Annotated in this window: 53 protein-coding genes and 1 pseudogene (1 of these 54 running past the window's edge); 28 read left to right on the forward strand and 26 right to left on the reverse strand. The window is 60.4% G+C overall.

Annotated features, from left to right (window positions below; all coding sequences use genetic code 11):
- Positions 1 to 105: 105 nt before the first annotated feature.
- Complete coding sequence (locus GMO_RS10205) at positions 106 to 411, reverse strand: helix-turn-helix domain-containing protein (RefSeq protein ID WP_040509205.1); 306 nt, start codon at positions 409 to 411, stop codon at positions 106 to 108.
- Positions 412 to 610: 199 nt separating this feature from the next.
- On the opposite strand from GMO_RS10205, the gene GMO_RS10210 reads away from it, so the two are divergent.
- Both GMO_RS10210 and GMO_RS10215 read left to right on the forward strand, forming a co-directional pair.
- Positions 611 to 1,399, forward strand: a complete 789-nt coding sequence (locus GMO_RS10210) for a LexA family transcriptional regulator (RefSeq protein WP_050801462.1) — start codon at positions 611 to 613, stop codon at positions 1,397 to 1,399.
- Between the two features lie 32 nt (positions 1,400 to 1,431).
- Complete coding sequence (locus tag GMO_RS10215; protein ID WP_139064444.1) at positions 1,432 to 2,091, forward strand: hypothetical protein; 660 nt, start codon at positions 1,432 to 1,434, stop codon at positions 2,089 to 2,091.
- A 398-nt stretch (positions 2,092 to 2,489) separates the two neighbouring features.
- On the opposite strand, the gene GMO_RS10220 is transcribed toward GMO_RS10215, so the two are convergent.
- The 10 genes from GMO_RS10220 to GMO_RS10265 form a co-directional block, all read right to left on the reverse strand.
- Positions 2,490 to 2,969: an NADH-quinone oxidoreductase subunit B family protein gene (locus GMO_RS10220; protein WP_008852318.1), complete on the reverse strand. Its 480-nt coding sequence runs from the start codon at positions 2,967 to 2,969 to the stop codon at positions 2,490 to 2,492.
- Positions 2,966 to 4,396: an NADH-quinone oxidoreductase subunit D-related protein gene (locus GMO_RS10225; RefSeq protein ID WP_008852319.1), complete on the reverse strand. Its 1,431-nt coding sequence runs from the start codon at positions 4,394 to 4,396 to the stop codon at positions 2,966 to 2,968. The genes GMO_RS10220 and GMO_RS10225 overlap by 4 nt, the downstream gene beginning before the upstream one ends.
- Before the next feature lie 5 nt (positions 4,397 to 4,401).
- The gene (locus GMO_RS10230) at positions 4,402 to 5,493 is read right to left on the reverse strand and encodes a hypothetical protein (RefSeq protein ID WP_008852320.1); all 1,092 of its coding nucleotides are present in this window, start codon (positions 5,491 to 5,493) and stop codon (positions 4,402 to 4,404) included.
- 2 nt (positions 5,494 to 5,495) lie between these two features.
- A complete protein-coding gene (locus GMO_RS10235) occupies positions 5,496 to 6,017 on the reverse strand; it encodes a hypothetical protein (RefSeq protein WP_008852321.1) in 522 nt (173 codons plus the stop codon).
- On the reverse strand, positions 6,014 to 6,874 hold the full coding sequence (locus tag GMO_RS10240) for a hypothetical protein (RefSeq protein ID WP_008852322.1): 861 nt from the start codon (positions 6,872 to 6,874) through the stop codon (positions 6,014 to 6,016). The genes GMO_RS10235 and GMO_RS10240 overlap by 4 nt, the downstream gene beginning before the upstream one ends.
- Positions 6,871 to 8,040, reverse strand: coding sequence for a hypothetical protein (locus tag GMO_RS10245; RefSeq protein ID WP_245528476.1), 1,170 nt, complete (start codon positions 8,038 to 8,040; stop codon positions 6,871 to 6,873). Before GMO_RS10245 ends, GMO_RS10240 begins: the two co-directional genes overlap by 4 nt.
- A 185-nt stretch (positions 8,041 to 8,225) precedes the next feature.
- Positions 8,226 to 9,071 carry an aldo/keto reductase gene (locus GMO_RS10250; protein ID WP_040509216.1) on the reverse strand — a complete coding sequence of 282 codons (846 nt, stop codon included), beginning with the start codon at positions 9,069 to 9,071 and terminating at the stop codon, positions 8,226 to 8,228.
- Between the two features lie 24 nt (positions 9,072 to 9,095).
- Positions 9,096 to 10,217 carry an aromatic ring-hydroxylating oxygenase subunit alpha gene (locus GMO_RS10255; protein WP_008852325.1) on the reverse strand — a complete coding sequence of 374 codons (1,122 nt, stop codon included), beginning with the start codon at positions 10,215 to 10,217 and terminating at the stop codon, positions 9,096 to 9,098.
- Between the two features lie 85 nt (positions 10,218 to 10,302).
- Positions 10,303 to 10,746 (reverse strand): DNA polymerase III subunit chi, encoded by a 444-nt coding sequence (locus tag GMO_RS10260; protein ID WP_008852326.1) that lies wholly within the window; start codon positions 10,744 to 10,746, stop codon positions 10,303 to 10,305.
- Positions 10,743 to 12,230: a leucyl aminopeptidase gene (locus GMO_RS10265; protein ID WP_008852327.1), complete on the reverse strand. Its 1,488-nt coding sequence runs from the start codon at positions 12,228 to 12,230 to the stop codon at positions 10,743 to 10,745. Before GMO_RS10265 ends, GMO_RS10260 begins: the two co-directional genes overlap by 4 nt.
- A gap of 193 nt (positions 12,231 to 12,423) precedes the next feature.
- Here GMO_RS10265 and GMO_RS10270 point away from each other — a divergent pair, with 193 nt between their 5' ends.
- From GMO_RS10270 to rsmA, 8 genes are read left to right on the forward strand one after another with little or no spacing between them, the layout of a single operon-like run.
- Positions 12,424 to 13,221, forward strand: coding sequence for a 3'(2'),5'-bisphosphate nucleotidase CysQ family protein (locus GMO_RS10270; protein WP_008852328.1), 798 nt, complete (start codon positions 12,424 to 12,426; stop codon positions 13,219 to 13,221).
- Positions 13,218 to 14,228: an L-threonylcarbamoyladenylate synthase gene (locus GMO_RS10275; protein WP_008852329.1), complete on the forward strand. Its 1,011-nt coding sequence runs from the start codon at positions 13,218 to 13,220 to the stop codon at positions 14,226 to 14,228. The genes GMO_RS10270 and GMO_RS10275 overlap by 4 nt, the downstream gene beginning before the upstream one ends.
- A gap of 3 nt (positions 14,229 to 14,231) precedes the next feature.
- Complete coding sequence (locus tag GMO_RS10280) at positions 14,232 to 14,711, forward strand: hypothetical protein (protein ID WP_008852330.1); 480 nt, start codon at positions 14,232 to 14,234, stop codon at positions 14,709 to 14,711.
- 57 nt (positions 14,712 to 14,768) lie between these two features.
- Positions 14,769 to 15,917, forward strand: coding sequence for an LPS export ABC transporter permease LptF (lptF, locus tag GMO_RS10285; protein WP_008852331.1), 1,149 nt, complete (start codon positions 14,769 to 14,771; stop codon positions 15,915 to 15,917).
- A complete protein-coding gene (gene lptG / locus GMO_RS10290; protein WP_008852332.1) occupies positions 15,914 to 17,110 on the forward strand; it encodes an LPS export ABC transporter permease LptG in 1,197 nt (398 codons plus the stop codon). The genes lptF and lptG overlap by 4 nt, the downstream gene beginning before the upstream one ends.
- On the forward strand, positions 17,110 to 19,431 hold the full coding sequence (locus GMO_RS10295; RefSeq protein WP_040509219.1) for an LPS-assembly protein LptD: 2,322 nt from the start codon (positions 17,110 to 17,112) through the stop codon (positions 19,429 to 19,431). Before lptG ends, GMO_RS10295 begins: the two co-directional genes overlap by 1 nt.
- A gap of 2 nt (positions 19,432 to 19,433) precedes the next feature.
- A complete protein-coding gene (locus tag GMO_RS10300) occupies positions 19,434 to 20,828 on the forward strand; it encodes a peptidylprolyl isomerase (protein WP_008852334.1) in 1,395 nt (464 codons plus the stop codon).
- 1 nt (position 20,829) lies between these two features.
- Positions 20,830 to 21,651, forward strand: coding sequence for a 16S rRNA (adenine(1518)-N(6)/adenine(1519)-N(6))-dimethyltransferase RsmA (rsmA, locus tag GMO_RS10305; protein ID WP_008852335.1), 822 nt, complete (start codon positions 20,830 to 20,832; stop codon positions 21,649 to 21,651).
- 4 nt (positions 21,652 to 21,655) lie between these two features.
- Here the strand turns inward: rsmA and GMO_RS10310 are convergent, their stop codons facing one another.
- The 7 genes from GMO_RS10310 to dnaG form a co-directional block, all read right to left on the reverse strand.
- The gene (locus GMO_RS10310) at positions 21,656 to 22,876 is read right to left on the reverse strand and encodes an SAM-dependent methyltransferase (protein WP_008852336.1); all 1,221 of its coding nucleotides are present in this window, start codon (positions 22,874 to 22,876) and stop codon (positions 21,656 to 21,658) included.
- 144 nt (positions 22,877 to 23,020) lie between these two features.
- Positions 23,021 to 23,602 carry a 50S ribosomal protein L9 gene (gene rplI / locus GMO_RS10315; protein WP_008852337.1) on the reverse strand — a complete coding sequence of 194 codons (582 nt, stop codon included), beginning with the start codon at positions 23,600 to 23,602 and terminating at the stop codon, positions 23,021 to 23,023.
- 10 nt (positions 23,603 to 23,612) lie between these two features.
- The gene (gene rpsR, locus GMO_RS10320; RefSeq protein WP_040509224.1) at positions 23,613 to 23,894 is read right to left on the reverse strand and encodes a 30S ribosomal protein S18; all 282 of its coding nucleotides are present in this window, start codon (positions 23,892 to 23,894) and stop codon (positions 23,613 to 23,615) included.
- Positions 23,895 to 23,899: 5 nt separating this feature from the next.
- On the reverse strand, positions 23,900 to 24,382 hold the full coding sequence (gene rpsF / locus GMO_RS10325; protein WP_040509228.1) for a 30S ribosomal protein S6: 483 nt from the start codon (positions 24,380 to 24,382) through the stop codon (positions 23,900 to 23,902).
- Positions 24,383 to 24,545: 163 nt separating this feature from the next.
- Positions 24,546 to 25,118, reverse strand: coding sequence for a GNAT family N-acetyltransferase (locus GMO_RS10330; RefSeq protein ID WP_008852340.1), 573 nt, complete (start codon positions 25,116 to 25,118; stop codon positions 24,546 to 24,548).
- A gap of 11 nt (positions 25,119 to 25,129) precedes the next feature.
- Entirely contained in the window at positions 25,130 to 27,073 is a 1,944-nt protein-coding gene (gene rpoD / locus GMO_RS10335; protein WP_008852341.1) for an RNA polymerase sigma factor RpoD, read from the reverse strand.
- Positions 27,074 to 27,230: 157 nt separating this feature from the next.
- Entirely contained in the window at positions 27,231 to 29,060 is a 1,830-nt protein-coding gene (gene dnaG, locus GMO_RS10340; protein ID WP_008852342.1) for a DNA primase, read from the reverse strand.
- A gap of 355 nt (positions 29,061 to 29,415) precedes the next feature.
- Between dnaG and GMO_RS10345 the strand changes: the two genes are divergently transcribed.
- Genes GMO_RS10345 through GMO_RS10365 form a run of 5 tightly spaced genes read left to right on the forward strand, consistent with a single transcriptional unit; the run spans position 29,416 to position 34,494 of the window.
- Positions 29,416 to 30,666: an NAD(P) transhydrogenase subunit alpha gene (locus GMO_RS10345; protein ID WP_008852343.1), complete on the forward strand. Its 1,251-nt coding sequence runs from the start codon at positions 29,416 to 29,418 to the stop codon at positions 30,664 to 30,666.
- Positions 30,663 to 31,007, forward strand: coding sequence for an NAD(P) transhydrogenase subunit alpha (locus GMO_RS10350; protein ID WP_040509233.1), 345 nt, complete (start codon positions 30,663 to 30,665; stop codon positions 31,005 to 31,007). Before GMO_RS10345 ends, GMO_RS10350 begins: the two co-directional genes overlap by 4 nt.
- Entirely contained in the window at positions 31,004 to 32,425 is a 1,422-nt protein-coding gene (locus GMO_RS10355; RefSeq protein WP_008852344.1) for an NAD(P)(+) transhydrogenase (Re/Si-specific) subunit beta, read from the forward strand. Before GMO_RS10350 ends, GMO_RS10355 begins: the two co-directional genes overlap by 4 nt.
- Before the next feature lie 31 nt (positions 32,426 to 32,456).
- Complete coding sequence (adhP, locus tag GMO_RS10360; RefSeq protein ID WP_008852345.1) at positions 32,457 to 33,488, forward strand: alcohol dehydrogenase AdhP; 1,032 nt, start codon at positions 32,457 to 32,459, stop codon at positions 33,486 to 33,488.
- Positions 33,489 to 33,510: 22 nt separating this feature from the next.
- A complete protein-coding gene (locus GMO_RS10365) occupies positions 33,511 to 34,494 on the forward strand; it encodes a zinc-dependent alcohol dehydrogenase family protein (protein ID WP_008852346.1) in 984 nt (327 codons plus the stop codon).
- Between the two features lie 4 nt (positions 34,495 to 34,498).
- On the opposite strand, the gene GMO_RS10370 is transcribed toward GMO_RS10365, so the two are convergent.
- Both GMO_RS10370 and GMO_RS10375 read right to left on the reverse strand, forming a co-directional pair.
- The gene (locus GMO_RS10370; protein WP_008852347.1) at positions 34,499 to 35,452 is read right to left on the reverse strand and encodes a cation diffusion facilitator family transporter; all 954 of its coding nucleotides are present in this window, start codon (positions 35,450 to 35,452) and stop codon (positions 34,499 to 34,501) included.
- 383 nt (positions 35,453 to 35,835) lie between these two features.
- Complete coding sequence (locus tag GMO_RS10375) at positions 35,836 to 36,291, reverse strand: GatB/YqeY domain-containing protein (RefSeq protein ID WP_008852348.1); 456 nt, start codon at positions 36,289 to 36,291, stop codon at positions 35,836 to 35,838.
- Positions 36,292 to 36,553: 262 nt separating this feature from the next.
- Between GMO_RS10375 and carA the strand changes: the two genes are divergently transcribed.
- From carA to GMO_RS10395, 4 genes are all read left to right on the forward strand, one after another.
- Positions 36,554 to 37,915, forward strand: coding sequence for a glutamine-hydrolyzing carbamoyl-phosphate synthase small subunit (gene carA, locus GMO_RS10380; protein ID WP_008852349.1), 1,362 nt, complete (start codon positions 36,554 to 36,556; stop codon positions 37,913 to 37,915).
- A 3-nt stretch (positions 37,916 to 37,918) separates the two neighbouring features.
- On the forward strand, positions 37,919 to 41,173 hold the full coding sequence (carB, locus tag GMO_RS10385) for a carbamoyl-phosphate synthase large subunit (protein WP_008852350.1): 3,255 nt from the start codon (positions 37,919 to 37,921) through the stop codon (positions 41,171 to 41,173).
- Between the two features lie 234 nt (positions 41,174 to 41,407).
- Complete coding sequence (greA, locus tag GMO_RS10390; protein ID WP_008852351.1) at positions 41,408 to 41,881, forward strand: transcription elongation factor GreA; 474 nt, start codon at positions 41,408 to 41,410, stop codon at positions 41,879 to 41,881.
- Positions 41,881 to 43,110 carry a threonine ammonia-lyase gene (locus GMO_RS10395; protein WP_008852352.1) on the forward strand — a complete coding sequence of 410 codons (1,230 nt, stop codon included), beginning with the start codon at positions 41,881 to 41,883 and terminating at the stop codon, positions 43,108 to 43,110. Before greA ends, GMO_RS10395 begins: the two co-directional genes overlap by 1 nt.
- A gap of 109 nt (positions 43,111 to 43,219) precedes the next feature.
- On the opposite strand, the gene GMO_RS10400 is transcribed toward GMO_RS10395, so the two are convergent.
- The 3 genes and pseudogenes from GMO_RS10400 to msrB all read right to left on the reverse strand — a co-directional run bounded on the left by GMO_RS10400 (position 43,220) and on the right by msrB (position 44,653).
- The gene (locus GMO_RS10400; protein ID WP_040509240.1) at positions 43,220 to 43,516 is read right to left on the reverse strand and encodes a DUF1330 domain-containing protein; all 297 of its coding nucleotides are present in this window, start codon (positions 43,514 to 43,516) and stop codon (positions 43,220 to 43,222) included.
- An 83-nt stretch (positions 43,517 to 43,599) separates the two neighbouring features.
- Entirely contained in the window at positions 43,600 to 44,238 is a 639-nt protein-coding gene (gene upp / locus GMO_RS10405; RefSeq protein WP_008852354.1) for a uracil phosphoribosyltransferase, read from the reverse strand.
- A pseudogene (msrB, locus tag GMO_RS10410) lies at positions 44,235 to 44,653 on the reverse strand (peptide-methionine (R)-S-oxide reductase MsrB). Before msrB ends, upp begins: the two are co-directional and overlap by 4 nt.
- A gap of 168 nt (positions 44,654 to 44,821) precedes the next feature.
- Between msrB and GMO_RS10415 the strand changes: the two are divergent.
- The 6 genes from GMO_RS10415 (at position 44,822) to GMO_RS10440 (ending at position 51,189) form a co-directional block, all read left to right on the forward strand.
- Complete coding sequence (locus tag GMO_RS10415) at positions 44,822 to 45,013, forward strand: CsbD family protein (RefSeq protein WP_040509244.1); 192 nt, start codon at positions 44,822 to 44,824, stop codon at positions 45,011 to 45,013.
- A 121-nt stretch (positions 45,014 to 45,134) separates the two neighbouring features.
- Positions 45,135 to 46,673: a 2,3-bisphosphoglycerate-independent phosphoglycerate mutase gene (gpmI, locus tag GMO_RS10420; protein WP_008852358.1), complete on the forward strand. Its 1,539-nt coding sequence runs from the start codon at positions 45,135 to 45,137 to the stop codon at positions 46,671 to 46,673.
- Entirely contained in the window at positions 46,660 to 47,931 is a 1,272-nt protein-coding gene (locus GMO_RS10425; RefSeq protein WP_008852359.1) for a murein hydrolase activator EnvC family protein, read from the forward strand. The genes gpmI and GMO_RS10425 overlap by 14 nt, the downstream gene beginning before the upstream one ends.
- Positions 47,932 to 48,059: 128 nt before the next feature.
- Positions 48,060 to 49,514 (forward strand): S41 family peptidase, encoded by a 1,455-nt coding sequence (locus GMO_RS10430; protein ID WP_008852360.1) that lies wholly within the window; start codon positions 48,060 to 48,062, stop codon positions 49,512 to 49,514.
- A gap of 23 nt (positions 49,515 to 49,537) precedes the next feature.
- Positions 49,538 to 50,680 carry a divergent polysaccharide deacetylase family protein gene (locus tag GMO_RS10435; protein WP_050801463.1) on the forward strand — a complete coding sequence of 381 codons (1,143 nt, stop codon included), beginning with the start codon at positions 49,538 to 49,540 and terminating at the stop codon, positions 50,678 to 50,680.
- Positions 50,677 to 51,189: an RNA pyrophosphohydrolase gene (locus GMO_RS10440; RefSeq protein WP_008852362.1), complete on the forward strand. Its 513-nt coding sequence runs from the start codon at positions 50,677 to 50,679 to the stop codon at positions 51,187 to 51,189. Before GMO_RS10435 ends, GMO_RS10440 begins: the two co-directional genes overlap by 4 nt.
- Here GMO_RS10440 and GMO_RS10445 read toward each other — a convergent pair.
- Genes GMO_RS10445 through GMO_RS10455 form a run of 3 tightly spaced genes read right to left on the reverse strand, consistent with a single transcriptional unit; the run spans position 51,147 to position 54,663 of the window.
- Entirely contained in the window at positions 51,147 to 52,901 is a 1,755-nt protein-coding gene (locus tag GMO_RS10445) for an ABC transporter ATP-binding protein (RefSeq protein WP_040509249.1), read from the reverse strand. The genes GMO_RS10440 and GMO_RS10445 overlap by 43 nt on opposite strands.
- 44 nt (positions 52,902 to 52,945) lie before the next feature.
- Positions 52,946 to 54,139 (reverse strand): CCA tRNA nucleotidyltransferase, encoded by a 1,194-nt coding sequence (locus GMO_RS10450; RefSeq protein WP_040509253.1) that lies wholly within the window; start codon positions 54,137 to 54,139, stop codon positions 52,946 to 52,948.
- Positions 54,136 to 54,663 carry a DUF1285 domain-containing protein gene (locus GMO_RS10455; protein WP_008852365.1) on the reverse strand — a complete coding sequence of 176 codons (528 nt, stop codon included), beginning with the start codon at positions 54,661 to 54,663 and terminating at the stop codon, positions 54,136 to 54,138. The genes GMO_RS10450 and GMO_RS10455 overlap by 4 nt, the downstream gene beginning before the upstream one ends.
- Positions 54,664 to 54,820: 157 nt before the next feature.
- Between GMO_RS10455 and GMO_RS10460 the strand changes: the two genes are divergently transcribed.
- The 3 genes from GMO_RS10460 to GMO_RS10470 form a co-directional block, all read left to right on the forward strand.
- On the forward strand, positions 54,821 to 55,849 hold the full coding sequence (locus GMO_RS10460; RefSeq protein ID WP_008852366.1) for an AAA family ATPase: 1,029 nt from the start codon (positions 54,821 to 54,823) through the stop codon (positions 55,847 to 55,849).
- Between the two features lie 71 nt (positions 55,850 to 55,920).
- Positions 55,921 to 56,781 (forward strand): DUF58 domain-containing protein, encoded by an 861-nt coding sequence (locus GMO_RS10465; RefSeq protein WP_245528477.1) that lies wholly within the window; start codon positions 55,921 to 55,923, stop codon positions 56,779 to 56,781.
- A protein-coding gene (locus tag GMO_RS10470) for a DUF4159 domain-containing protein (RefSeq protein WP_008852369.1) crosses the window boundary here: on the forward strand, positions 56,778 to 57,671 show its start. 1,845 nt of this gene lie beyond the right edge of the window; 894 of the gene's 2,739 nt are visible here — the first part of the coding sequence; the start codon lies at positions 56,778 to 56,780; its stop codon lies beyond the right edge, outside the window. The genes GMO_RS10465 and GMO_RS10470 overlap by 4 nt, the downstream gene beginning before the upstream one ends.

Below are 57,671 nucleotides of genomic sequence, written 5' to 3' on the forward strand. Positions count from 1 at the left end.
GCCCACGCTCCGCAATGGAAGCCGCCAGGAACTCGACCCATGCCGGGTCCACCGTCCGCAGACGATCACCGACCTCGATCTGTGACAGCGGGATCTCAATGACGTTCATGCCGCCACTCCGTTTCTACGAAGATCAGCAGAGGATTCCACAGTAGAAATCCGACCAGCACGAACGGAGACGGGCGTGCCGTCATACAGAAACCACTCAGGCCATACATCATGCGGCAACATGTTCATGTCTTTTGCGACCAGGCGCTGGATCGGCAGGGAATATCCCTGCTGGCGGATCGCGTTCGACACGGCATGAACCGTTTTCCCGATCTTCTTTGCGTAAGCGCTCAGGCTGCCGTATTTCATACGGAAGTGCGCCACGATCTCCTCGGGGTGCATTCCTTTTGGCTTTCGTGCCATGATAACTCTCCTCGACCGGGGCGGTGCCAGCCGCCCCTTTTCTTGACCCCCATCACCGGGAACTTTCGCGGTCCCGTTTGCTCGATAGGATTGACGGTGAGAATACACAATCCGAAACTCTCAGCAAGCACAAAGTCTCGTTTCGTAGTTTCTTCGGTGAGCATTTTTGTGGATAAGTCCGACAAAGGGCTGTTTCTCAATGCCTGAAAAGCCAAAAAAATCTTCAGAACAAGATTTCGCAGTTTCGGATCGGAACTCCGAAGCCGATACTCCGAGTGAGCGGCTTCGGAGAGCCGTAAAAAACGCTGGCGGCAATCAGCAGGTCGCTGCACGCGCAAATGTGCCGCTGGCATCTTTGAACGCCTACATAGCGGGGCGTGAGATGCGTATTAGTGCAGCATATAAGTTAGCAGATGCCTGCGGCGTATCTCTGGAATGGCTAATTACTGGTGTTGAAAGCGGATTAGCGCTGCCTTCCATCATGCGTGGAATTGAGACAATTATAGACGGGAAGACTGGAGAGCCGCAGCCTCTCACGGAAGTCATCGAGTTCCCGAAATATGAGGTTCGGCTTTCCGCAGGGCATGGATCAATAGCCCAGTATACTCAGGAAATTATTCCATCATTCCTTGCTCTGCCTCGCTTTTTGCTTCCCAAGGAAATCATTGCGGCAGCCCCGCACCTGATCGCCGTGGACGTATCCGGCGACAGCATGGCGCCAACCCTGTCAGATGGAGACACGCTCCTCGTAGACACGCGCGTCCAATCTGTAATCTCCGGAAGCGTCTATGCCATCCGTGCGGATGACGAAGTTCTAGTCAAACGCCTAAATCGACACTTGGACGGCAATATCGAAGTTATAAGTGACAACCCACGCTTCAAGCCTCAAATAATAGAAGCTAAAACGGCTCGCCGCCTCTGGGCTGACGGAGAAGCCCCCCTAAAAATTATCGGGAAAGTACTTTGGAGAATGGGCTCAGCAATTTGATGGCCGCTCCGAAAATCAAGAAGGACACTCCGATGATTGAGTTCTTCAATCTTGGCGCATCTTTATCTAATCCGAAGCCGCGACCTTACAAAATCGAAGATAGACATAAGTTTTCACCTGACGAAGCCGATTTCGACAGAGTAAAAAATCACTCGTATCTGAAATTTATATGCTTACCAGATTATCAATCTAGGATCGATGAAGTTGCATGGCTCGACATTATGTCTGGAGACCCGAAATATTTACGAGACTTTGTTCGAAATTATCTATTTTTATCGGAATTTCGTTGGCCATGGATGGAAAATGTAGTTGCGGATTTCGACAATAAAGGAGGACGCCCAAAACTTTGGAAGAGTTACGGCGTAGACAAACAAGTACAAGTACCTGTGGATGTATTTTTTCAGGCTTGGGTGGGGCAGGCTACCATGATGACCCGAGCAATTTCAGACATGCGTAACTTTAGATCTATCCTAGAATTTGATCCTAACGCGCGCTTCATTGCGCGTCTTGCTTGCGACGACGCTTCTCCCATGGAGCAAGAACTCTGCCGTAAGCGCAATGATAGGCTCACGCAGGCGATCATAGAGGATGACCTGGATGGATACCTATCCGGATACCCGTTAGATTATTGTACCGTGGATTACTTTTCGGAACGACAGGCGGAAAGGCTTCTCGGTCTTAAAGCGTCCTAAAACACTTCTCAAACGGCGCTAAGCCACGAAGCCTAAATGCCGGTTCCGGTTCCAAACTGTTTGTCTCTATCGCCTGAACTGGATCACCGAAGGCAAATCGCTTCAAACGGCCTCTTTCTGGGCGACCGTCACATCGCGCCCGGGAAATCGCCGTTTTAGATCCCATGAGATCCCGCAACGTCCCGGACAATCCCACTTCCTAGTTCTCCCATACTGACTGTCTTCCCTCATAGGCGACAGTATAGTACCGTTACAATCTAGATTCAGCCACCATAACCAGAATATGGTGGCTGCAGACGCTCTATCAGTTCGTCCGTCAGCCAGTACAGGTCGCTCATTCCCAGTCTCCTCACGGAGGCTAAAACAGATTTCCACACTCAAATCAATGGGCCCTGAGCCTAGCGCTCCGCCAGTTCCTGAAGCCCCAGCAGAATGTCCTGCGGCGAAGGCGGACAGCCCGGAATCATCCGCCGGACGGCCGTCAGAGCCCTGAGACCGCCCAGAACCGCATAGTTCGTCGCAAACGGCCCGCCATCCACAGCACACCCCCCGACCGCAACAAGGCTGCGGCCGGGCGGCATCTCACGCCAGACCCGATTCAGCATATCCACACAGTTCCGGGTCAAGGCCCCCGTCACCAGCAGCCAGTCCGCATCAACCGGGTCCATAACCCGCCGGAAACCGGACCGCTCCAGCGCGAACGCACTGCCACACAGCGCCTCCACCTCCATGAAACAGCCTTCGCACCCCCCCGTCTCCAGCACATACAACCCGATGAGCCGGTCACGCCGCACAGAATGCTCAGCGGAAGGCCGCCAGCGGGAAGCGTCCAGAAAAGCCTGAAGCAGCGTCACCGGACCGGGACGATGGTCACTCACAACGCAACTCCCGCAGGCGACAGAGCCACCGATTCCAGAGCCAGGGACAGCATCTCCGGCGGATGCCCGCGCAGCATCCTCCCAAGAACAGGCAGAAGCGACACACCCGGGTCACGGCTCTGCACGCCATCAATGCGCCCGTTTTTCAGACGCACCCAGTACCACACATCCCCACGCGGCCCTTCCGCCACACCAATACCCTCATCCGTCTTCTCCGGCGCAGGCTCGTCATCGTCCATGCCAATACTCGCCAGAATACGCTCGATCAGGGTCAGCGAGTCCCGGATTTCCGACAGACGGACAGCATCACGCGCCTCCGCATCGCCCGCACTGGCCCCGGTGGAGCGCAGGGCATCCAGACGCATCCCCGCTTCCCGCCGCCGCATGTCCAGCGCCCGGCCACTCGCCCGCCCCGTCACACCCCCGACCGCAAAATCCTCCGCCAGCTGAGGCGTCAGCACCGCCACCCCCCGCAAACGCGGCCCGAACACACGGCACAGTTCCCGCAATCCGGTCAACCGGGGCGCAACAGCATCATGCACCGCCTGAGCCAGCGGCACCGGCTCCAGCCCGACCCGGAACCCATCGCACGTCACCACATCCGTCAGGCGACGCGGCACTCCGCAGTCCTGACACGCCAAGGCCACGGCCTCCCGCGCATGATCACAGTGCGTCGCCAGAATCCCGGCATCCATGGCCCGCGCCGTCCGCGCCATATCAAACAGATGCATCGAAATACGCTCGATTTCTGCAAGCAGCATCCAGCAGTCCCGCACACCCGGCCCCGGCCGCAGCCCGCGCGCCTGGGCAACAGCCCGGACAAACGCCAGCGGATGCGCCACAAATCCCCCCGCCGTCACACGCGAAATGACCGGCAGAGCCTCCTCCGGCGTCTTCCCCATGATGCGCGCCAGAATCCCCCGATGCGCCAGCCCCGCGCTGATCCGGACTTTCTCCACCCGGCTGCGGACAACATCAAAAGACAGCCCCACCGGCCCGCTCAGCCCCGAACGCTCCGGCAGCAGCCAGTTCCGCCCCCCCAGAGGCCGTAACATGCCAGCCGCAGGCCCGGGCCGGGACGACAGCGGCCAGGTCGCCTCCCATCCCCCTTCATCCAGAGCCGGCAACCCCTCCCCACATGACGCCATGGCCTCGACCCCATACAGGTCATACGCCACGCGCTCTCCCCATTCCGCCGCAGGGAAACGGCTCGATGGCGCAACATACCGCCTGTCCTCAATGGCCGTACTGGCCATCAGCGGACAGTCCCCCTCCAGAAGCAGGACATAAACCCGCTTTTCATCCGCCCAGCAGGACACGAACGGCAGCGCAGGCCCAGAAGCCCCCAGCAGCGCGGACCACTGCCCTGCATCCAGATGCCAGTGCGACAGGGCAACACGCTCCCCGCTCCGCAGAATGGACGCCATCTCCCTCATGGCCGCCACCCCGCCACCGGATGCCAGACCAGAACGAACGGCCCGCACAACCCGCAGACCAGAAGCGCAAGTTCCACCATCGGCCCTACACCACGCCGTCCCTTTTCCCGCAGAGGAAGGAGACGCATGGTCCGCACCGCCATCAGCCCCGGCAGCAGACACAGCACCAGCAGCACCAGAGCCCCCGGATCAAGCGAACGGCCGATCCCGACCAGCGCACAGAAAACCGGCCAGGGCGCACCACCCGCCGCAAGGGCTTCCGCGCTGCGTCCTTCATGACGCAGATCCATGAACGCCAGCCCGAGCGCGGAAACGAGAAGAAGGATCATCGCCCCGCCTTCGTTCACGGCCGCCGCAATGGCGCCAAGCGCGGAGAGTGTGGGCAGCGAAACCACGCGCTCCGTCCGCTGCGCCACAACCGTCATCACCAGCGTGCCAAATCCCGCCACCAGCACCAGAAGATGCACCAGCGGGTGACTGTTCATCCGCAACATCAGCATCAGGGCCGCAAAACGCAGACCGGTATCCAGCAACGCCGCTTCCGGCCCGGCAACCGGAGACGGCCCCAGCCCCGCCATCATGCACAGCCCCACCGTCAGCAGCACCGCCCCCAGCGGCGACTGTTCCATCGGCAGCAGCGCAGCACCCAGAACCGCCAGCACCACACCCCCCAGACGGCTGCGCGCCATGTCCCACACGATCGCGGCCCTGCGCGTTCCCCGCCCTTCCCGCCAGGCCAGAAGGACCGTCCCGGCCCCGCACAGAACCGTCACCGCAAAGGCCGAATGGACGTTCAGCGCCAGCAGCGCACAACCGGTCACCAGAAACGGCAGGATACGCCCCGTCCGGTCCTCCGCGGGCGGCAGCAGCAGCGGCATGAAAGCCACGACGCTCGAAGCCGCCGCCGCCAGCGCATCGACCCCCGGCAGAAGCCAGACAGCCAGCGGCGTCATAATGACGCCGGCCACACTGAACGTCATGCTGCTCGCCGTCTGGCGGTTTTCAGGCGTCAGGAGAAGAAGCAGAGCGGCCAGCAAAGGCCAGACAGTCACGGCAAACAGGGTGCCAATAGGAGCAAGCGGATGCATCTTCAGTCTTCCTCCACCCTGCGCCAGGCCAGCCGGGGCAGCAGCGTCACACCCAGCGCACCCAGCACCGCCCAGAACGCCAGCGCCGCACCAAAAAGCACCCAAGACTGCAAAACACAGGCCATGACAATCAGCCCGTCCGCCGCGCGCAGCAGCGCCGTGAACTGGACGAGCGGCGCACCAAACGCAGCCCCGCACAGCCCCGCCAGAACAGCCCCGGCCCCGAGCGCCGGCACAAGACCCAGACTCGCCCCCGACACACCCAGCGCCAGAAGCAGCAGCAACGTCCCCAGAACCGGCAGAACCGCCTGCTCATCCGGCGTCTCAGGCGCAAACCGCCGCAGCCATGCCCACGCCCCGACATTCAGCCCCACAAGAGCAATGGCGGCGAGCAGCGCGAACGTCCCGCCCGAGACGGTCCCTCCGGCAAAGGCACAGACCAGCCCATACAGCGGCAAACCGCGACCATCCTTCCCCAGCCCGGCCAGAGCCAGCAGAAGCAGAAGTCCAAATCCGGCAATCATGTCGCAAACCTCCCGGCCAGCGCCAGCAGGAGGGCAAACCCCGCAAACAGGGCAGTCAGGCGTCCACTTCGCTCCTGTCCGGTCAGACGCAGCCCCGTCAGAACCAGGACCGCCAGCAGCATCCGCCCCCAGAGCGCCCCCAGCCCGGCGCACCAGCCAACCATCCCCTGCCCGGCAAGACCGATGCTGATGGGCAGGGCAAGATCCGCCAGAAGCAGAACCCAGCCACAGTTCAGCACATCCGCCAGAACCCGCCCCGCTTCCCGTGTCTCGCGCCCGCGCACCGCACCCATCATGAGTGTCACGTCACCCGATCGCAGAGGCGGACAGGCAATGCCCAGCGCGAGCGCACAGGCCACCAGCGCACCCTCCAGTCCGGGAACCGGTTCGATATGCAGCATCGCCGCCAGACCACCCAGACCATCCGCCCCCGGTGCGCCAAGCGCAACCAGCGCTTCCGTCAGACACAGGACCAGCAGGGCGGGCAGAATGCGCCGGACTTCCTCACGCAGGGTCACAAGCCCCAACAGCGGACGGACGGACAGCAGCAGCGTCCCCATCATCAGCGGGTCCGCAAGGGAAATCAGGGCCGTCCCCGTCGTCACCGCGGGAAGCGCCAGCAACACCACAAGCAGGGCCGCCAGACACAGGGCGAATGACGGCGGAAGCGGCGCCACGGAAAGCAACCGCCAGAACCGCGCGGCCTGACGCCACCGCTGCCCCGGCCCGATCACCGCTTCCCCGTTCAGCCAGCGCGGCAGCACGTCCAGCATCCATCCGCAGACAGGCGCCAGAACCAGCAGGAAAACCAGTTGAAGCAGGCTCTCCATCCCTGCCAGAGCCACCTGTCCCATCATGACATCAGCCCCAGCATCGCCAGAACCAGCCCGAGCAGAAGCAGCCACAGCCCCATCGCGGACTGCCGCATGTCAGGCACCCGCACCGAGCGCAGACCCGCCAGAGCCCTCAGGCGCGCCTTTCCCCCCACGATCAGCCGCCGCACCGCCCAGGACAGGGACGGCGTTTCCTCGAACAGTCCGTTTTCCGCGCCCGCCAGACGGTCCAGCGCGGGCAGAAGCGCCGCCGCGCCCTCGACAAGCCCGTTCCGCACCCGCCAGGGCCGCACCAGCACCAGCCAGAACAGCCCCATCAGCATCATCACGGCCATCAGCCGCAGATGGGCTCCGTCCCCACCGCCAACCGACCAGACCGGCCAGACCCAGTCACCCCCCATGAAATTCAGCACCGGACTGACACAGCCGAAAACCACCACCGGCAGAAGCAGCACGCTTCCCGCCAGAGCCAGAACGGCGCCCCCCGGCTGCACGGGAAACTCTCCCTGTCCGGGGCGACGGCCAACCGTCAGCACATCCGTCAACGACAGCACGCCAATCAGCAGCGCCACCAGCACGCCGACCACACTCCAGCCATCCATCCCCGCCGACAGCCCCAGCGCAGCATGAATGCCCAGCCACAACACAATAAAACCGGGAAAAGGCGGAAACGGCAGCCGCAGACACATTAGCAGCGGCACAAGACGCGCAGCAGGCACGGACAGCGCCAGCAGCACAAGATCCAGCAGCATCGCTTCCGTCGCGACACGCGCGGTCGTCGCCAGCCCCTGCACCTCCGCCACCACGATCAGGGTCATGAGTAGAGGAGGACGCAACAGGCCCAGATCGCCCGGAACACGGGCCGTCAGCACCGCCCGCGCCAGCAGCACAACCGTCAGCCCCCCGATCCCCACCACACAGGTCAGCGGATCGAGCACAATGGCATGCCACAGCATCGCCACGGCCAGCAGACTGCCAGAAACGGGAAAAAGAGCCCCGTCCCGACTGACCAGCGCAGGCCAGTACAGAACCGGGAAAAGCGCCAGAAGCGCAATCGTGCGGTCAGGAAACAGCACGGACAGCAAAAGCGCCGGGACGCTCCAGACGGCAGGGCAGCTTTCCCGCTCCTGCGTCAGCAGCACACCCAGCGCCACGGCCAGGGCCACCGGTGACACACACAGTACGGCCACCAGCGCCGCAACAAGAACAATCCATCCTTTCCCGGCCCTGCTGTCACGGTCAGCCTTGAGAGAAGCCGGAAAACACAGGACAGCAAGGGCGAGGGAAACCGGATCCGTATAGAACTGTGCAAGAAAGGTATTCAGGGTTCGATCCGGGCATCAGGGTGGAGATGGCCCGTATCAAATCACGGCCATCAGATCATGGCGAGAGATACCTTGCGTTTCGGCGGAGGGAAAGCGGCATCCAGCGTTTTCAGATCGTCGTCCGTCAGCGTGATCTCCATGCTGGCGATGTTTCCGGCAACATGCTTCGGAGACCCGGCTTTCGGAATGGCCAGGATATTGGGCCGCCGCAGAACCCAGGCCAGCGCGATCTGCGCGGCATCCGCCGGGCCGAGAGAGGTCTCATGCCGGGATGCGACTTCCTTCAGCGCCGGATGGTCCAGCAGTTCGCCTCCCTGCCCGAGCGGGGAATAGGCCATCGTGACCGTACCGGATTTCCGGTCATGCTCGAGAAGATCGAACTCCGTGCCGCGATGCTCCAGATTGTAGAGAACCTGATTGGCCAGACAGTCATCGGAGAGACTTTCGATCTCCTCCATATCGTCCACGTCGAAGTTCGACACTCCCCAGCCCCGGATCAGCCCGTCATCCTGAAGCTCCCGGAACGCCCGGATCGTCTCCTCAAGCGGCGTCCCGCCGCGCCAGTGCAGCAGGTAAAGGTCAAGCCAGTCCGTATCGAGATGCTTCAGGGACCGGCGGCACGCCTTGTGAACCCCGTCATAAGACGCATTGGACGGCACCACCTTGCTGACGAGATAAACCTCGTCCCGCACATCGGCGATCGCTTCCCCCACAAGCTTCTCGGAGCGGCCGTTACCATACATCTCGGCCGTATCAATCACCCGCAGCCCGGCCTCCAGCCCCTGCTGCAGGCTCCTGATCTCATCGGGGCGGCGTCCCGCGCTGTCCCCGACGTTCCACGTCCCCATACCAAGGGCGGGCACTGTCGTTCCGTTCCGTAATGTGACGGTTTTCATCGGGGATTCTCCTTCGCTGTTCCGTCACACAACGATACGCGGGCGCTCTTGTTCCTCATTTTTCTCCACGGCCTCCGGCACACCTTCCGGAGGCACCCCGTTCCGGACCAGCAGGGCGCGGAGCTTCTTCACGATGGGGAAGACCTCGACGTTATGGTCCCCGCCCAGTTCGTTCCACGCCTTCTGCTCCAGTTCCATGATCTGGCGGTCTTCCTCGAAGATCCGGTTGGTGAACACACCCAGCGCCGGCCAGATCAGATCGATCAGGAACGGCGTCTGGGGCCGCAGAACGGACAGCAGACCAAACGTCTGGGTGCTTTTCCCATCCGCCGAATTCGGCACATAGACGCTGAACAGATCCATGATCAGATCCCCGTCCTTATCGTGGATCTGAAGCGTCTGATACGGATAGGTCGTCCGGATGCTGACAACCTCCTCGACCGGCTGTTCCCGCGTCGGATCATCGTGATGCTTGCCGAAGATCAGGCGTTCCGCCAGCGGCTGCTGGTTGCCCGTCCGCGCAAAACTGTACCGTGCCTCGATGAAGTTCTCGCCTTCGTCCTGCCCGAGGAAACGGGCCCGGATCTGCCCCATCTGCCGCCGGTGAAGGAACTGATGGTTCATGTCCATCAGGTTCTCGTGCAGGAACGTGTAGTGACATTTCACCTGCGGGCTGAACAGACGCGTCTTGAACGCCGGATTACTAACCTGCGCCAGCTTCGGCAGCGGTGTCGTCTCCGCCTTTTCCGCATCCCCGGGGAAAATGAAGATCATCCCCCCCACCTCGCGACAGGGATAGGTCTTCACACCATTCGGCAGCTTGCCCTTGCCCAGATAAGGCACGTCGATGCACCGCCCCGAGCGGCCATAGGCCCACCCATGATAGCAGCACTGGACCGCCTCACCGCTCACCTTGCCCAGACTCAGCGGCACCTGACGATGCGCGCAGCGGTCCTCCAAGGCAAAGACGCTTCCCTCTTCCGGCCGGACCAGCGCGATCGGATGCTTTCCGAAGCGGCGCCCGACGGTTTTCCCCCGCTTTACATCCTTGGACCAGGCAATAGGATACCAGTAGTCCGGATTGATATCGACACGACGGAGGTCAGTATGACCCGGCGAGGCGGAAGAAATCGAAGCAATTGACACAGTAAGGCATCCTGTCCTGTGAAATGTCAGTGCCCGTGAATATAGCAGAGATACCGCTCATGACCACGCCTGACCGCTGAACGCCCTACCCGGCCTTTTTCCAGCCCCGGCTTTCCTGCTTCCAGTACACAAGCTCGTATCCCGCCGATTTCAGCAGAACCCAGCGCTTCCGCGCCCGCTGGACAGAGTCCGGATTTCCGCCGTCAAAAAGATCAAAGACTCGGGTAAAAGACGGGAAATCATCCTCCCCCGCACCATCCACCCGGAACAGGAAACGTGCCCCGTTCGGCACGTCCGACCCGTCCGTCAGCCAGATCGGCTGACGGGCCTCATGCCCTGTTTTCGCGGTCCCATGCGGCAGCCACACCGGATCGCGGCAGGCCCAGAGCGCGGTGTCGAGCGCCATAACCGCCGCCGCATCCGGGCAACGCACGACCGCACGCTCCCCGGCCTGCAGCGTCCTGCCGAGGAGGGCCGGAAGCGCCTCCTCAAGCGGCGTGCGCGTCAGATGATAGAACCCGACGTTCACACGCGGCCATTATGCTCGTGCATCTGCACGAACCGGTCGAGCAGCCGCACGCCAAAGCCTGTCGCCCCCTTGGGCGCGATAGGCGATGCCGTGTTTTTCCAGGTCGTTCCGGCAATATCCAGATGCGCCCACGGCGTCTCACCCACGAACCGCTTCAGGAACTCCGCCGCCAGAATGGCGCTGCCCGGCCGCCCACCGATATTTTTCATATCCGCGATGTCGGAGTCGATCTGCCGGTTATAGGCCTCACCCATCGGCATCCGCCACAGCCCTTCCCCGACCTCCTGCCCGGCGCCGAACAGTCCGGACGCCAGCGCATCGTCATTGCTGAACAATCCCGCATTCTCATAACCGAGACTGACCACGATCGCGCCGGTCAGGGTCGCAAGATCGATCATCAGTTTCGGCTTGAAACGGTCCCGCGCATAGGACAGCACATCCGCCAGAACCAGCCGCCCTTCCGCATCGGTGTTCAGAACCTCGATCGTCTGCCCGTCATAGGCTTTCACGATATCCCCCGGACGCTGTGCATCACCGGAGACCATGTTCTCCACCAGCCCGACAACACCGATCGCATTGACCGCCGCCTTCCGCCGCGCCAGCGTGCTCATCAGCCCGACAACCGTGGCCGCGCCACCCATGTCGGTCTTCATTTCATCCATGCCGGCCGCAGGCTTGATGGAAATACCACCACTGTCGAACGTCACGCCCTTTCCGATAAAGGCCAGCGGCGCTTCCTCGCCACCGCCCCGATGCCGAAGGATCACCGTCCGCGGCGCGCGGGAACTGCCTTGAGCTACCCCCAGCAGCGCCCCGAAACCCAGTTCTTCCATCCGGTCCCTGTCCAGTATTTCCACCTCGAGACCAAGTTCACGCAGACCTTCAATTCTCTCCGCAAATACCTCAGGATAAAGGATATTCGCCGGCTCACTAACAAGGTTCCGGGTCAGGAAAATTCCCTGAGATACCGCCTCCAGGACTGTCCAACGCGCCTTTGCCCCTTCAGCATCCGAAACAGCAACCTTCAGGCTTTCCAGCGCAGGCCCGGAAGCCGCCTTCCTGGTCCGGTACAGATCGAAATCATACCGTGCCAGACGTGCCCCCAGTGCCGCTTCCGGAGCAAACGGCTCGAGCCCATCCGTCAGGGCCAGAATGCCCTTAGCCACACCTTCAATGGCCTTCACCGCCGTTCCGGCTGCATTCTCGACATCAACTGCATTCGCCGCTTCGCCAGCCCGGCCACCGCATCCAACCAGAACGATCTGGGTCAACGCCTCGGACGGCGCCAGAAGGGACAGGCTCTTGCCCTTCTCCCCGGTGAAGCCCTTCAGCGCAACCGCACGCAACAGCGCCCCGTCACAGGCGTCATCCAGCGTCTGGAAAACGCCACCTTCAAGGCTGTCCGCCCCCTGACAGAGAAGAGCCACCGCAACGGGCGATGCCGCATTGAGAGAGGGAAATGAATCAAACGTGATGTCGAGCATGATGATCCTGCCAGCAAGGGAACAAGTTGTACTCCCGTTATCGGAAACAGCGACCAACCACACAAGGGGGAGGCTGCCCGCAGCCTGACCCGGAACAACAGTCCGGGAGGAACAGAGCGGGTGTATTTTTTCCCTCATCAAATCCATGGGCTTTCCTCATGACGAAAAGCCTTTCATGCAGTAGCCTGCGACAATGAGCTCAGATCCCCGTCCAGCGGTCTCCCCTGATGACGACCGCGCCCTGCTTGCCCTGGCCTTCCGTCTGGCATCGGAAGCCTCGACCATTATCAACGACATCCGCGCCCGTGGCTTTCACACGGAACTGAAGAAAGACGCCTCTCTCGTCACGGAAGCTGACCGCGCTTCCGAAGAGCACATCCTTGCCGGCCTGCGAGCGGCATGTCCGTCCATTCCGGCCATCGGGGAAGAAGAGATGTCGGCCGGAATCCAGGTCAGCACCGGAGACACCTACTGGCTGGTCGATCCGCTGGACGGGACGCGGGGTTTTTCCTCCGGAGGGCGGGACTTTACCGTCAATATCGGGCTTGTCCGTGGAGATCGTCCCGTTCTGGGCGTCGTGGCACTCCCGGGATACGGACAGATTTACACGGGCGGTGACGGTCTGGGCGCCACGCGCTTCGAAAATGGCCGGAGCGAGCCAATCCATACGGCAGCCCCTCCACCGGAAGGGCTGCGCGTCCTGGCCTCCAGCCATCATGGCAATACGGAACTGCTCAACCGCTGGCTGGCGGGACGCAAGGTCAGCTCCGTCGTCAAGATGGCCTCGTCCGTGAAGTTCATGCGCGTGGCGGAAGGAGATGCGGACTTCTACCCCCGTTTCGGACCGACCATGGAATGGGACACGGCCGCCCCGCAGGCCATCCTCGAAGCGGCAGGGGGCGCTCTGCTGGATGAAAGCGGTCAGCCCCTGCGCTACGGCAAGCCGGAACGACGCAACGGTTCCTTTTACTGCACGGGAGGACGTGCATGACGGATCAGCTGAAAACCGAACTTCTTTCTGCCGATACAGCCGGAATCCGCCGTGCTGCCGAACTGCTTCGCGAAGGACGGCTTGTCGCCTTCGGAACGGAAACCGTCTACGGCCTTGGCGCCATCGCCACATCCGACCGCGCAGTCGCACGGGTCTTCGCCGCCAAGGGCCGTCCACGTTTCAACCCGCTCATCAGCCACCTGCCCGATGCGGAAAGCGCCTTCGCACAGGCCAGCCTGAGCGGTCGAACAGAAGAACTGGCCCACATCCTGGCCGCGAAATTCTGGCCCGGCCCCCTGACGCTGGTCCTGCCCCGCTCCCCAACCTCTACCATTTCTGATCTTGCGGCCGCCGGGCTGGAAACGCTGGCCCTGCGTGTTCCACGGGGAAAAACGGCCATGGCTCTCCTGCGGGAGGTCGGTCTGCCCGTCGCTGCCCCATCAGCCAACGTCTCGGGAACGGTCAGCCCGTCCGATGCCCAGCATGTCCTGCGCTCGCTGGACGGAAAAATCGACGCCATCCTCGATTCCGGTCCCTGCTCCGTCGGGGTGGAGAGCACCGTGCTTGATCTGACGCGGGAAACGCCCGTTCTGCTCCGGCCCGGCGGGATCACACTCGAGGCCCTGACCGAAGTTATCGGGAAAGTCCATCATCCCGACGACTTCACAGAGGTTCTCCCGGCGTCCCCCGGCCGTCTCGCCTCGCATTACGCGCCTTCCCTGCCCGTTCGTCTGGACGTGACGTCCGTTGAACCGGACGAAGCGCTGCTGGCGTTCGGCAAACCCCTGCTTGGCGCCGGCGCGACATGGAACCTGAGCGAAACGGAAGATCTGGAGCAGGCAGCCGCCCGCCTTTTTGCCGGATTGCGTTTTCTCGACACGGAAGGCACACGCCGCGGCCTGAAACGGATTGCCGTCCAGCCTGTCCCGCGCCACGATCTTGGCCTCGCCATTCGCGACCGTCTGCGCCGTGCTGCAGAGCCACGCGGGCCGGACATGGCGTCCTGATTTATGGTGCAGTCCTTCGACCCGAAAGACATCAAGGTCCTGTCTGACATTCTGGCGCTCGTCCTTGACGAACAGCCTGGTCAGGCCCAGGCGGCTTTGGAAACAGTGAGAAGCCGGGCGCGACGCAGCGGAGTAACTGGCGGGGCGCTCAAGAACCTGTTCGCCAGCCTCGCCTCTGACCCGGAGCGCCGGGGAAATGCCGAGCGCGAGAAAGCACTCCGCGACCAGATCACCAGACTGGAGCGGGAAGAACGTCGTCTTCGCGTCGAACTCCGCACGGCTCACCAGACCCTCGACCGCACCCAGATGGACAAGTATGTCCTCCAGAGCGAACTGGTCACCCAGCGGGCCTATCGCCCCTATCGCCGAATGGCGCTTATTTTCGCCGTCGGAGCAGGACTTCTGTCCGGAATTGCCGCTACGCAGTTCTATCACACACTGACCCGGCATACGCCTGTCGACCGGGCAATCTATCTCAGATAGTAACTCTTTCCGTTTTCCGCCTTCCTCCCGTCACACGCTCAGGATAGATGAAAGGCCATGGCCTCATCCCCCGGCATTTCCGGACGGCACCGTCTGCCGCTCCTCGACCAGTATGTTCTCCGTCAGCTGCTAATTGCGCTTCTGGCGTTGACGGGGGGCGCCGTGGCGCTAATCTGGCTGACCCAGTCCCTGCATTTCGTCTCGATGGTCGTGCAGCATGGACTGTCCCTGCGCGTCTTCATCCAACTGACTTCGCTGATGCTCCCGTCCTTCGTGGCGGTTATCCTGCCCATCACGACCTTTCTGGTGGTCCTGTTCGTGTACCAGCGCATGTCCGGGGACCGGGAGCTGACAGTGATGCGGGCCGCGGGGCGCTCTCCGCTTGAACTGGCGCGCCCCGGCCTGCTCTGCGCGCTGCTTTCCGTGTTGTTCTGCTATACGCTGACGCTCTGGCTGGCCCCCGTTTCCTACCACGCCTTTCACCGTTACGAGTTTCAGATCCGCAACCGAATGGCGGCGTTCCTGCTTCAGGATGGAGTCTTCACCACCATTTCCAGTGACATGACGGTCTATGTCCGCTCCCGCGACAGCAACGGACAGCTTTATGGTGTCCTGGTGGAAGATGACCGCGATCCCGACGCCCATACGACAATCCTCGCCGAACGGGGCACGATGGTGGTCGTGAACGACAAACCGCGTGTCGTGCTTTATAATGGCTCACGTGAAGAGATCGACCGTCATACCGGACGCCTCAATGTCCTGACCTTTGGACGTAACACGATCGACCTGACCTCATCCCGTCAGAACAACCACGAGGACCGGGACGCGGCGGAAATGTCCCTGCATGAACTGTTCCATCCTGACCCACACGAAGTCTCGGCCCGTGACCGGGGCAAGTTCGCCGTGGAAGGCTGGCACCGCCTGACCTCGCCCCTGACGGTCCTGTCCTTTGCCATGATTGGCCTGGTCACGGTACTGCGCGGCGCTTTCTCGCGTCATGGCAACATCACCCGCCCTCTGACCGCCATCCTGACCGTTGTCGGACTGCTAGCGCTTTCCCTGATGCTTCAGAATCTCGCCGGACGGAACCTTGCACTCGTGCCCCTGATCTGGATCGAAGCCCTCCTGCCTGCAATCGTCTGCGCTGGCCTTCTGTTCGCTGAGCAATGGACCGGTACGCGGCCGGAAAAAGGGAAACCCTTATGAAGGCATCCCCTTCCGCCATGGAAGACAAACGTGCCTGGGTGGCGTCCTTTCTGCATCTCCTACGCTCCCGCGACAGACATGCCGGTTTCTCAACGACACTTGCCGTCTATATCGCCCGCCACTTCACCTTCAGCACCATTGCCATGGTGATGGCGCTGACCGGTCTGGTCTCGCTGTTCGACTTCATCGACCTGCTGCGTCGCGCTGCCACGAAACCCAACGTGCCGACAAGCCTGGTCGTGGAAATCGCCGCCCTTCATATTCCCTATTACGTCATTTACGTCCTGCCTTTCGGAATCCTGCTGGGCGGAATTGTCTGCTTTTCGCGCCTGACACGCTCCTCCGAACTGATTGTGGCCAGGGCAGCCGGGATCTCGGCCTGGCAGTTTCTGGCCAGTCCGCTGTCCTGCGCCATTTTGCTCGGTTTACTGACAACGACGGGCATCTCCGCTCTGTCGTCCAGCATGTTCCGACAGGCGGAAATGCTGGATCAGACCTATCTCAGGACGGGTGGCGGTCCTCTGACCCTGAAAGGCGGTGTCCTGTGGCTGCGACAGGCAGATGACGGGCTAGTTCCGCACGGCGTGGCGATCCTGCATGCTCTGGATGTGCATCTCGATCACAAGAATCTTCTGGTTTCCGGTGTGACGATCTTCCGGCTGGACGATCATGATCACCTGATCGTCCGCGTTGAGGCGCCTCATGGCGAACTGGCCAACCGGGAATGGACGCTGCATGGCGCCTCCCTGCTGCGGCCCGATCATATGCCTCAGCAGATCGGAGAACTGACCCTGCCGTCCGACCTGACCGTCAGTCGCGTGCAGGAAAGTTTCGCCTCGCCTGATACCCTGTCGGTTTTCGCATTGCCGAGTTTCATCCATCTGCTAGAACGGTCGGGGTTTCCGTCAATTCGTCACAGGCTGCATTTCCAATCCCTGCTGGCACTTCCCATTCTGGCAGGGACCATGGCATTGGTATCGGCAGGGTTCTCGATGCGTCCCGCAAGACGCGGCGGTGTGGCCCGGATGCTTGGATCGGGGATTGCTGCAGGCTTTGCACTGTTCACCGTTTCGAAAGTGGCTGAACAGTTTGGTGAATCCGGGGCCTTGCCACCGGTACTAGCGGCCTGGGCGCCGACCGGGGCAGGCCTCTGCCTTGCCGTCGCGCTTCTGCTGCACATGGAGGATGGTTGATGACGGTGCCCCCGTGGCTCCCCAAACGTGTCCGCAGACGTGCCTCTCTCGCGGGAGCTGCCCTGGTCGGCACTTCGGCGCTTGTGACACCCCAAGACATGCTCGCCAACACAACACAGCGTGCCAACACGCATATCATCGTCGTGGGCCGACCGACCTCCCAGAGCGACCCCATGACCTATCTCACCGACCGTGAAAGCTATGCCAAAAATGGTATAGTCACATGGAAGGGGAACGTCCGCGTCTGGCAGGGCGACCACGCCATGCGTGCGGACAAGATCACTTATGACCGCAACACAGGTGTTCTGTCGGCCAAAGGTCATGTAGCCATTGTGGAGCCGGATGGCAGCACGACCTACGCGGATTACATCGAGTTCAGCCATGGCATGCATGACGGCATCGGAACCGCCATCTACATCCGCATGGAAGACAATGCCAAACTGGCCGGCAGCGGAATGCGTCGCACCAATGGTCTGCTGAATGACCTTTCACATGCCGTCTATACAGCCTGTCAGGTCTGTGAAAAGAAGCCGGACGCCCCGCCTTTCTGGCAGTTTCAGGCTTATGACGCCACCCAGGACGTCGAGCACAAGCGCATTGAATTTGACCATGCCTGGCTGAAGATGCTGGGCTTTCCGGTCTTCTATTTTCCGTTCTTTTCCATGACGGATCCCTCCGTCAAGCGGCAGAGCGGCTTCCTGATGCCTGGCGTCAGCCCGCATGACCGCTATCTCGGCACCTATGTCACGATTCCGTATTTCTGGGCGATCGACAAGCAGCAGGATCTCACTGTCCGTGGCCTGTTCTCAAGCAAGACAGGCCCCGAACTGACTAGCGAATATCGCAACCGTATGAACTTCGGACAGGTCGATATCACCGGTGGCATCGCTTACGACACGCATCACGAAAGCCAGTTCACAAACGCATTCGGTAATGAATCCGGTTCAACGAACGAATACGGCATCCAAGGGTACGTCTTCGCCCGCGGTGACTTTGCCATCAACCGCAACTGGCAGGCTGGCGCGAACATCAACCTCGCCAGTACCGCCAACTACATGCGTGATTACCGCGTGCCGGGTTACGGTCAGGAAATGCTGAACTCCAACGTCTTCATCGAAGGCTATGGCGTCGGCTCCTATCTGCGCTTTGACGGACAGGCCTATCAGGGCCTGAACCAAGGTACCATCCGCAACGCCGACCTGCCCTGGGCGCTCCCGCGCCTTTCCTATGATTTTCAGGGACAACCGGATATTCTGGGCGGACGCTTCAGTCTGCACACTACGGACTTCAACCTGTGGCGCAAGAACGGTGTTTCTGATCAACGCGGCGAGCTTCAGATGCAGTGGGACCGGCCGTTCCATAACCGTCTCGGCCAGCAGTGGCTTCTGACGGCCAGACTGGATTCCAACGTTTATCACGCCACCAGCCTGTACCAGCAGCCGACCTATTATCCCGCCCATGGCAGTCAGGTGTCCGGACAGGTTCTCCCGACCATCGCCATGAAAATGAACTGGCCGTTCCTGCGCAGCTTCGCCAAGGGACACGGCTCCCAGATCTTCGAACCCATCATTCAGGCGATTGCAGCACCAAATACCGGCAATTCCTCCAACCGCAGCATGCCGAATGAAGACAGCCTGTCCTACGAATTTACGGATACGACGCTGTTTTCCCTCAACCGCTATCTCGGTACGGACCGTCTTGACGGTGGCCTGCGCGGCAATGTCGGCATTCACCAGAATTGGACGTGGAACGGTCATTCCGTGGATGCCCTCTTTGGTGAGAGTTTTCAGCAGCACATCGACCATAACCGTATTCCCTATTCCGGGCTGGACCATCATCTTTCTGATCCGGTCGGCCGTGTCCGTGTCACGCCCAACCAGTATGTGGATGTAACGGCTCGTGGACGGTATAATCCCTGGACCCGCCAGTTCGATTACGGCGAAGGCTTGCTGAGCACCGGCATTCCGGCTCTGCGCTTCACGGCCGGTTATGTCTATGCCCCCGTCACGCCGTATTATTACTACGCGACTGATTACCGGACGCAGGGTGTGAACGCTCCCTATGTTGTCAAGACCAGCGAAATTACCGGCGGCGTTTCCACGCACTGGCGCCAATACCACGCCTCCGCATTTTTCCGTCGCAGCCTCTCTAGGAAACAGTTCGTCGCGAATGGCGCGACGATTGGCTATGCCAATGACTGTTTCGGGCTGGATGTGATGTACATCAAGCAATATACCCGTATTGGCGGTGAACAGCGGAACACCACGGTGCTGTTCAATTTCACGTTCAAAACGATCGGCACATTCGGAATCAACGGCTGAGCATGTCCAAGACCTCTCGTACCGCATTTACGGCCCTGGCTGCCCTTCTGGCATTTTCTGCCGCCATGCCCGTCATGGCCAGACCCCATCATCATGCCACTACCCAGGCTGACGATGCCGACGCAAAAACCACGAAAGACGACAGGACCAAAAAACCGGCGGAACCGGTCCGTCCCCCACCGGAAGATCAAATTCTGGCGGTTATCAACGGACAGGTCCTGACACAGCGTGACGTGGACAACCGCGCCAAACTGTTCGTGCTGTCCACCGGTCTGCCCGTCAGCTCCGAGATCATGGGGCGCATGCGCGGCCAGATCATCAACCAGATGATTGATGAGCGGCTCAAGACACAGGAAATCCTCAGACGTCATATCAATGTCGAACCTGAGCAGATCGCAGCTGCCATCAGCAACATCGAACAGCGCAACGGCATGCCCAAGAATGCCCTGCGTAACCGTCTTGCCTCTGACGGCGTCTCCCTGACCACGCTCATTGACCAGATCCGCGTACAGATCGGGTGGATGCAAGTTCTGCGGGAGCAGCTTGGGGCCGAGGGCCGCATCACCGCAACGCAGATCGCCCAGCGTGAGGAAGCCCTTCAGGCCGAGCAGGGCCGCCCGCAATACATGATGAGCGAGATTTTCGTCCCCGTGCCCGACCCGCGGCATGACGAAAGCGAACTGGCCTTCACCAAGACCATCATCAACGAGCTTCGCGAAGGGGCCCCCTTCCCGATCGTAGCCGCGCAGTTTTCCCAAGCGCAATCCGCGCTCGATGGCGGCTCGATGGGCTGGATGCAGGAAGACAACCTTGACCCGCAGGTCGTCAGCATCGTTCGTCAGATGCCGATCGGCGCTATCTCGAATCCCATTCAGGTTGCGGGCGGCTTCGTGATCGCCACAGTGCAGGCCAAGCGCGTCGTGGGTAAACAGCTCGGTACTCTCCTTGATCTGCGACAGGTCTTCTTTCCTTTCGATACGCCGCTGAATCCGCAGAATCCAACCGATCAACAGAAGCTGGCCCTTCAGAAGGCCACACATGCCATCCAGACCGTTCACAGCTGCCCCGAGATGGAAGAACTGAACAAATCGCTCGGAGAAAAACGTCCGAGCAATCCGGGAGCCCAGATCATGGAGCGTCTGATGCCACAGATGCGGGCTATTCTTGAGCCTCTCCCCCTTAACCATGTCAGCCGTCCGCTGGTCTCCACGGACGGTATTGCGCTTCTCATGATCTGTAACCGGCAGCAGAAGAACCTTGCCCAGCAGTCTCCAAGCGAGATCGCTGATCAGTTGATGAACGAACATGTCGAACAGGCGTCCCGCCAACTCCAGCGTGACCTCCATCGCCGGGCCGTCATCGATATGCGCCCGGCTGCCAAGCCCGGCCTACACTGAAATGACGCTGCCTTCCCTGCGAGAAGCCATTCAGGCTCATGGGCTGGATGCAAAAAAATCTCTCGGCCAGCACTTTCTCCTTGATCCGGGTATCTGCGCCCGGATCGCAGGTCTAGGCGGCAATCTGGAAGGCCGTACCGTCGTTGAAATCGGCCCGGGTCCCGGTGGTCTGACGCGCGCTCTGCTGGATACCCCTGCCCGTCAGATCGATGCCGTCGAAATTGATGAACGGGCATGGCCTCTGCTGGAAGAACTGGCAGCGCATTATCCCGGACGACTGAACATCATTCGGCAGGACGCTCTGAAACTGGATGCGGCCGCTCTCGCTCCCGCTCCCCGACAGATCATCGCCAACCTGCCTTATAACGTTGCGACGCCCCTTCTGGTCGGTTGGCTGCGGCAGGCCAAGGAATGGGAACGGCTTTCCCTGATGTTTCAGCTGGAAGTCGCGGAACGCATCTGTGCCGAACCAAGTAGCTCAGCATACGGACGACTGGCCGTTCTGGCTCAGTGGTGTGCGTCCTGTACCGTTGCGCTGCGCATTCCACCCGGCGCGTTTTCTCCGCCGCCGAAAGTTCACTCCGCCGTTGCAGTCCTGATCCCACATACGGAACAGCCTTCTGCATCCCTGTTCCGGGCCATGGAGCAGGTAACCGCAGCGGCTTTCGGGCAGCGCCGTAAAATGCTGCGCTCTTCTCTCAAAGCCATTGGCGGGGAGAGTCTGCTATCCCAAGCAGGGATTGAACCCACACGACGGGCCGAAACCCTGAGCGTGGCGGAATTCGCCCGGCTGGCGAAACTATATCTCGCCAGCCGGATGTAACCTCTCAGGCTGGCGTCTTTTCCCGCTCCCGATCGAACATATAGTCACGTGTAAACGGAACCGCGTCGATCGAGCGTGTCAGTTGAAGCTGGAAGTTCATGTGTCCCTGCACGCGAAATGCCAGTTCGCTACCAACAAGATACATTTCAAACATGCGCAGAAAGCGCTCGTCATACATTTCAAGAATCCTGTCGCGGTTGGCATCGAAACGCTTGCGCCATTCCGCAATGGTACGTGCATAATGCAGCCGCAGGATTTCACAATCCGTCACCCACAGTCCACTTTTCTCGACAGCGGCAAGTGTCTCACTCAGGGCAGGCGAATAACCCCCAGGGAAGATATACTTCTGGATCCAGGGGTTAGTCGTCCCCGGCCCGTCCATCCGGCCAATGGAATGAATCAGCGCAACGCCATCGGGTCTGAGACAGGCCTTGATCTGGTTGAAGAACCGCTCGAACTGCGGTTGTCCCACATGCTCGAACATCCCGACAGAAACGATACGGTCGAACTGATGCCTGATCTTACGGTAATCCAGCAATTCAAAGCGGACCTGCTTGTCCAGCCCTTCTTCCTTCGCCCGACGCCGCGACACATCCAGTTGCTCCCGTGAGAGCGTGATACCCAGAACCTGCGCGCCATAATCCTTTGCCAGTGTCAGGGCCATTCCACCCCAGCCACAGCCGATATCCAGCACTTCAAGACCCGGCCGATCCAGATTGAGCTTGCAGGCGATATGGCGTTTCTTGGCCTCCTGCGCTTCTTCCAGTGTCATGTCAGCGCACTGGAAATAGGCGCAGGAATACTGCCGATCCTTATCAAGAAACAGGTCGTACAGCCTGCCGTTCAAATCATAATGGTGCGCAACATTCCGCCTGGAGCGCTTGAGGGAGTTGAGCGTCTTCAGAGCACGGGTTACATACCGGAACCGCGCCTCTAGTTCACTGAATATATGCCCCTGATCCTCGATATTGATCATCAGGACAGTCAGAAGCGTTTCAAAGGAACATCCTTTGGGCTTAAGTTCGCCCGCCATGTATTCTTCGCCGAAAGCGAGTCCGGAATTGAGTACAAGCGCCCGTTCGGCACGTTTCGTCAGCAGATGGAGGCCGGCTTCCAGCCCCGGTTTGGACCCACGATAGGTCCGGACGACGCCATCACTGTAAGTAACACGCAGCGACCCTGTCTGGATAAACTTCCTCAGGACGAAATCCAGTATCTGTCTCATGTCACCTCCCTTTGTTCATGCGGCCAGAATGCATGAAATTCTTGATGGTTCTGTCCGGGTACCCTACGATTACAGGACCGGAAACAAAAAAAACCCGGCACGGGAAGATCCCGGCCGGGTTTTTCTGTTGTGCTTGCAGCGAAATCAGCCTTCGGCTTCTTCCGGAGCGGCAGCCTCTTCCGCGGCGTTCTCGGCCTGCAGTTCACCAAGGATGTTTTCATCCTCTTCCTGCACGCCGATTTCCTCGCCACGCGCCTGACGCTCGGCTTCTTCTGTCGAGCGGGCGACGTTGACAATCAGCGGAATGGACACTTCCGGATGCAGCACGATGCGTGCTTCCGTCAGGCCAAGCTGCTTGATCGGGTGCGCCAGAACAACCTGCTGACGGGAAACCGTCAGGCCGGCTTCCGTAGCGGCAGTGGCGATGTCACGGGTGGAAACGGAGCCATACAGGCTGCCGCTGTCACCGGCCTGACGGATAATGACCACGGACAGGTCATGCATCCGCTCGGCAAGACGCTCAGCCTCTTCGCGCTTCTTGATGTTCTGAGCTTCCAGCTGGGCGCGCTGGGTGTCGAAACGCTTCTTGTTCTCGGCCGTGGCACGCATGGCCTTGCCCTGCGGCAGAAGGAAGTTACGGGCATAACCCGGCTTCACCTGCACGAGGTCACCCATCTGGCCGAGATGCTCGACCCGCTGCAGCAGGATCAGTGCGGTCTGGGACATGTTGCTCTCCTCAGTTCACGACATAGGGGAGCAGGGCGAGGAAACGGGCGCGTTTGATCGCCTGTGCCAGCTCACGCTGCTTCTTGGCCGAAACAGCCGTGATGCGGCTCGGCACGATCTTGCCACGCTCGGAGAGGAAGCGGCTCAGCAGGCGCACATCCTTGTAGTCGATCTTCGGCGCATTCGGGCCGGAGAACGGGCAGGACTTGCGACGACGGTAGAACGGACGGCGGGCGCCAACGGCGGTGCGACGGGCAGCCGGGTTCACTTCGGGGGTGGTTGTCTCGGACATGATTCTTACTCCGCTCCAGCCGCCTCACGAGCATCATCCTGCTCGCCGCGTGCGCGATATTCCTCACGATCTTCACTGCTGCGACGGGCGCCGCCACGGCCGCTCTCGAAACGACCGGACGGCTTGGAACCGCCACGGAAGCCACCGCGCTCGCCACGGTCATCGCTCTTCCGAGCCAGAACCGGAGACGGGTTCTCATCGATCTCGTCAACGCGGATCGTCAGAACACGCAGGACGTCTTCGTTCAGACCAAGCTGACGCTCCAGTTCACGCAGGGTGTCCGGTGTGCAGTCGAGACCGAGCAAGACATAGTGGCCCTTGCGGTTCTTCTTGATGCGGTATGCCAAGGAACGCAGACCCCAGAATTCGCGCTTCTGGATGGAGCCGCCATTCTCGGTCAGCAGGGTGTTGATGTTCTCGACTAGGGCTTCAACCTGAGCCTGGGATACATCGTTACGTGCAATGAGCACGCTTTCGTACAGTGGCATGAACACTCCCTTCGGATATGGTCAACCCGGACTGCTCCGACCCATGCCGGAAAACAGCGCCCGATTTTTCGTCGGAGCGTGGGTATAGCCGGTGCGACGCCACATCGCCCGGCAGGGAAACGCTGGCATTAATCATGTCACTGACTCAAAGGCAAGCGAAACTTCAGAGTCGTCGCAGGCGCTCTGGAAGATAGTCTACCGGAACGTCCCATTCCTCCCGCACCACGGATCGGACCGTGAATCCTGCCCGATGGTAATTCGGCAGGGCATGAGGATGATCGAGGCTGCAGGTATTGACGCGCAGTCGCCAGCCTCCATTTGCGAAGGCCTGCGCCACGGCACAGTCCAGTAATACGCGACCCAACCCCTTGCCTACAGCGGATGGGACAAGGCCGAAATAGGCCAGATTAGCATCTCCCCGCTCCCGAAGGTCCAGTTCGTAAAACCCCAGCGACTCTCCCGCAGCATCCCACAACACCATGAAATGCACATCCGGATCGTGAAGAATGGCGGCGAGTTCGGCATCCGGCATGGGACGCCGCATCCACCAGCAGTATTCCCCACCGACTTCCTGATAAAGCCGGCGATAGAGCGCAATCGCCGGAGCATCGACACGTGTCAGGGACAGACCGTCCGGGACTACGGGAAACGGTCGTGGCACCCGGGTCTCCAGGAACGTGACCTCCACGACCAGACGGGCCGTGGGAGACGAGGGAAAAGGCCGCTCCCGCAGCATGACAGACCGGCTCAGTTGTCGTCGAGAAAGGAACGCAGCTTGCGGCTCCGGCTTGGATGCTTGAGCTTTCGCAGCGCCTTTGCCTCGATCTGGCGGATACGCTCACGGGTCACATTGAACTGCTGCCCGACTTCCTCAAGCGTGTGATCCGTATTCATGCCAATCCCGAAACGCATCCGCAGCACGCGCTCTTCACGCGGCGTCAGAGACGCCAGAACGCGCGTCGTAGCCTCGCGCAGGTTGGTCTGGATCGCCGCGTCCAGCGGAATGACGGCTGTCTTGTCCTCAATGAAGTCTCCCAGATGGCTGTCTTCCTCGTCACCGATCGGTGTTTCAAGGGAGATCGGCTCCTTGGCGATCTTCAGAACCTTCCGGACCTTTTCCAGTGGCATGCCCAGCTTTTCAGCCAGTTCCTCCGGAGCCGGCTCACGCCCGATCTCATGCAGCATCTGGCGCGACGTACGAACCAGCTTGTTGATCGTCTCAATCATATGAACCGGAATACGGATCGTCTTGGCCTGATCCGCGATCGACCGCGTGATTGCCTGGCGGATCCACCAAGTGGCATAGGTCGAGAACTTATAACCGCGACGGTATTCGAATTTGTCCACGGCCTTCATCAGACCGATATTGCCTTCCTGAATGAGATCCAAGAACTGAAGACCGCGATTTGTGTATTTCTTGGCAATCGAGATCACCAGACGCAGATTCGCTTCGATCATCTCCTTCTTGGCACGCGTGGAATCACGTTCGCCACGGGAAATGGTCGCGTAGACACGTCGGAATTCCCCAACCGGAAGCCCCGTCTCGTGGGAGAGGGTTGCAATCTCGGCCCGCAGGCTACGTAGCGGCTCGAGATGCTTGGTCGTCAGGTTTTTCCAGCCCTTGCCCGGCAGTTTGCAGATCATGTCGATCCAGCTTGGATCAAGCTCGTGACTGCGATATTTCAGCAGGAAGTCGTCGCGGGAAATCTTGCAGCTTTCCGCCAGACGCATCATGCGCCCTTCAATCCCGTTCAGACGCTGGACATGCAGTTTGATCTGCGCCACCAGTTCTTCGATCCGGTTGTTGTGCAGATGGACCTGCTCCACCAGACTGACCAGTTCATGGCGCAGGCTTTCATACACTTCCTCGGACTTGTCCGGGTAATCCTGCCCTGATGTCAACGCTTCGATCCGCTTGATCTGAAGCTGACGCAGCTTGTGATAGAGCGGCTCGATGGCTTCGAAACGGGCAAGAATTTCCGGCTTCAGCTTTTCTTCCAGCGCGGACAGGGACAGACCGCTGCCTTCCTGCTGTTCGCCGTCGCCTTCCTCGGCATCGTCATCGCTGTCCGTATCGTCGCCGTCTTCGCTTTCCTCGCCTTCACCTTCGGGTCCCGGCTCACCAGCCTGACTGGCCTCCAGATCCACGATATCACGCAGGAGCATTTCCTCGTTCTTGAGGCGCTCATGCCATGAAATGATAGCGCGAATGGTCAGCGGACTTTCACACAGCCCGCCAATCATTTCGTCACGACCGGCCTCGATCCGCTTGGCGATCGCGATTTCGCCCTCACGGGAGAGAAGCTCAACCGACCCCATCTCGCGCAGATACATCCGGACAGGATCGTCCGTTCGGCTGGCAGCTTCGGCATCGACGTTGCCGCCCTGCGGCTCGTCCGATTCCTCTTCGCTTTCCTTTTCCTCGCGCGGTGCCTCGGGCTCTTCCTGCTCTTCGTTCTCAAGGACCTGAATGCCCATTTCGGACAGGGCCGCCATGACGTCCTCGATCTGCTCGGAAGACATCTGATCCTGTGGCAGGACGGCATTCAGCTCGTCAAAGGTGATGTGTCCCCGTTCGCGGCCCTTGGCGATCAGCCGCTTGACGGCAGCGGACTGCGTATCAAGGAGAGTTGTATCCCCCTCCTGTTCCTGCGCGTTCCGTTCCGTACCAGAGGCTGTTTTCGTCGCCATGCGTCTCTCCGTCAACTCCGCCGTAAGCAAGCAATTCGGCAGGGTGCAGGTGGTCCATCCTGATTTCTAAGTCAAGGTCAGCAATCAAAAGAATGCAACTATTGATGCTGAAAAAACGTTGCGGGCTTTCTGACCCAGCGCTTTCAAGGGACCGTTTCTAGACGGTTTCTCCCCGCCGCAGCGCTTCCAGAACCCGCATCCGCGCCAGCAGGCCCGGCGGGAACGACGCCCCACTTTCAGCCGCTGGCGGAGCATCGGGTGCGTAGGCTTTCATGATCTCGGCCTGGATATCGGTGGTGACTTCCCTTTCAAAGTTCTGGAAATTCACCAGCCCGTAAAAGTGCCACCAGCTTTCCACGACTTCCACTTTCATCACGTCGTCGCGGTCCCGTCCGCCACCGATCTCCCGAGGCATCGGCCCATCAAGAATGCGATCCGCAAGATCGACCAGTCCCTGGGCCTCAAGCCATGCCCTTGCCTTTTCACATATAAGGTCATCCTCCTGGCAGAACCAGTCCAGCAGGGCAGCGCGCAGCATTTCCAGATCCGGTGGCAGGACGAGGCTGCCATAGGCCTGCTCCACCTGGGTCAGGATGTCGGGATGATGCAGCACCAGAGCCGTCAGGACGTTCAACCGCTCCAGCGCGCCTTGTTCTACCGGACGCGACCCTGTCGAAGCCTGTGTGGAAAGCGGCAGAGTCTTTTCTCCATCCTTCCGCTGGAATTTTTTTCGACGGAAGCGGGCGAAGAACATGTCCAGCAATGTGCTGCGATATTCAGACGCAAGCGCTCGGTCGGGGATCAGACGGGACAGTGCCACCAGTTTCTCTCGCAGTGCAGCCCTCTGGTCCGGACCGGGATCCACCATCCCCGCCGTCAGCAATCCGAACAGTTCTTCCGCAAGAGACGTCGCGCCCTGAAGGATCTCCACCATGGCCGCCGCACCGCGACTGCGAATCAGGCTGTCAGGATCGTCCCGGGGGTCCAGACGGCAGAAGCGCAATGTCCGCTCTGATGACAGCAGCGGCAGCGCCACCTCACAGACCCGCAGCGCCGCCCGCGCTCCTGCTGCGTCGCCATCCAGACACAGAATGGGCGATGGAGACATGCGCCAGAGCAGTTCAAGCTGCTCTTCGCCCATAGCCGTTCCCAAAGGCGCCACAGCCCCGGGGAAACCAGCCTGAGCCAGTGCGATCACGTCCATGTAGCCTTCGACGACCACGAGATCGGCACCTTTATGGACGCCCTCCCGCGCGAGATCGAGGTTGTAAAGGGTACGTCGTTTGGCAAAGAGCGCCGTCTCAGGGCCGTTGAGATACTTGGGCTGGCCATCGCCAAGTGTCCTGGCGCCGAACGAGATCAGCCGCCCACGGCGGTCACGGATGGGAAACGTGACGCGATTGAAAAACAGTTCGCCTTTCGGGGCGCCACTTTCATCGACACGCATAATTCCCGCACGCGCCAGCATCTCCGCGGTCACCCCTTGCGGGCGCAATTCCTCGACAAGTCGGCGCCCGTCTCCGGACCACCCCAGACCGAAACGCTCAATCGTTTCATCTGCTACCCCCCGCCCCCGGAGATAAGCCAGCCCTTCCCTTCCTTCGGGAAGGTAAAGCCGCCGACGATAACTGGCCTGCACCAGTTCCAGCACGTCTGCGAGAGATCTGGCTTCACGGCTACGCGCTTCTGTCCGGGGGTCGGATTTCGGAACCTCCAACCCGGCTTCCGCCGCTAGTTGCTCTACGGCTTCGGGAAAACTGCGCCCCTCACTCTGCATGACATAAGAGATCGCATCCCCATGCACGCCACAGCCGAAGCAGTGGAAATGGTCGTCATAAATATAGAAAGACGGCGTTTTTTCGCCGTGGAACGGACAACATATCTTCCAGTTTCGCCCCGAACGGACAAGCTTGTTCCGGCGCCCAATCAGGGACGGCAGAGGCGTGCGGTTGCGAATTTCGTCCAGAAAGGCGGCATCGAACGCCATGGGTCAGAAAAAATCCCTCTCGGTTTCAGGGAAACGGTTTCAGAAAACAGGCCATTCTTCTCATACAAGAGGTCATTCATGACCGGAAGTGAAAGGGAAGTTCCGTAGCATCCTTGCCCTCGCAGAGACGTGATAATGACCTCAACATAATTATTTCAAAAAATGTCCATTATTTTCGGTGGGTTCGGGAATGGCCCAAAAGTTCCCTCCTGAAGTTATTTTTTTCTTTTGACACTCATCAAGGGCCTGAGTGGAAATAAGGCGTCATGTGACATTTGAATCAGGACGCAGGTCCGGGCTTCATGAATATCGGCACTTTCCTGCGCTCCGACAGATAGACGCAGGATTGCAATTTATGGCTGTCAAAATCGCAGTACTGAAGGAAAAGGACGAAGGAGGCGAACGGCGCGTCGCCCTCATCCCGCAGGTTGCTGGCCGACTGGCCGGCCTCGATGTGTCCTTTTCGATGGAGAACGGAGCAGGTCTCGCCTCTTCTTATCCCGATGAACTCTACAAGGGCGTGACCCTGTCACCGGACCGCAACGCAGTGGTTTCGGATGCTGATATCGTTCTGGCTGTCCAGCCGCCTGCACTGGATGTCGTCGGAGCGATGAAACCAGGCGCCATTCTGATTTCGTTCATTTACGGCCGGAATCATCCCGATCTCGTCAAGGCCCTGCGGGACCGGAAGATCACGACGTTCGCCATGGAACTCGTGCCCCGCATTTCCCGTGCGCAGGCTATGGACGCCCTCTCCAGTCAGGCAACACTGGCAGGGTATTACTCCGTGCTGCTCGGCTCGGTGAACATGCCCAAAATTTTGCCCATGATGACCACAGCCGTCGGCTCGCTTCGGGCGGCACAGGTTCTGGTCATGGGGCTGGGCGTGGCCGGCCTTCAGGCCCTTGCCACCGCCAAACGCCTCGGCGCCATTACGGAGGGATATGACGTCCGCCCCGAAACGAAGGAAGAGGCGCAGTCCCTCGGGGCCAAATTCGTTGATACGGGGGTGGATGCCACCGGTAAGGGCGGATATGCCCGCGAACTGACGGATGAGGAAAAGCAGAAGGTCCGCAAGGCCCTGAGTGATCACATCGCCCGTTCGGACCTGATTGTGACCACCGCCGCCGTTCCGGGCAAACGCGCCCCGCGCCTGATCGATGCGGAACAGATCAAGGCCATGAAACCCGGTGCCGTCATCGTGGATCTCGGCGCTGAAGGCGGCGGGAACTGCGAGGGCACCGTCACGGGGCAGACCGTCCAGGTCGGGCCGACGAAAATTATCGGTCCGGTCAATGTGCCGTCGATGCTCGCGGAACAGGCCAGCGAACTTTACTCCAAGAACATCATGCATCTGCTTCAGGCCATCGTCACGAAAGACAAGGGCATCACCCTCGATTTCACGGACGATGTCATTTCCGGCACCTGCCTGACCCATGACGGCTACATCACGAATGACGGCATCCGTCAGGCCGTTGATCCCAACTCGCCTGCTCCGCCTGCCCCTGCACTCGCCACTCCCGCTCCCGCAGCGGCGACACCGGCGGCTTCGGAACAGACCCCGGCTGCACAGCCCGCCACGTCCGGCAAGGAGACTGCGCAATGATTACCGCAATGACCTTCGTCATCGCCCTCTACATTTTCATGCTCGCGGCCTTCACGGGTTACGAAGTCATCAGCCGCGTTCCCTCCATCCTTCATACGCCGCTGATGTCGGGCTCGAACTTCGTTCATGGTATCGTGGTGATCGGGGCGCTGGCAGCCCTGTTCAATGCATCCTCCGTGCTTGAACAGGTCGTTGGCTTTTTCGGTGTCATGCTCGGCGCCGGCAATGTCGTCGGTGGCTATGTCGTGACAGACCGGATGCTGGCCATGTTCAAGCCAAGCGCCAAGAAGGGCGCCGCGCCTGCCCAGACCACTCCCGCCAAGGAAGGGGCCAAGGCATGATCATCCTTGATTACATCGTCGCGTTTGCCGGACTGATCGCATCCTACCTGCTGATTTCCGGTCTCAAACGCATGTCCTCTCCCGTCACAGCCGTTCAGGGTATCGTGACAGCGGGCAAGGCCATGATCTTCGTCGTGGCTGTCACCTTTCTCCAGATTTTCAACGTGTCGGATGCGGCCCAGCCTTATCTGCCGATGAACGTCGTTCTCGCCATTGCCGCTCTGCTGATCGGTGGTGGCTGGGCTGGCTGGAAAGGCCGTCGCGTCGAGATGACGGCCATGCCGCAGATGGTCGCCCTCTTCAACGGCGCCGGCGGCGGCGCGGCGGCGGCCGTTTCCGTCATCGCTCTCACTGGCCCCAAGGATAACGGGTATCTGCCCCTGTTCGTGACGGTCGCGGGCGGGCTGATCGGCAGCATCTCCCTTTCCGGCTCCCTGATCGCCTGGGCCAAGCTGGATGGACGCCTGAAGAAACCCATGCGCTTCTCGGGCCAGCGTGTCTTCAATGCCGCGCTGTTCATGATCGCGCTTCTGTTCGGCTTCATTTCCGTCGCGCTGTTCCATCAGCCGGGTGGCGGCTTCTTCACCTTCCTATTCTTCGCTACTGCGCTGGTCTTTGGCATTGCCATGACCGCCCCGATTGGCGGCGCGGACATGCCTGTCGTCATTTCGCTGTATAACGCCTTCACGGGTCTTGCAGTGGGACTTGAAGGTTACGTCATGGCCGATCCGGCCCTGATGATTGCCGGCATGGTGGTCGGTGCAGCCGGCGCGCTGCTGACGATCATGATGGCAAAGGGCATGAACCGCTCCATCTCCAACGTACTGTTCAGCAATTTCGGCGAAGCGGCGAAAGCCGGCCCTGGTGGCCCGCAGAAAGAAGCAAAATCCGTCAGTCCGGCGGATGCTGCCACCACGATGCGCTATGCATCCTCGGTCATCATCGTTCCGGGTTATGGTCTGGCTGTCGCACAGGCGCAGGGCAAGCTATACGAATTCGTCAAGCAGCTTCAGACTGATGGCGTGGACGTGAAATTCGCCATCCATCCCGTCGCTGGCCGTATGCCGGGTCACATGAACGTCCTCCTCGCCGAGGCAGGCGTTCCTTACGACATGATTTATGACATGGATGACATCAACGACAGCTTCGCTGACACCGATGTCGCCCTCGTTATCGGCGCCAATGACGTGGTGAACCCCTCCGCCCGGACAGACAAGTCCTCCCCGATCTATGGGATGCCGATCCTCAACGCCGACAAGGCCCGTCAGGTCTTCGTCGTAAAGCGTGGCATGGGCATGGGATATTCCGCCGTCCAGAACCCGCTGTTCTTCCAGGATAACTGCGCCATGGTCTTCGGAGATGCTTCCGCAGTGCTCTCCAAGATGGTCGAGACCGTCAAATCCCTCGGCACATCGTAAATCCCGAAGACACAAGCAAGGAAACACCCTCATGGCCGATACAATGCAAGCCGCCGTCGTTCGTGAATTTGGCAAACCGCTCAGCATCGAGCGGGTGCCTGTTCCCGAGATCCGTCCGAACCAGATCCTGGTAAAGGTGGAGACCTGCGGCGTGTGTCACACGGACCTGCATGCTGCCCGGGGAGACTGGCCAACAAAACCGAACCCTCCCTTCATCCCCGGCCATGAGGGCGTTGGTCGTATCGTTGCGCTCGGCAGTCAGGTCGGCGATTTCGTCAAGGTAGGAGACCGGGTCGGCGTTCCCTGGCTCTATTCTGCCTGCGGGCATTGCGAACACTGTCTGGGTGGATGGGAAACGCTGTGCGAGAAGCAGGAAGACACCGGTTATTCCGTCAATGGCTGTTTCGCGGAATATGTCGCGGCTGATCCGAACTATGTTGCTCACCTTCCAGAAAATATTGACCCACTGGAAACATCCCCCGTCCTCTGCGCCGGCCTGACCGTTTACAAAGGACTGAAAATGACGGAGGCCCGCCCTGGCCAGTGGGTTGCAGTCTCTGGCATCGGTGGTCTGGGACAGATGGCTGTCCAGTATGCCGTCGCCATGGGCATGAATGTCGTGGCGGTGGACATTGACGATGGCAAGCTGGAAACGGCCAAGAAGCTCGGTGCCGTCCTGACTGTCAACGCTAAGGACAGGGACCCGGCGAAATTCGTCCAGCAGGAAATAGGAGGCGCCCACGGCGCGCTCGTGACCGCCGTGGGCCGCACGGCCTTCGCACAGGCGATGGGTTATGCCCGTCGCGGCGGCACCATCGTCCTGAATGGCCTGCCACCAGGAGATTTCCCGATCTCGATTTTCGATATGGTCATGAATGGTACCACGGTCCGTGGTTCCATCGTGGGAACACGACTGGACATGATCGAGGCTCTGGATTTCTTTGCACGTGGCAAGGTGAAATCCGTCGTCACGGCTGACAAACTGGAGAACATCAACACCATTTTCGACAATCTTCAGAATGGTCGCCTTGCGGGCCGTACCGTCCTCGATTTCCGGTCCTGATTCTAAGCTGGGAGACCACGCCATGTTCGCCATGCAGCTCAATGCGCATCATACGCCCCTCGTCGGAATCGAACTGCCCGACCCCGAACCCGGCCCGGATGAAATCCGCATCCGGATCGGGGCCTGCGGCGTATGCCGTACGGATCTGCATGTCGTAGATGGTGAACTTCCCCACGCGAAACTCCCCATCATTCCCGGTCATGAGATCGTTGGCCGGATCGATAAACTGGGCAGCAACGTCAAGGGACTTTCCCTTGGCGAGCGCGTGGGCGTTCCCTGGCTCGGCCATACCTGCGGGCACTGTTATTACTGCACGCACGGCATGGAAAATCTCTGTGACCACCCTCTCTTCACAGGGTTTACCAAAAATGGTGGCTACGCCACCATGACCGTCGCAGATGCCCGCTATGCCTTTCCGATGGGAGACAAGGGAGAAGACAAGGATCTTGCCCCCCTGCTCTGCGCCGGACTGATCGGCTGGCGCTGTCTCAAGAAAGCCGGTGACGGAAAGAAGATCGGCCTGTACGGCTTCGGGGCTGCAGCCCATATCATCATTCAGGTCCTGCGCTGGCAGGGACGTGAAGTCTACGCCTTTACTTCACCTGGCGACACACAGAAACAGGATTTCGCCCGTTCCCTCGGTGCTACATGGGCTGGAGGTTCGGATGAACTTCCCCCCGAAGAGCTCGATGCCGTGATCCTGTTCGCGCCGGTTGGGCCGCTCGTTCCAGCCGGACTGAAAGCTATCCGGAAAGGTGGACGTGTCGTCTGTGGCGGCATTCACATGAGCCCCATCCCATCGTTTTCCTACGACATCTTGTGGGAGGAGCGCGAGATCGTTTCGGTCGCCAACCTGACACGGGCAGACGGACTGGAATTCCTCAAACTGGCACCAGAAGTCGGCATCAAGGTCACGAACACGCCCTATCCGCTTAAGAATGCCAACAAGGCGCTGGACGATCTGCGCCATGGCCGCTTCGACGGTGCAGCCGTCCTGATTCCCTGATCCCTCACAGGGGCGGCGGCAGACCGTCCCTTTTGTCCTGTGCCTCGATATACATCCGCCGGACCATCGGAAACCGTGTCCGCACGGTTTTTTCCAGCGCGGAGACACCACGTTCCACATCCCCGGCCAGAAGCGTGTCTTTCCAGTCCAGGGACAACAGGACGATGACACTGTCCGGGCCGCGTGTCTCCGTCACGACCTCATTCACACCGACTACTCCCGGCAACTTACCGGCTTCGAGCCGCACAAAAGCATCAATTTCAGGATTGCTTTCCCCGACCAGAAGAGAGCGCGTCTCGTTCGTCAGAAGGCCCGCCACCACCACCAGCACGCCCCCGATCAACAGAGACGCCACACCATCCAGCACATGCAGTCCCGTCATGGCGTCGACCACCGTGAAGACCAGCGCGATCGTCAAACTGACAAGGGCGGAGCCGTCCTCGAACACAACGACAAAAAGCCCCGGGTCAGCGCTCCGCCGGATCATGCCCCAGAGGGAAACGCCTGCCTTGCGCGGCATGGATCGAATGGCGGCAACAAAGCCATATCCTTCCAGAAGGCCCGAGATCAGCAGGATGCAGACATTCATCCACCATCCTGGGAAAACATGTCCCGCCACTCGTACCATTGGCATCGCGGCCGGATGCAGCACCTTTTCCATACCTTCATAAAGGGAAGCCACACCGCCGCCCACGAACAGCGCCCCTGCGACAACCAGTGTCCAGAAATAAAGCTCCCGGTGATAACCGAGCGGATGCTCTTTCGTAGCCGGCACAAGAGAGCGCTTCATACCCATCAAGAGCAGAACCTGATTGCCGCAATCCACAAAGGAATGAACAGTTTCCGCCAGCATGGCCGCTGATCCGGTCAGGAGCGCCGCCACACCCTTCACGCAGGCAATCGACAGGTTCACGCCCAGCGCGATGTAAACGACTTTTGTAGATGACCCTGCGGACATGATAACCCTCTCTGCCTCAGTTACGATCCTGCAGTGTAGCATGCGCCCACGGTGTCAATTTATCCGCCCGGATAGTCTAAACAACGCGGCATAAATCGACGACGTTTGACATCCCGCATAACCTGCAATGGAAATACAAGTAGGAGAAAGAAGCAGGCGGTATTTTCCTGCTGGACATTCCGGATGCAACTCTATGGCTTTCGCCAGCGCACGATCCGGCCGCCAGAACCAGACCCCCCTTCCCTGGCCGCCAATTCATGTCCGGACATACCACACAGCCATCAGACAATCTTCCGGAGTGGAACAGAACGCGTTACCGCCAGGCAGCCGAAAGGCCGCTCCCTGAGAAGCGGCCCCTTTTTATCGAAAAACCGGAAACGGTCTCAGGCTGATAATCGTGCCTTGACGAGACCACTGGCTTTTGCCGGGTCCAGATCCGCGCCGAAACGCTCTTTCAGGACCCCCATGACCTTGCCCATATCCTTCATGCTGGCCGCACCTGTGGCTTTCACGGCCTCTTCGATCGCGGCTTTCAAGGTGCCCTCGCTCAGTTCCGGCGGCAGATAGGACTGGATCGTGGCGATCTCGCCCTCTTCATTCTCCGCCAGTTCCGGACGTCCTCCGTCACGATACATCTTTGCTGATTCCGTGCGGGACTTGATCATGGAACGCAGGGCGGAAATGATGTCAGGATCAGCCACCTCCGCGCCACTGGCTCGTGCGGCAACGTCCAGATCCTTGATTTTGGCGGTGATCCCGCGGATCTGGCTCACCTTGTCAGACTGACCGGCCTTCATGGCGGCCTTGAGGTCATCCATGATCTGCTTGCGAAGCGACATTTCGCTCTCTCCTGATTTTCATGACCGTCCATAGAGGTTTTCCTGCCCGCAGAGGGAGAAAACGGTCCGGCAATTCTGGCCCGACCCTATCAATCCCGCTAGGTCCTGTCGATGCGCCCTTCAATGCAGCCGCTTCCCAAACGGGAAAATTTTTCCCAACCCGTAAAATATTCGATCTTCATGTCGGGAAAAAACTTCCCATCTTTTATCCAATCCCTTATCTGAGGATGGACGTGAACACGGAGCCGGAGACAGGGCGACCATGGACATCGACAGAATCATAGAAAAAGCCGGCGGCGCGGAAGAAATCGCCACCCTTGCTGGCGTCGGACTGGAAGCCGTCCGCAAATGGCGGCAATCCCGGACCGTACCGACCAAGCACTGGCCCGCCCTGCTGCGCGTTCCCGGAATCGAACTCCAGGATCTGACTTCCGCTGAAACCCCGCAAGAAAGAGAGACGGACGTGTCCAATTCCTGCCCTGCCGGCGCCAATGCCACCCTTGTCCTTGCAGATGGCACGGCCCTGTGGGGCCGGGGCTTCGGGGCGCATACCGATGGCGCTGTCGGTGAACTCTGCTTCTCCACTGGCATGACCGGTTACCAGGAAACCCTGACGGATCCATCCTTCGCCGGGCAGATCATCACCTTCACTTTCCCGCATATCGGCAATGTCGGCACAAATGCTGACGATAACGAAGCCCCGAAGATGGCTGCTCTTGGCGTTGTCGTGAAGGAAGATGTCACGGCCCCCGCCAACTGGCGCTCCACGGAATCCCTAGACGCATGGCTGAAACAGCATGACCGGGCCGGCATCAGCGGCGTGGATACACGCGCCATCACGCGCGCCCTGCGGAATAACGGCCCCCAGACGGCCATTCTCGCCTTCCCTGCCAACGGACGCATCGACACGGACACCCTGCTGCAGCGCGCCCGCCGGTGGCCCGGCCTTGAAGGCATGGACCTTGCAAAGGACGTCACCCGTCCCAAGCGTGTCTGGACGGAGGGAGTGTGGGAAAACACGCGTCCGGTCCGCACCGAAAACCGCCGCCGCGTCGTCGCCCTCGATTACGGCGCCAAGGACAACATCCTGCGCTGCCTCGTAACCGCCGGTTGCGACGTCACGGTTCTGCCTGCCACAGCCACGGCCAAGGACATTCTGGAACTGAAACCCGAAGGTGTGTTTCTGTCCAATGGCCCGGGAGATCCGGCGGCGACCGGCACCTATGCCGTTCCCGCTATCAAGAGCGTTTTGGATGCTAACGTTCCAGTCTTTGGCATCTGTCTTGGCCACCAGCTTCTCGCACAGGCCCTCGGTGGCAAGACCTACAAACTGGAGCGTGGCCATCGCGGCGCCAATCAGCCGGTCAAGGATCTTTCGACCGGCCGCGTGGAAATCACCAGCCAGAACCATGGCTTCGCTGTGGACGAGAAGTCCCTGCCCGCCGATGTGAAGGTGACGCATGTGAGCCTGTTTGATGGCTCCAACGAAGGCATCGCCTCCACTACAAAGGACGCCTTTTCCGTCCAGTACCATCCCGAGGCCAGCCCGGGCCCGTCTGACAGTTTCTATCTTTTCGAGCGTTTCGTCGCGGTCATGGACCGTCGCGCTAAAGCAGGAGCCTGAGCCATGCCCAAACGGACAGACATCAAGTCCATCCTGATCATCGGCGCCGGCCCGATCGTCATTGGACAGGCCTGCGAGTTCGATTACTCCGGCGCACAGGCCTGTAAGGCCCTGCGTGAGGAAGGCTATCGTGTCATCCTCATCAACTCCAACCCAGCCACAATCATGACCGATCCGGGTCTGGCGGACGCGACCTATATCGAGCCGATCACGCCGGAATTTGTGGAGCGCATCATCCTCAAGGAAAAACCCGACGCCGTTCTGCCGACCATGGGCGGACAGACAGCTCTGAACGCGGCCATGGCGCTCGACAAGTCCGGCTTCCTGAAAAAACATGGAGTGGAACTGATCGGTGCGGACGCAGAGGTCATTGACCGTGCGGAAGACCGCCAGAAATTCCGCGAAGCCATGGACGAGATCGGGATCGAAAGCCCGCGCAGCGCCATTGCTCACACACTGGAAGAAGCCCGTAAGGCGCTGAAAGAAGTGGGACTACCCACGATCATTCGCCCTTCCTTTACCATGGGCGGCGCTGGCGGCGGCATCGCCTATAACCGTGAGGAGTTCGACCAGATCGTTCTTGGCGGCCTGGACGCCTCTCCCACGACGGAAGTGCTGATCGAAGAGTCTGTTCTGGGATGGAAAGAGTACGAGATGGAAGTGGTCCGCGACAGGGCGGATAACTGCATCATCATCTGTTCCATCGAAAACATCGACCCGATGGGCGTGCATACCGGTGACTCCATTACTGTCGCCCCTGCCCTGACGCTGACCGATAAGGAATACCAGCGCATGCGGGACGCCTCACTGGCGTGCCTGCGCAAGATCGGTGTCGAGACGGGCGGCTCCAACGTGCAGTTCGGCGTCAATCCGGCTGATGGCCGCATGGTCGTCATCGAGATGAACCCGCGCGTCTCCCGCTCTTCCGCGCTGGCTTCCAAGGCTACTGGCTTCCCGATCGCCAAGGTCGCCGCCAAGCTGGCCGTTGGTTACACGCTGGACGAACTCAAGAACGACATCACGAAGACGACCCCAGCCTCCTTCGAGCCGACGATCGACTACGTTGTCGCCAAAATCCCTCGCTTCACGTTCGAGAAGTTTCCTGGCTCTCCGGCCCTGCTTTCGACGTCCATGAAGTCGGTCGGCGAGGCCATGTCCGTGGGCCGCTCCTTTGCCGAAGCGATCCAGAAGGGCTTCCGGTCCATGGAGACGGGCCTGATGGGTCTGGATCCGGTTGAAGCGCCCGGCGACGGATCCAAGGATGCCTATCTGGCCGCCCTCGCCGAGCCACGCCCGGAACGCATCCTGATGGCGGCACAGGCACTTCGTGCTGGTCTGACGGTTGAGGAAGTTCAGCAGGCATGCAAATTCGAGCCGTGGTTCCTGCGCCAGCTTGAAGGCATCATCGCATCCGAGCGTGACGTTGAGAAGAACGGCCTGCCCAAAGACGTCTACGGGTTCCGTCGCCTCAAGGCTCAGGGTTTCTCCGACGCCCAGCTCGCTTACCTTTCCGGCCAGAGCGTCCCGGATGTTGCGACACAGCGTGAGGCTCTCAACGTCGTGCCGGTCTATCGCCACATCGATACCTGTGCGGCCGAGTTCGCCTCCGACACGCCGTACTTGTACTCCACATATGAAGGCGGGTTCAGCACACCGGAATGCGAAAGCCAGCCGACAGGCCGCGACAAGATCATCATTCTGGGCGGCGGCCCGAACCGGATTGGTCAGGGCATCGAGTTCGATTACTGCTGCGTTCATGCCGCCTACGCCCTGCGTGAAGCCGGCTTTGAAACGGTCATGGTCAACTGCAACCCGGAAACAGTCTCCACGGACTACGACACGTCCGACCGTCTGTATTTCGAGCCACTCACAGCCGAAGACGTCATCGCCCTGATCCGGACGGAAGCAAAAGGCGGCCGGATTCTGGGCTGCATCGTGCAGTACGGCGGTCAGACACCGCTCAAGCTGTCCCGGGCGCTCGAAGATGCGGGCATCCCCCTGCTCGGCACCCCTGCGGACGCCATCGACCGCGCCGAAGACCGCGAGCGTTTCCAGGCCATGCTCCGCAAGCTAGGCCTGCGCCAGCCAAGGAACGGCATCGCCCGCACCCCGGCGGAAGCCGAGAAGGTGGCGGAAGACGTGGGATATCCGGTCGTGGCACGGCCATCCTACGTGCTGGGCGGCCGCGCCATGGAAATCGTGTACGACAGGCCCGGCCTGAAGCGTTACCTTAATGACGTTTTGCGTGTGGCCGGACCCGAAGTTTCCACTGGTCCAGTCCTACTCGACCATTATCTGAACGACGCCATCGAGGCGGACGTGGACTGCATCGCTGACGGCGAGACGGTCTATGTCGCGGGCGTAATGGAACACATCGAGGAAGCCGGCATCCATTCAGGTGACTCCGCCTGCTCCCTGCCGCCCTATACGCTCTCTCCGGCACTGGTGACGGAACTCCGTTCCCAGACGGAAGCCATGGCCCGTGAACTTGGCATCCGTGGCCTCATGAACGTGCAGTATGCCATCAAGGACCAGGAAGTGTTCGTCCTTGAGGTGAACCCGCGCGCATCCCGTACCGTCCCGTTCGTCGCCAAGGCAACAGGCGTTCCGGTTGCGAAGATAGGCGCCCGCGTGATGGCTGGCGCACGCCTTTCGGAGTTTCGTCTGGATGGCGGGGCCGTCTCACCCCATGTGGCCGTCAAAGAAGCCGTCTTTCCGTTCCACCGTTTCGCAAACGCCGATACGATCCTTGGTCCGGAAATGCGCTCTACCGGTGAAGTCATGGGGCTGGATTCCAGCTTCGAGCGCGCCTTTGCGAAGTCCCAGCTTGCTGCTGGCGTAAAACTACCGCTTTCGGGCGCAGTTTTCCTCTCCGTCCGCAACAGTGACAAGGCGCATGTCCAGTCCATCGCCCGCAAGCTGGTCGAGATGGGCTTCACCATTCTCGCCACCGCCGGTACGGCGGACCGGCTGGAAGAGGCGAACATTCCCGTCCAGCGTGTCAACAAGGTCATGCAGGGTCGTCCAAACTGCGTAGATGCGATCCGCTCTGGTGATGTGCAGATGGTCATCAATACCTCTCAGGGCGGCCAGGCCGCGCGGGACAGCTATGACATCCGCCGCAGCGCCCTGACCATGGGAATTCCGCATTACACCACCATTGCGGGTGCCCGTGCCGCAACCTATGCCATTGCTGTCCTGAAAGAGGGCAATCTGGGCGTGGCACCGCTTCAGTCCTACTTCAAGGGCGAATTCTGAGGCATTCTCCCGTCCATGCCGGACATGGACGGGAGCCGATCAGCTTTGACAGAGCATCATCTGCATACGGGTCAGGAATGCCTCTCCCACTTGTGAGCCATTCCTTCCCTTTTTCACATTCCCACAGGGGCCGGCCTCTCAAAAAACGGGCTGACCTTGCAGAAAACCCCCTGAAATCCTATGTTGTCAGGCTGATTACCCAATTTCAGTCACGCTTTTTTCGAGGATTTCAGAGTGCAGAAGATCCCCATGACCGCAAAGGGACTACAGCGTCTCGAAGACGAGCTGCGTCGCCTCAAGAGCGAAGACCGGCCGGCTGTCATTCGTGCCATCGCCGAAGCCCGTGCCCATGGCGACCTGTCCGAAAACGCCGAATATCATGCCGCGCGCGACCGCCAGTCCTTTATCGAAGGCCGGGTGCTGGAACTGGAAGGCATTGTCTCTTCCGCGGAAGTGATTGATCCGTCCACCCTGACTGGCACGCGCGTCCGCTTTGGCGCACATGTCGAACTCGTGGACGAGGAAACGGACAAGGAAAACACCTATCAGATCGTCGGTGTGCATGAGGCGGATATCAAACAAGGCCTGATTTCCATTTCCTCCCCACTCGCCAAGGCACTGATCGGCAAGGATGTGGGAGACACCGTTTCCGTTCCCGCACCCGGCGGAGACCGGACCTATGAAATCCTGAAAGTCTCGTATCGCTGATGTCTGACGATCTGACGGTCACCAGTGTTCCTATCGTAACCCTTCAGGACATCGAGGAAGCGCATGAGCGTATTTCCACGACGGTGGTGCGTACTCCTACGGTTTCCTGCCCTGCCCTCTCCCGCCTGACGGGAGCGGATATTACGCTCAAGCTCGAAAACCTTCAGGCGATCGGCTCCTTCAAGGAGCGAGGTGCGGCCAACAAGATGGCCCTCCTTACGCCGGAAGAACGTGCCCGCGGCGTCATAACCGTCTCGGCCGGAAACCACGCGCAGGGTGTCGCCCGTCAGGCCAGTCTGCTTGGCATCAGTGCTACGATCGTCATGCCCCGCTTCACCCCGGCAACGAAGGTTGCTGCGACCGAGGCCTGGGGAGCGAATGTGGTCCTCGCAGGAGACGATTTCGCCCAGGCCTGTGAGGTAGCGGAAGATCTTCAAAAACAGGAAGGACGATGCCTCGTCCATCCTTTCAACGACCCCGCCGTTATCGCTGGACAGGGAACCGTTGCCCTCGAACTGCTTCAGGATGCGCCCGAAATCGATACGGTCGTCGTGCCCGTGGGCGGCGGAGGGCTGATTGGCGGCATTGCGACCGTCATGAGCGCACTCCGTCCCGATGTGGAAGTGATCGGCGTCCAGGTCGAGGCCTATGCCTCTCTGGCGGGCTTCCCGCAGGAGGATGGCCCCACCAGAGGCGGGGCCACCATTGCGGAAGGCATTGCCGTCACGAGACTGGGGGACCACTGCCTGAATGCCTTCCGGGGCAAAATCTCCCGTATTCTCGTGGTCAACGAGCTTCAGGTCGAGAGCGCCATCACCACGCTGGCGGAAAAGGCAAAGCAGGTCTGTGAAGGCGCGGGCGCAACAGGGCTGGCGGCCGTTCTAGCCAATCCTGACCTGTTCAAGGGACGGAAAATCGCGCTCCCCCTCTCCGGTGGCAACATCAATGCCCGCATTCTGGCCAACACGATCCTGCGTTCCCTGCTGCGTGATGGCCGGATCCTGCGCCTGATTTTCCAGATTCCGGATCGCCCCGGTACACTGGCCGATATTTCCGCCCGTATCGGTAGCTATGGCGGCAATATCATCGAGGTTTCGCATCACCGTTTGTTCGCCTCACCATCCGTTCAGACGGCAGAGCTTGTCGTCATGGTGGAAGCGCGCGATACCGCACATGCGCACCAGATCGAAACCGATCTCGCGCGTCATTACATCGTCCGGCGCGACTGATACGCTGGGCCATTCCTGCACGAAAAGTTAATTGCCCCTTGTTAGACACCCCCCTTCCTTTGCCCGGGAATGCAGGTGCTGCGGAAACGGATTCAGAGATCCCTGGCTTTTATGAGGCGGGCGCACCCTCAACGATGACAACATCATAAACGGCAGCATTACGCCGATGCTGGGCAACAGCCTGATAAGCCGGACTATCATACCAGGCCCGCGCCGCTTTCACATCAGGGAATTCGATGATGACAACCCCGTCCGGCTCCGTACCTTCAAGATTGACCTGATTGCCATAAACCGCAAGCAGCCGGGCAGAATGACCTTCGAATGTCTTGCCTACACCTTCCGTATAGGCCTTGAACTCGGCAGGATCAGTCAACTTGTGGCGCGTGAAAACAACATAGGCAGACATCGCTCTCTCCTTTTCCGAGGATGGGAACGGATACAGCGCCACAAAGATGAACCACCCGCACTACATAAGCGCGTGTGGTCCGGTCAGCGCGTTCCGAAAAGACGATCACCTGCATCACCGAGACCTGGCACGATATAACCATGTTCATCCAGGTGGCTATCGATCGAACAGGTCACGATCTGCACATCCGGATGACGTTCCCGCATATGCGCGATCCCCTCTGGCACAGCCAACAGACACGCGAAGACAGGGCTTTTCGCTCCTGCTTCCTTGACGCGCGTCAGTGCCGCCGCAGCGGAATGACCCGTCGCCAGCATGGGATCGAGAACGATACATGTCCGCCCGGGAACATCGCTGGGCATGTTGAAATAGTATTCGCTGACTTCCAGCGTTTCATGGTCCCGACGCAGGCCGATATGCCCCACGCGTGCGGAAGGAACAAGGTCCAGCATGCCGTCCAGCAATCCGTTTCCAGCGCGCAGGATGGACACGAAGCACAGCTTTTTGCCGTCCAGTTCCTCACCTTCCATTGGGCCACTCGGAGCTTCGATATGACGGGGCACGAGGGACAGGCCCCGTGTCGCCTCATAGGCCAGCAGCAGGCTGAGCTCACGTGTCAGCCGGCGGAACCCCGCCGTTGAGGTGTTGCGGTCCCGCAGCCGGGTCAGCTTGTGGCGTACCAGTGGATGGTCAAGAACAATAGGCGGCAACGCCTGACTCATGCTTTTTCTCCTGTGGCCGGGCGAAAATCGAGCGCCAGACCGTTCATGCAGTATCGTAAACCCGTTGGGGCGGTCCATCGGGAAAGACATGCCCCAGATGTCCCTTGCACCCGGCGCAATGCACCTCCGTCCGGGTCATGCCGAAACGATTGTCCTCGGTTGTTTCCACTCCTTGGTCAAGCGCTGCGAAAAAAGAAGGCCATCCGCTGCCGCTGTCATATTTCGTTTCGGACGAGAAAAGCGGGCGGCCACACCCCGCACAGGCATAAAGCCCCTGGCGCTTTTCATTGTTCAGCGGACTGGAACCCGCCTGTTCCGTACCATGCTCCCGCAGGATACGTCGCTGCTCTGGCGTCAGTCCGACCCCACATCCACCTCCGGTTCCATCCGCGGGGGTGCCACACCGTTCTGTCATTATCATTCTCCGGAAAAACAGGTTGGGTTCTGCCTGAAACATTCCCTCTTGCGGCGATATCTCCGGGAAAACGGACCAATGTCTTTTCCATGTCCCGCAGGGATATCAACGCAACTTCCCCAGATCAGGGTCGTTAGAGTGTCATAACCCATACGGGAGGACATCATCATGAGTTCCATGAAAGACAAGGTCAAAGGCACCGCAAATCAGGTCGCCGGCAAGGTCAAGGAAGAAGTGGGTCGTGCGACCGATAACGAGCGCCTCGAAGGTGAAGGCGTAGCCCAGAACATCAAGGGCAAGGCCCAAGAAACGAAGGGCGATGCCAAGGACACCGTCAAGCGGGGTATTGACAAGCTCTGACGGCTTTTCGCAGTCACGAAAAATCGCAACGCCCGCCCTTCCGGCGGGCGTTCGCTTTTGTGCGGAAAGATGGCATGCTGCCCGATATTTCTCCGTCCTTATTCTTTCGGGAGCATTGACCATGTCCGAACCTGCCACTTCCCCCCGTCGTCCTGTCATGCTGGTCATTCTCGACGGGTTCGGCTGGCGGGAGGATGAGTCCGACAATGCTGTCAGGCTCGCCCACACCCCCACGTTCGATGCGCTCTGGAATGGCAGTCCCCACGCTTTTCTGAAAACATCCGGTGAGGATGTCGGTCTCCCGGACGCACAGATGGGCAATTCCGAAGTTGGTCACCTGAATATCGGCGCCGGTCGTGTTGTCATGCAGGAACTGCCACGCATCTCCCGTAGTGCCCGGGATGGTTCGCTCGAAGAAAACCCGGCCCTGAAAGAATTCATCAGCGCCCTGAAAACATCAGGGGGAACCTGCCATCTGATGGGTCTCGTCTCTCCAGGTGGTGTCCATGCCCATCAGGACCATATCCTCGCTCTGGCAAAAATTTTGGACGCTGCTGGCGTGCCCGTTGCGCTGCACATCTTCAGCGATGGCCGCGATACGCCTCCACGTTCCGGTGAAGACTATATCGGTACCCTGCTGAAAGCCCTGCCGAAAGGCATTCAGGTCACCACGCTCAGCGGGCGATACTACGCCATGGACCGTGATCGCCGCTGGGAGCGTGTCGGTCTGGCCGTCAACGCCATCCGTGACGGTGAAGGCCGCCATGCCACAGATGCCCTGTCCGCCCTGAAAACCAGCTATGCCGAGGACAAGGGAGACGAGTTCGTCATTCCCACCGTTCTTGGTGATTACAAGGGCATGAAGGATGGAGACGGCATCCTGTCCTGTAATTTCCGGGCTGATCGCATCCGCCAGCTTCTGGACGTACTGGTTCTGCCTGATTTCGATGGTTATGACCGTGGTCGGATGGTAAAATTCGCGGCGGTCTGCGGAATGTCTCGTTATTCCGACCATCTGGCCCCCTATATGAGTGTGCTGTTCCCCAAGATCCCTCTTGAGGACCTATTGGGCGATGTCGTCTCGAAGGCAGGCAGGACACAGCTCCGGATGGCGGAGACGGAAAAATATCCGCACGTGACCTACTTTCTGAATGGTGGTCGCGAAGTGCAGTTCAAAGGAGAAGAGCGCATCCTCGTTCCTTCTCCGAAAGTGGCGACCTATGATCTCCAGCCCGAAATGTCAGCACCCGAACTGACAGATCGGGCCGTGGAAGCCATCGAGTCCGGTCGCTTTGACATGATCATCCTGAACTTCGCTAATCCTGACATGGTCGGGCATACCGGCTCCCTCCCCGCCGCCATCAAGGCCTGTGAAACAGTCGATACCGGGCTCGGGCGCATCAGCAATGCCCTCGCCAAAGCCAGTGGCGTACTGCTGGTTACGGCCGATCACGGCAATTGCGAAACCATGCGGGACCCGGAAACCGGAGGCGTTCACACCTCCCATACCCTGAATGTGGTGCCTGTCATCCTGGCCCATGCGGAAGGCTGGAAAATTCACGATGGCCGTCTGGCTGATCTGGCTCCGACCATTCTTGCTCTGATGGGGCTGAAGCAGCCTTCCGCCATGACAGGCGTGTCCCTGCTTGAAAGCGTCTGACCCTTTCCGGATCCTGCCTCTGGTTCTGGTTTTCTCGCCCGCGCTGGGAGCGCCGCACTCCCATCACCGCTCCCGTGCACAGGTGACCCGGCCGAGTGCTGGCGAAGAAGCGCTGGCACGCGCACGCGCCGCCCGAAAGGCGCTTCAGGCCCGGCAGACGCAGGAAGCCGCCACGCTCCGGGCCAGACAGGCCGCTTCCAATGAAGCCGAGCGTCGCGCGCGCGAAGCCAGTGCCCGCGCCGCAACACTTGGCGTACGGACCCAGACGGTCCAGACCGCCCTCCAGGACACGCAGGACAGGATCGCGGGTCTCACGGCCGAAATTGCGGCCCTGACAGCCAGACGGAATGCCGTCCGGCAGGATATTTCCCGACAGAACGCGGCTCTTCAGCCTCTGCTGCCCGTGGCTGTCCGCTTTTCCGTCACGCCCGATGCCGCCCTTCTGGCCGCCCCTTCCAGCGCAACCGACAGCGTGACGGCACTTTCGGTCATGAGAGGATTCTCCCGCCTGACCCAACGCCGCGCAGCGTCCCTTCAGGCCCGGGACGACGAACTCCGTCAACTCGAAGATACGCTGGGAAAGCGTCAGCAGGACCTTGACTCACTCCGTCAGGAGCAAGTTCAGGAACACGAACGGGACGCTGCACAGACGCGCATTGCCAGCCGCCACGCGGAGATGGATGACGCAACGGCACGGAAAGCGAAGCAGGCCGTGACCGAAGCCATGCGGGCAACAGCTGATCTCTCGGCGGAAATCGAAACCCTGTCCCGGCAGGAAGCCGCCGCCCGTGCGGCTCTTGAGGAAGAAGCCCGCACCCTTGTCCGCCGCCATCAGATCCGACAGGCGCAGCAGGCCCATTCTCAGGCGCAGGCCCTCTCGTCCGGTGGCACCGGCGTGTCCAGCGGTCATGGTCACGCGCCTGTATCCGGGCGCGTCATGGTCCGCTGGGGACAGGAAACGGAAGCCGGCCCTTCCACCGGTATTACCTATGCCGCCGCATCAGCCGCGGGCGTACAGGCCCCCTGCGCAGGCCGAGTCGAATTCTCCGGGCCATTCAGGTCCTTCGGCCAGATGCTGATCCTCGATTGCGGACACGATTACCGTTTCGTCCTTTCGGGTCTGGCCTCACTAGGTGTTTCCAGTGGACAGAACGTGAAAAAAGCGGCGACACTGGGCCAAATGCCCGCTTCGGACGGCCTTCTTTTCGTGCAGTTGCGCCATGGCGCGCAGGTCGTCAGCCCCGCCCCCTTTCTCTGAGCCGTTTTACGCTCGGGTCAGGACATTGTAGGATTGCATCTTAATCATTTGGCAACTCGGAATGGCCTAGTCTGCGCCTCAAGAGACGCCGGAAAACACGTCCCTTCGTTCCCGAGGATGGAGATCACATGAAGTTCCGCACTGGCCTGTTGCTGGGCACCGCCTTTCTGGCCGGACTGGCCGTCGGACCGGGCGCCCTGCGTCTTGCGGGTTCCGGCGACTTCCCCGGCGCTGCCATCGCCCGTGAAATTTCCCATGACAACAGCGCCGAAACCGTCCGTCTGCTGACGCTGCTTGGCACCGTCATAGATGTCGTGAAAGCCGAATACGTCCATCCTGTCTCTGACAAGGATCTGATCAACAACGCTTTGGACGGCATGGTGGGAAACCTCGATCCCCATTCATCCTACATGACCGCCGCTCAGTTCCATGACATGCAGACGGAAATTTCCGGCAAATTCGGTGGTCTCGGTCTTCAGGTCCAGGCTGAATCCGGCCACGTTCGCGTCGTGTCCCCGATTGACGGCACACCGGCAGCCCGTGCAGGCATCCAGCCAGGCGATTTCATCACCATGGTGGATCACAAGAGCCTCGACGGCATGACGCTGGACGCAGCCGTCCGTAAGATGCGCGGTGATCCGGGAACGAAGATCAGCCTCACCGTCATCCGTCCCAAGACAGGCAAGACCATGACGTTCGACATGGTCCGCGAGATCGTACACGTGCAGATCGTGAAATCCGCCCTGTATGGCAGCGCAGGCTATATCCGTCTGACGGAATTTGATGACGCCCTTGAAAGCGACATGCACGCTGCCTTTACCAAGCTGAAAGCCCAGGCCGCCAAGGCGCCCGGCGGCAAGCTGACGGGCCTTATCATCGACCTGCGCTCCAATCCCGGTGGCAAACTGGATCAGGCCGTTGCCGTTTCCGATGATTTCATCAAGGAAGGAGAAATCGTCTCCATCCGTGGGCGCCATCCGGAAAACAACCAGCGCTGGGATGCCCGCGGAACGGACATCACGAATGGCCTGCCCATCGTCGTCCTGACCAATGGCGGATCGGCCTCGGCCAGTGAGATTGTGGCAGGGGCGCTCAAGGATCATCACCGCGCGATCATTCTGGGTGAAAAGACATTCGGCAAAGGCTCGGTGCAGACCCTGATTCCGATTGGGGATCAGGGAGCCGTCCGACTGACGACGGCGCGGTATTACACACCGTCCGGCCGTTCCATCCAAGGGCTTGGTATCACGCCCGACATTCCCGTGGCGGAAACCAAGGATGACGACGCCTACGGTTACCGCGAAGCCGACCTGTCCCATATCCTGACCAATGTGGGTGGCAACCGTACGGCCGAGGCACCCAGAACTGACCTGCCTGACATTGCGAAATCCATTCCCAAGATGCCGCCGGCGAACTGGCCTGCCTTTGATCTGACCAAACCGGCAACGGACTTCCAGCTGCAACAGGGTCTCAAGGTCGTAAACGCCATGGCTGGCGTGGCCAACAACACCCCCGCCACAGCTCAGGCGACAGAAGTCAAGGCCAGTGCGCCGGCCACAAAACCGGCAACCCAGCCTCACTGAGACAGGAAAAGGACGCCCTGGACTTGCCGCATTCTTCCGCCTCATTCCGTCCTGGGATATGGCGCCGTCTTCCTCTGATTGGACGCCTTCTGGTGATGTTCTGGGGCCTCGTCCTTGCAGGAAGCGCTGCGGCAACGGCGTTCTTCCTCCATCATGACGATACGCCTGCCTTTGCATTGCCGGATGTCTCAACCCGCGCCGGGAAAGCCACTCCGGCAACTATCATGACAGCGGGCAAGGCACCGTCAGCCATTGCTCCGTCCTTACCCGCCCCTCCTACCGATCTCCCTCCGGCGGCACGGATGGCGCAGACATCATCGCCTTCTCCGGATGTTCAGCCAGTCTCGCAGACGTCATTTCCCTCTCCGACCGCTCCTGCATCCTCAGAGCCTCCCCACGGGACAGAAGTATCCATACCAGACGTGCAGGCTGTCCTGGCCAGTGGGAAAAGTGCATTAGGCATTGTCCTGCAGGGCTTCGGATATTCCGACGCGCTAACATACGAAGTCCTCGCGCGCATTCCGTCTGCCGTTGGTGTCGGCGTGTCACCTTATGTGAGCAACATCCAGGACGTCATGGCCCGCGCCAAAACCGCTCATCATGAGATCTATGTCACGCTCCCCATGCAGGGCGCCCATCCCGAACATATGGACGAAGGGCCGCATGCCCTAGGTTATGGCAACACGGAAGCCAATGACCGCCGGGAACTGGAGTGGTGCCTGACGCGCGCTTCCGGCGCGACAGGACTGACGGACGCTTCGGAGAACGGTGACGATCAGGCCGGGGGCGGATATGCCACATCCCCCGAATTTCAGCCCATCGCAGACGTCATCGCGAACCGGAATCTCCTGTATCTGGCAGGTTCGGCCACGGATGATCGGCGGACCCAAGGCATGACGGCCACGGCATGGATCAATGGAGACACGGACGCGAACACGCTGGACCAGCAATTCGCAGCAGTGCTTCCCTCTCCGGGGAAACCGGCGAGAATTCTTGTCATGCTCGGTCCACTGACACCTGTTGCAATCGACCGCCTCAGTCACTGGCTGCGAGGACCGGCCGCACAGTCTTTCGTACTGCTTCCTCCATCCGCTTTTGCGGATCATGGCAACACCGACGGTCAGACCGCAGATCTGAGCGCCCGCAAGACACAGGTGCCCTTGTGAAAGATTTTTCTCATCTTCTCTATCGCCCCAATGTCGGCCTAGCGCTGTTCAACCCGGATGGACATCTCTTCATTGCCCGACGAGCCGATCTTCCGGGAAATATCTGGCAGTGCCCACAGGGTGGCATTGATGATGGAGAAACGCCGCAACAGGCCGCTTTCCGGGAAATGGAAGAAGAAATCGGAACGCGACGGGCCACCCTGCTTGGGGAACGGGAAGGCTGGATCAATTACGATCTTCCTGCCCCTCTCATCGGGCGCGCACTGGGCGGCAGGTTCCGGGGCCAGACACAGAAATGGTTCATTCTCGGCCTTGACGGTCAGGACAGCGAGATCCGGCTCGACCTGCACACACCCGCAGAATTCAACGCTTGGGAATGGGTCGAACCGACGGAACTGCTGAACCGTGATCTGGGGTTCAAGCGTCCCCTTTACGAAACGCTCCTACCTGACCTGACGGCCATCTATCAGGCCGCTTCCAGCGATTGGTTGCGCACCAGACGGGCATAAAGCCCGTTCTTTCGCAGCAGCTCGACATGGGTACCGCACTCAACGGCGCGACCGTCATTCATCACCACAATAACATCCGCCGCCTGCACCGTTGAAAGACGGTGCGCAACAATAACCGTCGTCCGTCCGGCCCGCAGATTGGCCAATGCGCCCTGCACCCGGGATTCGCTTTCGGAATCCAGCGCGCTTGTTGCTTCATCCAGTAGGAGAATCCGTGGATCACGCAGAAGCGCCCGTGCCAGAGCCACACGCTGCCGCTGTCCGCCGGAGAGACGACGCCCGCCAGGTCCGACCCGCGTTTCCAGTCCGTGTGGCAGATTCCCTACGAAATCCATGGCAGCCATGTCACAGGCTTTCTCGACCTCCTCACGAGAGGCCGAAGGAAGACCGATCCAGATATTCTCGATCAGAGACATATCAAAAAGGGTGGTATCCTGACTGACATAAGCGATGGAATCCCGAAGTGACCCCAGGGTCAGCTGTCGCAGATCCACCCCTTCCAGAAGAATGCGCCCCTCACTGACATCATGGAGCCGGGGAATGAGTGACAGGGCCGTGGACTTGCCCGCGCCGCTCGGTCCTACCAGCGCAACCGTCTGTCCTGGACGGACATCCAGAGACAGGTCTTCAAGACCCATACGCCCGTCTTCGTAGCGATAGGCCACATGTTCGAACGTCAGGTGACCATGTCCGGGCGGCAACGGGCGGGCGTCGCGCCGCTCCGTCACCGCAGGGGGTTCGTCAATAACAGTAAAGACACGCGCCAGTCCGGCCAGACCTTCCTGAAGGGCGGTATTCAGGGAACCAAGAGCCCGAATCGGACGAGCCGCCGTTAGAAGAGCAGCAATGAAGGCTGTGAAATCCCCCAGCGTTGCGCCCCCCATCGATGCACGCCAGCCGGCAAAACCGAGGACACCGGCAACCGCCGCTCCGCCCAGCACTTCCAGAACCGGGTCCACGCGCGCACGTCCCGTGGCGATCCGTAGAAAGGCGTCATGCAGCAGATCCAGCGAGTCATCCACACGCTCGCTTTCAAGCTCTTCCATCCGGTAGATGCGGACCTGCCGCGCCAATGCAAAACTTTCATTTAGAAGGGCGGATGTCTCGCCGATCTGTTCCTGCATACCACCGGATGCCCGGCGAACGCGCTTGCCCAGCTTCTGGATAGGGACAACTGCGATTGGATACAGAACAAGGGCAATCAGGCTCAGTTCCCAGTCCGTCACGATCATCGAAATCACTAGTCCAACAACTGTAATGGCGTCGCCCAGTGCGTTGACCACCCGGATCATGGCCTCCCGTATGGACACCGCATCCGTCGTGAAACGGGCCGCCCACTGGGCCGGAGCTTCCTGCTCGATCCGCGAAATATCGGACTGGAGAGCATGACTGAACATCTTCGACTGAAGACCGCGGATGACATTCAGGACCAGCCCCTGAACCGCAATGGTCTGCCCATACTGCGCGGCAGCCTTGAGGCCCGTTACAATCACCACGAGAGCCGGCACCTGATAGAGAATGCGGGGATCATGCGACGAGAACAGGTCCACAGCCCGCTTGATGACAGCGGGGTAAAGAGCGGTCAGGGCCGCCATGATCACCGTCAGGACAATCACCGAAACAATGCGCCCCACATGCTGGCGCATCTCCTCGCGCCAGATGCGTTTCACAAGAGTTCGGCTATCGGTGTCCAGGGCTGTCGTTTTGCTCATGCGGCGGGTTTAGCAGGAGTAGGCAAAAGGACGAAACCGGTCCGTCATCCATGCCGGGCGAGATAGCCGATACAGGCCTCCCGATCCGGGCGGCATCCCTGTTCCAGCCACCAGGTCCGTCCTTTTTTCAGCCAGTCTCCCATCGCCGGCCCGGGCCTCAGACCTTGCGCCAGCGCATCCTGGCCCGAAAGCGGGAAATCAGGCCGTGGCATCCTGCGCAGCCGGAGACGCAGCCGGTCCCAGTCCACATCCGGCCTAGCGACAGCCTGCGCCTGTGCAAGCCAGCTTCGATCAATGAGTTTCGCATGCGTCTGAACGGCCAGCGTCCGGCGCAGGTCATCATCCGTCAGGGCAGGATGAAGAACGGGAGTATCCTGGGAAAAAACCGCCAGCCGGTTCCGATCTGCCTTCGAAAGCTTCAGCCGCTCCCCTGCAACACGACTACATGAAGTGCATAGCGCGAACAGCCGCATGAGAGGATCAACAGGCGCATTACAGGCCAGCAACCGCACCAAAGACGAACGATCCGGCTGCGGAAGCAGAGCCTGCAACAGTCCGACCGCCTCCATGCCGGCCAGGGTTTCCAGCAAACGGGGACCCGCAAGAATTTTCAGTATTTCCTGGGCAACCCGCTCTGCGGACAGGGCCCGAACCAGATCAAGGCTTGCAGAGATGGCTGCACAGGCTTCCGGGTCCGGTACTCCCTGCCCGTATCGCGCATCAAAGCGAAAAAACCTTAGCGCCCGGAGCGCATCCTCGCGCACACGCTGCGCGGGCATGCCCACGAAACGGACGCGATGCGCCTTCAGATCTTCCATACCATGAAAATAGTCGTGCAGGACGTCATGCCGGTCCAGAGACATGGCATTGATCGTGAAATCGCGGCGGGCCGCATCCTCTTCCCAGTTCCCTGTCCATGCCACAACGGCATGACGGCCATCCGTCTCCTCGTCACGACGCAGGGTCGTGATTTCGTATGGGACATGACTGATCAGGGCCGTCACCGTTCCATGATCCATACCGGTAGGAATGACACGGATACCAGCGGCTTCAAGCAGTTCCTGCACGCGCTCCGGAGGTTCTGGCGTCGCCAGATCCAGATCGTTCAACGGCACATGCCGCAGCAGATCCCGGACCGAACCGCCAACAAGCCGCGCTTCAGGCAGAATGGTCCATATCCTGTCCAACCCACTCCGATCGCCAAGTTGTCGCAGCAGACCAGCCGCCTTTCCGCTCATGGCAGACGGGAAAGCGGGAAAAAGCAGTCCTGACTCCACACACCCAGACAGGCCCTCCCCGCGCTTTGACCGGGAACCGCAAGGGCAGCGAGCTCATAATAAACGGCGCGTGTCAGACGGGCGCGGATCGGGAAAGCTCCCTGTCCGTTCCGGAGAAAGATGTAGGGGATGGCAGCACAATCCTCATCGGCAGGACGATCCCAGTCACACTCCAAGGGATGATCGGCTCCGATACAGACCAGTTCGTCCATGTTGGTGCGAAAGCAGAGATTCTGGTGCCGGCCGCAGGTTCCGCGGAAATCCAGCTCGACCGCCGTGAAAGGTGCGTCCTCCACCTGGATGATTCCACGTTCCATGGGAGTCTGGAGCCAATACTGGCCTGCTGGATCCCGGGTCAGCATGGACGAGAACAGGCAGAGCATCGCTTTGCGGCGGATGGGCGAGCCACGATACAGCCAGGTTCCGTCCCGCCGGATCAGAAAAGGCAGCAGCCTTGGACCGGCCGACGCCGTCGTGGAAGACATCGAACATTCCGGAATGGGGAAAACGTCGGATCGGACTGGACCCGGGCACTCATGATCGCTCAATTTTCCCTCCGACTGGATTAAAAAACTCTCTTCTCACACCAAGTTGGGTGCAATCGAGCCTTGATGAAACCCCCACACCTGTCAGACTGGTGTCATGAGCGAGCAGCAATTTTCTTCCGGCGTTTCCGCCGGCACCCTGCAGGGCGAAGCGGACGTGGCTGAAGCCGATCGTCTCGCCCCGGTTCTCCGTCAGGTCCGTCAGGCCACAGGCGGCATTGTGCTGGGACAGGATAGCGTCATCGAACAGATCCTCGTCACCATCCTGGCGGGCGGTCACGCGCTTCTGATCGGCGCACCCGGTCTTGGCAAGACGCTTCTGGTCAATACGGTGTCCCATGTGCTGGGACTGGATGCCACCCGCATCCAGTTCACGCCGGATCTGATGCCGTCCGACATTACCGGTGCGGAAATCCTCGACCAGGATGCGAACGGCCACCGCGCTTTCCGCTTCCTTCCGGGACCGATCTTCGGACAGCTTGTCTTGGCCGACGAGATTAACCGCGCCAGCCCGCGCACACAGTCTGCCCTGCTTCAGGCCATGGCGGAACATCGCGTGACGCAGGGCGGGAAGGACTATGCCCTGCCCCGGCCATTCCATGTGCTGGCCACACAGAACCCGATCGAGCAGGAAGGAACCTATCCTCTGCCCGAAGCGCAGCTCGACCGTTTCATGCTGGGCATCAACCTGCACTTCCCCGACCGGCAGGCAGAACGGCAGATGCTGCTCCAGACCACAGGCGCCACAACGGCCCAGGCGCCTGTCCTGATGGATGCGGCTTCCCTTCTGTCGGCGCAGGCGCTCGTCCGCCGGCTGCCAGTAGGAGACCAGATCGTGGATGCCATTCTGACCTTGACCCGTTCCCTGCGCCCGGATGATCCAACCGCTCCAGCGGAAGTCCGCGAGGCTATTGCCTATGGCCCCGGGCCGCGTGCGGCACAGGCCCTGATGATCGCAACCCGTGCCCGTGCCCTGCTGGATGGCAGGCTTGTGCCCAGCCTTGATGACATCGCCGCTCTGGCGGAGCCTGTCCTCGCACACCGGATCGGGCTTGGATTCGGCGCGCGTGCGTCCGGGACGGACAGCACAACGCTGACCCGCAGACAGGTCCAGACGATCCTCTGAACGCCGTGAAAAGCCCGACTGAAACGCTTCGCGGACTGTTCTCCCGCCGGAACAGGACCGCGGCCCCGTCCGTGACCGCTCCGGCCGAGGCGCTGCCCCTTCCCGCGCTGGTCCTGCATGCGGAACGGATTGCCTCCAGCCTGTATGCTGGTGTCCATGGCCGTCGCCGGACTGGTAGCGGTGAGGATTTCTGGCAGTTCCGCCCCTATCATCCTGGAGAACCGGCCACTGCCATCGACTGGCGCCAGTCCGCCCGCTCCCCGATGGAAAACACGTTCTGGGTACGGGAAAGGGAGCGCGAAAACGCCCAGTCCCTGATGCTGTGGTGCGATCCCTCCGCCTCCATGGAGTGGCGCTCATCCAATGCGCTTCCCACCAAGGAAGAACGCGCGCGTCTGTGTACGCTTGCCCTGGCCGCGGCGGCCCTGCGCGGCGGAGAGCGTGTCGGCCTGCTGACAGGGCCGGAAACCGGACGCGCCTTCGCGGGACGGCAGGTTCTCCCCCGGCTGGCAGAAGCCCTGCTGCATCCCCGCGAAAACGAGCCCGATCTGCCGCCCGTCGCTCTCATACCGACCCGGGCCGATCTGGTCGTGGTCAGCGATTTCCTGTGGGAAGAAGACCGAATCGACGCTTTCCTGCGAGACTGCTCCCGCCATCCCGTCCGCACGCATCTTCTCTGCATCCTTGATCCGGAAGAACGCAGCTTGCATCAGGCCGGACGCATCCGCTTCGAGGGACTGGAAGGTGGCGTGCTGACCCTCTCCGCCATGGAAAGCCTCGATCAGGCCTACGATCAGGCCATGACGGCCCATCTGGATGCCCTTACCCGGAGCGCAGCATCTCTGCATGTGGACTGCATTCTCCACAATACGTCCCATGATCCCCTTCCAGCATTGCTGGCCCTGCATATGGCGATGGGAGCAGGCCGATGATCCTGCTGTCTCCTCTCCTCCTGCTCGGCCTTCTGGCGCTTCCCGCCCTCTGGTGGCTGGTCCGCGCCACACCGCCCGCTCCACGGGAACGCGCCTTTCCCTCACTGCTGATCCTCAACCGGCTGCGGTCCGTGCGAGAAGACGCCGCGCGCTCCCCGCTCTGGCTCCTGCTGCTGCGCCTGGCGGCCGTCGCGCTCGTAATCCTGGGATTGGCCCGTCCTGTCCTGATCCCGCACGATAACGGACAGGAATCCGCTCCGCTAACGCTGGTTCTTGACGATGGCTGGGCAAGTATCCCCCACTGGAACGAACGGATCGCCGCGGCGCTGGCCCTCGGTGAAGACACCCTTCGGCGTGGTCATGCCGTGACCCTTGTTCATACTGCGCGTGGCCCGGACGGCGCCCTTGAAGAACCGTTCACGACCCGTGATGCTCATGCCTTGTCAGAACATCTTTCCCGTCTCCGCCCCCAGCCCTGGCCAGTTGATCGTCGGGCACTGACGAAACTCCTGCATCATCAGGACCTGTCCGGACAACGGATTCTTCTCCTGTCCGATGGATTGGCAACCAGAGAGGATGCCGAACTGAGGGCCGCTTTCACCCGCGCCCGCTCCGTGCAGGACATGCGCTGGAACATCTGCGATGTTCTTCGCCTGTCGACCATCCGGAAGCCGGACGGCGCACTGCATGCCCGCGTGGAGGGTCTGTCTTGCCCGTCCCGCACACTGACGCTGCATGCCGTCTCCGCCAGTGGCGGCACGCTGGCGACCTATCCACTGAAGGTGGGACAGGATCAGGCTCTGTCGCTGCCCGCCATGCTGCGCAACCAGCTGGACCGGCTGACGATTGAAGGCGTGCACGGTCCCGCCGGCCTGCACCTGATGGGGCAG

The sequence above is a fragment of the Gluconobacter morbifer G707 genome (assembly GCF_000234355.1).
Lineage (GTDB): Bacteria > Pseudomonadota > Alphaproteobacteria > Acetobacterales > Acetobacteraceae > Gluconobacter > Gluconobacter morbifer.

Coding starts and splice junctions, on each gene's coding strand:
- GMO_RS10445 (WP_040509249.1), bottom strand. CDS start 52,901: ATGAGCAAAACGACAGCCCTGGACACCGATAGCCGAACTCTTGTGAAA.
- GMO_RS10295 (WP_040509219.1), top strand. CDS start 17,110: ATGACGGTGCCCCCGTGGCTCCCCAAACGTGTCCGCAGACGTGCCTCT.
- GMO_RS10370 (WP_008852347.1), bottom strand. CDS start 35,452: ATGTCCGCAGGGTCATCTACAAAAGTCGTTTACATCGCGCTGGGCGTG.
- GMO_RS10215 (WP_139064444.1), top strand. CDS start 1,432: ATGATTGAGTTCTTCAATCTTGGCGCATCTTTATCTAATCCGAAGCCG.
- GMO_RS10210 (WP_050801462.1), top strand. CDS start 611: ATGCCTGAAAAGCCAAAAAAATCTTCAGAACAAGATTTCGCAGTTTCG.
- rpoD (WP_008852341.1), bottom strand. CDS start 27,073: ATGGCGACGAAAACAGCCTCTGGTACGGAACGGAACGCGCAGGAACAG.
- GMO_RS10275 (WP_008852329.1), top strand. CDS start 13,218: ATGACGGATCAGCTGAAAACCGAACTTCTTTCTGCCGATACAGCCGGA.
- carA (WP_008852349.1), top strand. CDS start 36,554: ATGGACATCGACAGAATCATAGAAAAAGCCGGCGGCGCGGAAGAAATC.
- rsmA (WP_008852335.1), top strand. CDS start 20,830: ATGACGCTGCCTTCCCTGCGAGAAGCCATTCAGGCTCATGGGCTGGAT.
- rpsR (WP_040509224.1), bottom strand. CDS start 23,894: ATGTCCGAGACAACCACCCCCGAAGTGAACCCGGCTGCCCGTCGCACC.
- rpsF (WP_040509228.1), bottom strand. CDS start 24,382: ATGCCACTGTACGAAAGCGTGCTCATTGCACGTAACGATGTATCCCAG.
- carB (WP_008852350.1), top strand. CDS start 37,919: ATGCCCAAACGGACAGACATCAAGTCCATCCTGATCATCGGCGCCGGC.
- lptG (WP_008852332.1), top strand. CDS start 15,914: ATGAAGGCATCCCCTTCCGCCATGGAAGACAAACGTGCCTGGGTGGCG.
- GMO_RS10455 (WP_008852365.1), bottom strand. CDS start 54,663: ATGTCTTCCACGACGGCGTCGGCCGGTCCAAGGCTGCTGCCTTTTCTG.
- GMO_RS10365 (WP_008852346.1), top strand. CDS start 33,511: ATGTTCGCCATGCAGCTCAATGCGCATCATACGCCCCTCGTCGGAATC.
- GMO_RS10450 (WP_040509253.1), bottom strand. CDS start 54,139: ATGAGCGGAAAGGCGGCTGGTCTGCTGCGACAACTTGGCGATCGGAGT.
- GMO_RS10345 (WP_008852343.1), top strand. CDS start 29,416: ATGGCTGTCAAAATCGCAGTACTGAAGGAAAAGGACGAAGGAGGCGAA.
- upp (WP_008852354.1), bottom strand. CDS start 44,238: ATGAGTCAGGCGTTGCCGCCTATTGTTCTTGACCATCCACTGGTACGC.
- GMO_RS10415 (WP_040509244.1), top strand. CDS start 44,822: ATGAGTTCCATGAAAGACAAGGTCAAAGGCACCGCAAATCAGGTCGCC.
- GMO_RS10375 (WP_008852348.1), bottom strand. CDS start 36,291: ATGTCGCTTCGCAAGCAGATCATGGATGACCTCAAGGCCGCCATGAAG.
- lptF (WP_008852331.1), top strand. CDS start 14,769: ATGGCCTCATCCCCCGGCATTTCCGGACGGCACCGTCTGCCGCTCCTC.
- GMO_RS10205 (WP_040509205.1), bottom strand. CDS start 411: ATGGCACGAAAGCCAAAAGGAATGCACCCCGAGGAGATCGTGGCGCAC.
- GMO_RS10400 (WP_040509240.1), bottom strand. CDS start 43,516: ATGTCTGCCTATGTTGTTTTCACGCGCCACAAGTTGACTGATCCTGCC.
- dnaG (WP_008852342.1), bottom strand. CDS start 29,060: ATGGCGTTCGATGCCGCCTTTCTGGACGAAATTCGCAACCGCACGCCT.
- rplI (WP_008852337.1), bottom strand. CDS start 23,602: ATGTCCCAGACCGCACTGATCCTGCTGCAGCGGGTCGAGCATCTCGGC.
- GMO_RS10240 (WP_008852322.1), bottom strand. CDS start 6,874: ATGATGGGACAGGTGGCTCTGGCAGGGATGGAGAGCCTGCTTCAACTG.
- GMO_RS10230 (WP_008852320.1), bottom strand. CDS start 5,493: ATGCATCCGCTTGCTCCTATTGGCACCCTGTTTGCCGTGACTGTCTGG.
- GMO_RS10395 (WP_008852352.1), top strand. CDS start 41,881: ATGTCTGACGATCTGACGGTCACCAGTGTTCCTATCGTAACCCTTCAG.
- GMO_RS10225 (WP_008852319.1), bottom strand. CDS start 4,396: ATGGCGTCCATTCTGCGGAGCGGGGAGCGTGTTGCCCTGTCGCACTGG.
- GMO_RS10330 (WP_008852340.1), bottom strand. CDS start 25,118: ATGCTGCGGGAGCGGCCTTTTCCCTCGTCTCCCACGGCCCGTCTGGTC.
- GMO_RS10430 (WP_008852360.1), top strand. CDS start 48,060: ATGAAGTTCCGCACTGGCCTGTTGCTGGGCACCGCCTTTCTGGCCGGA.
- GMO_RS10460 (WP_008852366.1), top strand. CDS start 54,821: ATGAGCGAGCAGCAATTTTCTTCCGGCGTTTCCGCCGGCACCCTGCAG.
- GMO_RS10310 (WP_008852336.1), bottom strand. CDS start 22,876: ATGAGACAGATACTGGATTTCGTCCTGAGGAAGTTTATCCAGACAGGG.
- GMO_RS10250 (WP_040509216.1), bottom strand. CDS start 9,071: ATGAAAACCGTCACATTACGGAACGGAACGACAGTGCCCGCCCTTGGT.
- GMO_RS10300 (WP_008852334.1), top strand. CDS start 19,434: ATGTCCAAGACCTCTCGTACCGCATTTACGGCCCTGGCTGCCCTTCTG.
- adhP (WP_008852345.1), top strand. CDS start 32,457: ATGGCCGATACAATGCAAGCCGCCGTCGTTCGTGAATTTGGCAAACCG.
- GMO_RS10350 (WP_040509233.1), top strand. CDS start 30,663: ATGATTACCGCAATGACCTTCGTCATCGCCCTCTACATTTTCATGCTC.
- GMO_RS10265 (WP_008852327.1), bottom strand. CDS start 12,230: ATGCTCGACATCACGTTTGATTCATTTCCCTCTCTCAATGCGGCATCG.
- gpmI (WP_008852358.1), top strand. CDS start 45,135: ATGTCCGAACCTGCCACTTCCCCCCGTCGTCCTGTCATGCTGGTCATT.
- GMO_RS10280 (WP_008852330.1), top strand. CDS start 14,232: ATGGTGCAGTCCTTCGACCCGAAAGACATCAAGGTCCTGTCTGACATT.
- GMO_RS10355 (WP_008852344.1), top strand. CDS start 31,004: ATGATCATCCTTGATTACATCGTCGCGTTTGCCGGACTGATCGCATCC.
- GMO_RS10235 (WP_008852321.1), bottom strand. CDS start 6,017: ATGATTGCCGGATTTGGACTTCTGCTTCTGCTGGCTCTGGCCGGGCTG.
- GMO_RS10270 (WP_008852328.1), top strand. CDS start 12,424: ATGAGCTCAGATCCCCGTCCAGCGGTCTCCCCTGATGACGACCGCGCC.